This is a genomic window from Pedobacter nutrimenti (genome assembly GCF_003208655.1).
In the GTDB taxonomy this organism is placed as follows: Bacteria; Bacteroidota; Bacteroidia; order Sphingobacteriales; family Sphingobacteriaceae; genus Pedobacter; species Pedobacter nutrimenti.
On record NZ_QKLU01000007.1, the window covers coordinates 230,686 to 288,356 of the forward strand.

The 57,671-nt window shown below is 43.4% G+C and carries 41 protein-coding genes (2 of these 41 only partly in view); 33 read left to right on the forward strand and 8 right to left on the reverse strand.

Annotation, left to right across the window (positions count from 1 at the left end):
- Window positions 1–357, forward strand: the end of a protein-coding gene (locus B0O44_RS19115) for a glycoside hydrolase family 43 protein (protein ID WP_110833705.1). It extends 1,290 nt beyond the left edge of the window; 357 of the gene's 1,647 nt are visible here — the last part of the coding sequence; its start codon lies off the left edge, out of view; the stop codon is at window positions 355–357.
- Window positions 358–619: 262 nt separating this feature from the next.
- Here B0O44_RS19115 and B0O44_RS19120 read toward each other — a convergent pair whose 3' ends face one another.
- Entirely contained in the window at window positions 620–1,201 is a 582-nt protein-coding gene (locus tag B0O44_RS19120; RefSeq protein ID WP_110833706.1) for a YceI family protein, read from the reverse strand.
- Window positions 1,202–1,393: 192 nt separating this feature from the next.
- Between B0O44_RS19120 and B0O44_RS19125 the strand changes: the two genes are divergently transcribed.
- From B0O44_RS19125 to B0O44_RS19180, 12 genes are all read left to right on the forward strand, one after another.
- Window positions 1,394–3,058, forward strand: a complete 1,665-nt coding sequence (locus tag B0O44_RS19125) for a glycoside hydrolase family 28 protein (protein WP_110833707.1) — start codon at window positions 1,394–1,396, stop codon at window positions 3,056–3,058.
- A gap of 2 nt (window positions 3,059–3,060) precedes the next feature.
- Window positions 3,061–5,004 carry a glycoside hydrolase family 88 protein gene (locus B0O44_RS19130; RefSeq protein WP_110833708.1) on the forward strand — a complete coding sequence of 648 codons (1,944 nt, stop codon included), beginning with the start codon at window positions 3,061–3,063 and terminating at the stop codon, window positions 5,002–5,004.
- Window positions 5,005–5,009: 5 nt separating this feature from the next.
- A complete protein-coding gene (gene pelA / locus B0O44_RS19135) occupies window positions 5,010–6,041 on the forward strand; it encodes a pectate lyase (RefSeq protein WP_110833709.1) in 1,032 nt (343 codons plus the stop codon).
- Window positions 6,042–6,249: 208 nt separating this feature from the next.
- Window positions 6,250–7,740: a tagaturonate reductase gene (locus tag B0O44_RS19140; protein WP_110833710.1), complete on the forward strand. Its 1,491-nt coding sequence runs from the start codon at window positions 6,250–6,252 to the stop codon at window positions 7,738–7,740.
- Between the two features lie 18 nt (window positions 7,741–7,758).
- Window positions 7,759–9,411 carry a UxaA family hydrolase gene (locus B0O44_RS19145; protein ID WP_110833711.1) on the forward strand — a complete coding sequence of 551 codons (1,653 nt, stop codon included), beginning with the start codon at window positions 7,759–7,761 and terminating at the stop codon, window positions 9,409–9,411.
- Between the two features lie 66 nt (window positions 9,412–9,477).
- Window positions 9,478–10,308, forward strand: a complete 831-nt coding sequence (gene kduI, locus B0O44_RS19150; RefSeq protein WP_110833712.1) for a 5-dehydro-4-deoxy-D-glucuronate isomerase — start codon at window positions 9,478–9,480, stop codon at window positions 10,306–10,308.
- Window positions 10,308–11,123, forward strand: coding sequence for an SDR family oxidoreductase (locus B0O44_RS19155; RefSeq protein ID WP_110833713.1), 816 nt, complete (start codon window positions 10,308–10,310; stop codon window positions 11,121–11,123). The genes kduI and B0O44_RS19155 overlap by 1 nt, the downstream gene beginning before the upstream one ends.
- A gap of 24 nt (window positions 11,124–11,147) precedes the next feature.
- Window positions 11,148–12,548 (forward strand): glucuronate isomerase, encoded by a 1,401-nt coding sequence (gene uxaC / locus B0O44_RS19160; protein WP_110833714.1) that lies wholly within the window; start codon window positions 11,148–11,150, stop codon window positions 12,546–12,548.
- Window position 12,549: 1 nt separating this feature from the next.
- The gene (locus B0O44_RS19165) at window positions 12,550–13,584 is read left to right on the forward strand and encodes a sugar kinase (RefSeq protein WP_110833715.1); all 1,035 of its coding nucleotides are present in this window, start codon (window positions 12,550–12,552) and stop codon (window positions 13,582–13,584) included.
- Between the two features lie 21 nt (window positions 13,585–13,605).
- Window positions 13,606–14,265: a bifunctional 4-hydroxy-2-oxoglutarate aldolase/2-dehydro-3-deoxy-phosphogluconate aldolase gene (locus B0O44_RS19170; RefSeq protein WP_211321414.1), complete on the forward strand. Its 660-nt coding sequence runs from the start codon at window positions 13,606–13,608 to the stop codon at window positions 14,263–14,265.
- 39 nt (window positions 14,266–14,304) lie between these two features.
- On the forward strand, window positions 14,305–15,678 hold the full coding sequence (locus B0O44_RS19175) for an MFS transporter (RefSeq protein WP_110833717.1): 1,374 nt from the start codon (window positions 14,305–14,307) through the stop codon (window positions 15,676–15,678).
- 30 nt (window positions 15,679–15,708) lie between these two features.
- Window positions 15,709–17,334, forward strand: coding sequence for an NADP-dependent glyceraldehyde-3-phosphate dehydrogenase (locus B0O44_RS19180; protein WP_110833718.1), 1,626 nt, complete (start codon window positions 15,709–15,711; stop codon window positions 17,332–17,334).
- A gap of 39 nt (window positions 17,335–17,373) precedes the next feature.
- Here B0O44_RS19180 and B0O44_RS19185 read toward each other — a convergent pair whose 3' ends face one another.
- From B0O44_RS19185 to B0O44_RS19195, 3 genes are all read right to left on the reverse strand, one after another.
- The gene (locus tag B0O44_RS19185) at window positions 17,374–18,381 is read right to left on the reverse strand and encodes a LacI family DNA-binding transcriptional regulator (RefSeq protein WP_110833719.1); all 1,008 of its coding nucleotides are present in this window, start codon (window positions 18,379–18,381) and stop codon (window positions 17,374–17,376) included.
- Between the two features lie 393 nt (window positions 18,382–18,774).
- Complete coding sequence (locus B0O44_RS19190) at window positions 18,775–19,404, reverse strand: class I SAM-dependent methyltransferase (protein ID WP_110833720.1); 630 nt, start codon at window positions 19,402–19,404, stop codon at window positions 18,775–18,777.
- A 131-nt stretch (window positions 19,405–19,535) separates the two neighbouring features.
- On the reverse strand, window positions 19,536–20,723 hold the full coding sequence (locus B0O44_RS19195; protein ID WP_245943721.1) for a DNA alkylation repair protein: 1,188 nt from the start codon (window positions 20,721–20,723) through the stop codon (window positions 19,536–19,538).
- Window positions 20,724–20,938: 215 nt separating this feature from the next.
- On the opposite strand from B0O44_RS19195, the gene B0O44_RS19200 reads away from it, so the two are divergent.
- The 3 genes from B0O44_RS19200 (at window position 20,939) to B0O44_RS19210 (ending at window position 26,255) form a co-directional block, all read left to right on the forward strand.
- Window positions 20,939–21,784 carry a siderophore-interacting protein gene (locus B0O44_RS19200; RefSeq protein WP_110833721.1) on the forward strand — a complete coding sequence of 282 codons (846 nt, stop codon included), beginning with the start codon at window positions 20,939–20,941 and terminating at the stop codon, window positions 21,782–21,784.
- A 174-nt stretch (window positions 21,785–21,958) separates the two neighbouring features.
- Window positions 21,959–24,937, forward strand: a complete 2,979-nt coding sequence (locus B0O44_RS19205; protein WP_110833722.1) for a glycoside hydrolase domain-containing protein — start codon at window positions 21,959–21,961, stop codon at window positions 24,935–24,937.
- Window positions 24,938–25,004: 67 nt separating this feature from the next.
- Window positions 25,005–26,255 carry an MFS transporter gene (locus tag B0O44_RS19210; RefSeq protein WP_110833723.1) on the forward strand — a complete coding sequence of 417 codons (1,251 nt, stop codon included), beginning with the start codon at window positions 25,005–25,007 and terminating at the stop codon, window positions 26,253–26,255.
- Between the two features lie 22 nt (window positions 26,256–26,277).
- Here the strand turns inward: B0O44_RS19210 and B0O44_RS19215 are convergent, their stop codons facing one another.
- The gene (locus B0O44_RS19215; RefSeq protein WP_110833724.1) at window positions 26,278–27,189 is read right to left on the reverse strand and encodes a UbiA prenyltransferase family protein; all 912 of its coding nucleotides are present in this window, start codon (window positions 27,187–27,189) and stop codon (window positions 26,278–26,280) included.
- A 242-nt stretch (window positions 27,190–27,431) separates the two neighbouring features.
- On the opposite strand from B0O44_RS19215, the gene B0O44_RS19220 reads away from it, so the two are divergent.
- Window positions 27,432–29,888, forward strand: a complete 2,457-nt coding sequence (locus B0O44_RS19220) for a glycoside hydrolase family 2 protein (RefSeq protein WP_110833797.1) — start codon at window positions 27,432–27,434, stop codon at window positions 29,886–29,888.
- A 20-nt stretch (window positions 29,889–29,908) separates the two neighbouring features.
- Here B0O44_RS19220 and B0O44_RS19225 read toward each other — a convergent pair whose 3' ends face one another.
- Window positions 29,909–30,682, reverse strand: a complete 774-nt coding sequence (locus tag B0O44_RS19225; RefSeq protein ID WP_110833725.1) for a hypothetical protein — start codon at window positions 30,680–30,682, stop codon at window positions 29,909–29,911.
- 201 nt (window positions 30,683–30,883) lie between these two features.
- Here B0O44_RS19225 and B0O44_RS19230 point away from each other — a divergent pair, with 201 nt between their 5' ends.
- From B0O44_RS19230 to B0O44_RS19275, 9 genes are all read left to right on the forward strand, one after another.
- Window positions 30,884–31,708: an alpha/beta hydrolase gene (locus tag B0O44_RS19230; RefSeq protein ID WP_110833726.1), complete on the forward strand. Its 825-nt coding sequence runs from the start codon at window positions 30,884–30,886 to the stop codon at window positions 31,706–31,708.
- A gap of 227 nt (window positions 31,709–31,935) precedes the next feature.
- Window positions 31,936–34,038, forward strand: coding sequence for a HEPN domain-containing protein (locus tag B0O44_RS19240; protein ID WP_110833728.1), 2,103 nt, complete (start codon window positions 31,936–31,938; stop codon window positions 34,036–34,038).
- Entirely contained in the window at window positions 34,022–34,810 is a 789-nt protein-coding gene (gene cobA / locus B0O44_RS19245; RefSeq protein WP_110833729.1) for a uroporphyrinogen-III C-methyltransferase, read from the forward strand. The genes B0O44_RS19240 and cobA overlap by 17 nt, the downstream gene beginning before the upstream one ends.
- A 12-nt stretch (window positions 34,811–34,822) precedes the next feature.
- A complete protein-coding gene (locus tag B0O44_RS19250) occupies window positions 34,823–36,286 on the forward strand; it encodes a TSUP family transporter (RefSeq protein ID WP_110833730.1) in 1,464 nt (487 codons plus the stop codon).
- A gap of 51 nt (window positions 36,287–36,337) precedes the next feature.
- On the forward strand, window positions 36,338–37,042 hold the full coding sequence (locus B0O44_RS19255) for a phosphoadenylyl-sulfate reductase (RefSeq protein WP_110833731.1): 705 nt from the start codon (window positions 36,338–36,340) through the stop codon (window positions 37,040–37,042).
- A gap of 13 nt (window positions 37,043–37,055) precedes the next feature.
- A complete protein-coding gene (gene cysD / locus B0O44_RS19260; protein ID WP_110833732.1) occupies window positions 37,056–37,961 on the forward strand; it encodes a sulfate adenylyltransferase subunit CysD in 906 nt (301 codons plus the stop codon).
- Window positions 37,961–39,211: a sulfate adenylyltransferase subunit 1 gene (locus B0O44_RS19265; RefSeq protein WP_110833733.1), complete on the forward strand. Its 1,251-nt coding sequence runs from the start codon at window positions 37,961–37,963 to the stop codon at window positions 39,209–39,211. Before cysD ends, B0O44_RS19265 begins: the two co-directional genes overlap by 1 nt.
- Window positions 39,212–39,495: 284 nt before the next feature.
- Window positions 39,496–40,902: a glycogen synthase gene (locus B0O44_RS19270; RefSeq protein ID WP_110833734.1), complete on the forward strand. Its 1,407-nt coding sequence runs from the start codon at window positions 39,496–39,498 to the stop codon at window positions 40,900–40,902.
- 12 nt (window positions 40,903–40,914) lie between these two features.
- Entirely contained in the window at window positions 40,915–42,186 is a 1,272-nt protein-coding gene (locus B0O44_RS19275; RefSeq protein ID WP_110833735.1) for a glucose-1-phosphate adenylyltransferase, read from the forward strand.
- Here the strand turns inward: B0O44_RS19275 and B0O44_RS19280 are convergent, their stop codons facing one another.
- Both B0O44_RS19280 and B0O44_RS19285 read right to left on the reverse strand, forming a co-directional pair.
- A complete protein-coding gene (locus tag B0O44_RS19280; RefSeq protein WP_110833736.1) occupies window positions 42,187–43,545 on the reverse strand; it encodes a sensor histidine kinase in 1,359 nt (452 codons plus the stop codon). It abuts the gene before it with no gap.
- 5 nt (window positions 43,546–43,550) lie between these two features.
- On the reverse strand, window positions 43,551–44,924 hold the full coding sequence (locus B0O44_RS19285; RefSeq protein WP_110833737.1) for a sigma-54-dependent transcriptional regulator: 1,374 nt from the start codon (window positions 44,922–44,924) through the stop codon (window positions 43,551–43,553).
- A gap of 176 nt (window positions 44,925–45,100) precedes the next feature.
- Between B0O44_RS19285 and B0O44_RS19290 the strand changes: the two genes are divergently transcribed.
- The 7 genes from B0O44_RS19290 to B0O44_RS19320 all read left to right on the forward strand — a co-directional run.
- Window positions 45,101–46,345, forward strand: coding sequence for an efflux RND transporter periplasmic adaptor subunit (locus B0O44_RS19290; protein ID WP_110833798.1), 1,245 nt, complete (start codon window positions 45,101–45,103; stop codon window positions 46,343–46,345).
- Window positions 46,346–46,441: 96 nt separating this feature from the next.
- Window positions 46,442–47,140, forward strand: coding sequence for an ABC transporter ATP-binding protein (locus tag B0O44_RS19295; protein WP_110833738.1), 699 nt, complete (start codon window positions 46,442–46,444; stop codon window positions 47,138–47,140).
- Window position 47,141: 1 nt separating this feature from the next.
- Window positions 47,142–49,517, forward strand: coding sequence for an ABC transporter permease (locus B0O44_RS19300; RefSeq protein WP_110833739.1), 2,376 nt, complete (start codon window positions 47,142–47,144; stop codon window positions 49,515–49,517).
- Between the two features lie 16 nt (window positions 49,518–49,533).
- Window positions 49,534–51,897, forward strand: coding sequence for an ABC transporter permease (locus B0O44_RS19305; protein WP_110833740.1), 2,364 nt, complete (start codon window positions 49,534–49,536; stop codon window positions 51,895–51,897).
- A gap of 16 nt (window positions 51,898–51,913) precedes the next feature.
- Window positions 51,914–54,304 (forward strand): ABC transporter permease, encoded by a 2,391-nt coding sequence (locus B0O44_RS19310; RefSeq protein ID WP_110833741.1) that lies wholly within the window; start codon window positions 51,914–51,916, stop codon window positions 54,302–54,304.
- Between the two features lie 12 nt (window positions 54,305–54,316).
- Window positions 54,317–56,707 (forward strand): ABC transporter permease, encoded by a 2,391-nt coding sequence (locus B0O44_RS19315; protein ID WP_110833742.1) that lies wholly within the window; start codon window positions 54,317–54,319, stop codon window positions 56,705–56,707.
- Between the two features lie 117 nt (window positions 56,708–56,824).
- Window positions 56,825–57,671: the 5' portion of a sensor histidine kinase gene (locus B0O44_RS19320; protein WP_110833743.1), read on the forward strand. The gene runs 227 nt beyond the window's last position; the window shows 847 of its 1,074 coding nt (coding positions 1–847); the start codon lies at window positions 56,825–56,827; the stop codon falls past the right edge of the window.

Here is a 57,671-nt window from a genome sequence, read left to right on the forward strand (position 1 = left end):
TTGATTATCATGGGGAGAAGTTATGCCGGACTGGTTTTAAAAAGCAGGAAAGACGGTCGCCTGGAACTGAATTATGTACAATGTCAAAAGGCCGCCAAAGGTGGCCGGGAAAAAGAACAACTGCTGGAAGTTTTGGAAAAGACAGAGATCTGGTTTCGGGTTAAAGTCAGCGAAGGTGGCAGTTGCGTTTTTAGCTACAGCAGCAATGGTAAAGATTTTAAAACTGTAGCAGCAGCTTTTTCTGCCCAGCAGGGGGAATGGATCGGGGCGAAGCTGGGTCTTTTTGCAACAAAATCTTTTGTCAGCAACGACTCGGGATATACAGATTTCGATTGGTTCAGGATCGAAAAGAACTAAAGGGTAGAGGCCTAGGTGCCCTGCACCTGCAGCCTGCTTTACAGGTCAGAGAAAAGTGGCAGGAACTTTAGCCGGAGGTTGCCCGGATTTTGCAGGGGCATGGTCCGGGCAATCTCCGGGTAATGTCCCTGTAAAGTCCCTGTTATCTGTAGAAAAGTAGACCGGCATCCATGCGGAAACCCTGGCATTTTTCCTGGCAAAAAAGCATAAAAAAAGCAGGACCTGTAAGGCCCTGCTTTTTTTTATCAGATCGGTAAAGGGATTAGTTTTTTACAAATTCTGTGTTGGCGTTAAGGGTTACTTCTTCACTTAACATTGCATTTGGATATTTTGTTCCGAAAGCGAAATCAGCTCTTTTAATAGTTCCTGTTACTTTGAAACCTGCAGTTGCTTTTTTAGACATCGGATTGGTGGTTACACCTCTTAAAGTTGCATCCAGGGTTACTGGTTTGGTTACGCCATGGAAAGTCAGGTTACCGCTTACTTTATATTTGTTGGCGGCAACTTTTTTAACGGCTGTACTTTTGAAAGATAATTTTGGGAATTTTGCAACATCAAAGAAGTCAGCACCTTTTAAATGCTCATCTCTTTTGTCGTTATCAGTTGTTACTGAATTTACATCTGCACTTAATTCTACCACTGCATCAGAAAAATCTGGTTTGGAAGAAGTGATTTTTGACTGGAAGTTTTTGAAAGAACCTTCCACGTCAGTGATCATTAAGTGTGTCACGACAAATCCTAATTTAGAATGTGCAGTATCTGCTTCCCATACGGAGTCAGCAACTGGTTTGAAAGCAAAAAGAGCAGTGCTCGCTATTGCAATAAGTACGAATATCTTTTTCATGTTTAAAATAAATTTGTACAAAGAGAACGAAATTTAAATTTAAAGTCATTGATCTATGATAAGAAATGGAAAAAGCAGCCAGAATCTTATCGGGAACGATTGCGCATTTATTTTAAGGTCTTTTGTTTTATTCTGCCTTAAAACTCTGTAGACTTGTTTAGCCTTTGTGCAAAAAAAGCTAACCAGATATTTATGAACAAGTTTTGTTTCCTGCTTTCCGGCCTGATGATTTCCTGTACTTTTTTGGTACGGGCGCAGGAGGGTAAAAGCTTTCCTTTGGATCAGTTGCCTACCGTTAAGTTACCGGTTTTTAAAAAAGACACCCTAAATATTGTCCGTTACGGGGCGGTGAACGATGGGCTGACTTTAAATACCCGGAGCATCAACAGCGCCATCCGGGACTGCAGCCAGAAAGGCGGGGGCGTTGTCCTGGTTCCGCAAGGCATCTGGCTTACTGGTCCGATCGAATTGAAAAGTAATGTGAACCTTCACCTGGCCAAAAATTCATTGCTGCAATTTACAAAGGATTTTGACCAGTATCCATTGGTAGAAGGAAACTGGGAAGGTTTACCGCAGATGCGCAACCAGAGTCCGATATGGGCCAGTAATGAACAGAATATAGCCATTACCGGGGATGGGATTATTGATGGCGGGGGAGATGCCTGGAGAATGGTCAAAAAGGATAAACTCACCGCAAGCCAGTGGAAAGCATTGACCGCCTCAGGTGGTATTGTGAACGAAGAAAAGAAAATGTGGTACCCTTCTGAAAAGACGGTTAAGGGTGCTTCCCTAAAAGATCCTGGTCTGATCAGCAGCGATAAAACAGCCGGATTTTATGCTTCAGTGAAGGATTTTTTAAGACCAAATTTACTGGTGCTCAACAGCTGTAAACAGATTTTGCTGGAAGGGGTTACTTTTCAGAATTCACCGGCCTGGAACCTGCACCCTTTAATGTGCGAAGACCTGACCGTTAGAAAAGTATATGCTAAAAACCCCTGGTATGCACAGAACGGGGATGGTATAGATGTGGAATCCTGCAAAAATGTACTGATCGAAGACAGTACGTTTGATGTGGGCGATGATGGCATTTGCATCAAATCCGGAAGAGATGCCGCAGGGCGCAAAAGAGGGAAACCGACAGAAAATGTAATGGTGAGAAATTGTACGGTTTATCATGCCCATGGTGGTTTTGTGATCGGTAGTGAAATGTCAGGTGGTGCCAGAAATATTTTTGTCACAGATTGTACTTTTATTGGAACCGATATCGGGCTGCGTTTTAAAACCACAAGAGGAAGAGGGGGGGTGGTTGAAAATATTTATGCCCGGAACATTAATATGAAAGATATTGCTGCTGAGGCCATACTGTTTGATATGTATTATGCAGCAGTGGACCCGGTACCTTTACAGGGAGAAAAAAGAACAGCTCCAAAGGCAGAACTTTTGCCGGTGACTGAAGAAACGCCGGTGTTCCGGAACTTTCACATCAGCAATGTCCTTTGTGACGGCGCTTCCAAAGCGGTGTTTATCCGTGGATTACCGGAACTGAGTATTACCGGGGTTTACCTGGAAAATCTGGTTATTCAAGCCAAAACAGGTATAGACATCCAGGAAGCCAAAGATGTTCAGATGAACCGTATAAAACTTCTGGTTGACCAAAGCAAGCCGCTGGTGTACATTCAAAACGGGAAGGATATCGCTTTTAAGGGGCTGGATTTCCCAAAAGCAGAACTGCTGTTTAGCATCAACGGGCCAAACAACAGTAAAATTACCGTGAAAGATGCCGCACTGACCAGGGCATCCTTTAGATCAGAATTTAGTCAGGGTGCAGATTCAAAATCACTTGTTATCTTAAAATAAGTATGAAAAAATCATTTTTTATCAAATCAGTTTTCTTTTGTTTAGTTGCCCTGCAGTCTGCCCAGACTTTAAAGGCTCAGGTCCAGCCCTTGTCGGCGCAAATGGCTTCTACGGTAATGGACATCTGGAAAGATTCCCTGAACCTGGACCCGGCCAATCCAAAACCGGTTAAATGGGCCTATGACCAGGGCGTTATTCTGGAAGGAATAGACGGGCTCTGGAGAAGGACCGGAAATGGCGCTTATTTTAAGTACATACAGAAATCCATGGATTTTTTTGTGACCAAAGATGGAGGGATCAACCGTTATAAACAAAGTGATTACAACATCGACAATGTAAAAAACGGCCGTTCCCTGCTCACTTTGTACAAAGTCACCGGGCAGATGAAATATTTTAAGGCGGCCACGCTGCTTTGGGACCAGCTTAAAGATCAGCCCCGGACCAAAGAAGGCGGCTTCTGGCATAAAAAGATTTACCCCAACCAGATGTGGCTGGATGGTTTATATATGGGAGCGCCTTTTTACACCGAATACGCTGCCCTGGTCCAGGACCAAAAGGCTTTTGATGATATTGCCAACCAGTTGATCTGGATGGAAAAAAATGCACGTGACCCTAAAACAGGTTTGCTGTACCATGGCTGGGACGAGTCCAGAACAGAGCAATGGGCCAATAAAACCAGCGGGACCTCTGCCAGTTTTTGGGGCAGGGCCATGGGCTGGTACGGAATGGCATTGGTCGATGTGCTGGATTTTTTCCCTGAGCAGCATCCCAAAAGGAAGGCCCTGCTGGAGATCCTGAAACGTTTCTCTGTGGCAGTGGCTAAATACCAGGATCCTTCTTCGGGATTGTGGTTTGATGTACTCGACCAGGCGCAGCGAAAAGGCAATTATCCCGAAGCTTCGGCTTCTTCTATGTTTGTCTATACCCTGGCTAAGGCTGTCCGAAAAGCGTATCTGGGACCAAAGGATTTTGAAGTGGCAGAAAAAGGCTATCGTGGCATCTGTACAACTTTTGTTGAAAAAGGACCAGGGGCAGGACAAATCAGTTTGAAAGGAACGGTAAGTGTTTCCGGTCTGGGCGGAAAACCTTACCGGGATGGAAGTTTTGAATATTACATGACTGAAAAGGTGATCAGCAATGACCCTAAAGGTGTGGGTGCATTTTTACTGGCTGCAAATGAGATGGAGCGTGCTAAATGGCCTAAACCAGGACTTGGTAAAACCGTGACGCTGGATTCTTATTTCAACAATGAAATTAAAAAGGACCAGAGCGGACATGAACTTTCCTGGCATTACAAATGGGAGGAACTGGCCAATGGCGGCTTTTCCATCTGGGGAGAACAGTTTGAAAATTCGGGTTTTAAACTTCATACCTTATATGCTGCACCGGATGCGGAAAACCTGAAAAATTCTTCGGTGTATATTATTGTGGATCCGGATACAGAAAAAGAAAGTAAGGAGCCTAAATTTGTGATGCCTGAGCACATTAAAGCGATCACCGACTGGGTAAAGGCAGGTGGTGTATTGGTTTTGATGGCCAATGATACCGGAAATGCAGAACTGGAACATTTCAATCAGCTGGCTAAAAATTTTGGCGTCCAGTTTAACCTGGACAGCAAGGGAAGGGTGCTCAACAATGAATATGAAATGGGTAAAATTAGGGTGCCTGTATCAGATCCTTTCTTCAAAACAGCAAAACAATTGTTCGTTAAGGAGTTCAGCAGTCTGCACATTTCGGCCCCTGCGCGTTCTGTTTTGAAAGATGCGTCAGGAAATGAGGTGATGGCCATTGCGCGTTTAGGTAAAGGCTCGGTATTTATTATTGGCGATCCCTGGTTGTACAATGAATACGTAGATGGCCGGAAACTTCCAGCTGCTTACGATAACTTCAATGCCGGACAGGATCTGATCAACTGGATTGCGGGGCAAATTCCAGCAAAAAAATAAAGCTTATGTGTTTAAGAATCGTATGTATAATCCTCTGCGGACTGCTGACGGGAGATTTAAGGGCCCAGACAGGCAAAGATCCTGTGGCCGAAAACATGCTGCTCTATCAGCGCAGCATAGGGGGCTGGCCTAAAGCGGTCAATTCTATCCCTGTGGATTATAAAAAAGTGTTGTCTGAAACGGAAAAGCAGGTGGTTGTGGCCGATTCTTTACACGAAGATGCCACTATAGACAACAATGCAACCTCAAGAGAAATTATTTACCTGGTTAAAGCGTATAAAACGCATCAAAATAAAGCTTATCTGGACGCTGCTGAAAAAGGTATTGAATACATTTTTAAAGCTCAATATGCCAACGGGGGCTGGCCGCAGTATTATCCTGAACATAACCTGTACCGTGGAGAAATCACCTACAACGACAATGCAATGATCAATGTGATGAACATTTTGCAGGATATTACCGAGGGCAAAAACAATTTTGATCAGGTAAACGCTTCGATCAAAAAACGCGCTGCACCAGCGGTGGAAAAGGGGGTGGAGTGTATACTGAAAACCCAGCTGAACACCGGTGGGCATTTGGCGGTCTGGTGTGCACAGTATAATGAAAAAACCCTTAAACCAGCCAAAGCAAGGGCTTTTGAACTCGTGTCGCTGAGCGGGATGGAATCGGTAGGCATTACAGAATTCCTGATGCGGCTTAAAAATCCCTCTCCCCAAGTTAAACAGGCCATCCAGGCGGCAATTGACTGGTTTGAGCGGTCTAAAATTGAAGGCTATAATTTTGTATTTATAGATGATCCTTCCCAGCCAAAAGGCCGCGACAGGGTATTGGTTAAAGAGCCCGGATCTACCATATGGGCCCGTTTTTATGACATAGACACCAATGAGCCTTTTTTTTCGGGCAGGGACAGTGTGAAGAAAAAAAGCGTTGCTGAAATTGAAGTAGAAAGACGTACCGGATATGCCTGGTATGGCAATTGGCCGGCCAGATTACTGGCTAAAAGTTATCCGGCCTGGCGCAAGGGTCTGCAGAACTAAATGGGAAAGCCCTGGCTTTAAGTTGATGTGGCTTCAATTTTATGATCTTTGGGACCTGGTCAGTTGGACTAGTCCAAATAAGGTGTTTTTTTATTAAAATGGCCTTTTTTCCGATAACGATTGCGCAAATAATTTCCCCTTAGCGGGGGCAATAGTTTACAATAATTATGTAGAATTGTTTGTGACCAAATGAATTTACGGAGACTGTATGATCTTATCTAGGGGAAATTTAAAGAATATAGAGGCAGGGAATGTCCTTGTACCGGCAGAAGAAATGTTGAGCTTTCCGGAAAAAGTGCTGCAATTTGGTACAGGTGTACTGCTGCGTGGCCTGCCGGACTATTTTATAGACAAAGCCAACCGGCAGGGACTGTTTAAAGGAAGAGTAGTGGTGGTTAAATCGACCGGTGGCCCGGCCCTTGAATTTCAACAGCAGGACAATCTGTATACTTTATGTGTGCGGGGGATAGAACAAGGTGCGATTGTGGAAGAAAATGTAATTTCAGGCGCGATCAGTAGGGTGTTGTCTGCTGCCAGGGAATGGGAAAAAGTCCTGGAAGTGGCCCGGCAGCCAGAGCTCCGCCTGGTGGTGTCCAATACCACTGAGGTAGGCATCGCCTTGGTTAAGGAAAGCATCAGCCAGTTTCCCCCACAATCCTTTCCGGCAAAATTGCTGGCGGTATTGTTTGAAAGATATCAGGCTTTTGATGCTGCCCCGCAGGCGGGCCTGGTGGTGATTGCAACTGAACTGATTCCGGATAATGGTAAGCAGTTGGAAAAAATTGTTACTGAACTGGCGCATTTCAATGCGCTCGGTCAGGAATTTCTAAATTGGCTTAAACTTCATGTGCATTTTTGTAACTCTTTGGTAGACCGGATTGTTCCGGGGAAACCAGACGCAGAAACGGTAGATCACCTGACCCGGGAACTGGGTTATGAAGACCACTTGCTTTCTATGGTTGAGCCTTACCGCTTATGGGCCATTGAGGGCAGCCAGCAAATTGCTGGAGTACTGGAATTTGCTCAGGCTGATCCGGGTGTAGTCATTACAGAAGATATTGAACGTTTCAGAGAGCTGAAAGTACGTTTGCTGAACGGTACCCATACCCTGAGTTGTGGAATTGCGGTGCTTGCCGGAATTGATACCGTTAAAAACGGAATGAAAGATGAGTTTCTAAGGGATTACATCACCTCGCTGATGCAGCAGGAAATTGCTTCGGCTATTCCTTATTCGGTGGATAAAGATGATGCACTGGATTTTTCCCGAATTGTACTGGACCGTTTTGCGAACCCATATATTGAACACCTTTGGTTAAACATTACTGTACAATACAGTATGAAAATGAAAATCAGAATTTTGCCTGTACTTCAAAAATACAATGAGGTGTTTCAAAAGGTCCCTGAGCATATTGCATTTGGTATGGCGGCCTTTCTGCGTTTCATGCATTCGGTTGAAAAAGACGGTCTGTATTATGGGGCCACCGGAGAGAAAACCTACCTGATCAATGACGACAGTGCTGCGTATTTCAATGAAAAATGCCTTTCCCCAGCAGATTATGTAGAACAGGTGTTAAAGGACCAGGCCTTTTGGGGAATGGACCTGGACGCTGTGAGCGGATTTGTAGGCTCGGTACAAAATTATTATAACTCCATTGAAAAGGACGGGCTGAAACAGGCCATGTCTGCCTTTAGTTTTTAAGAATAGAAATAAATTTAAATGAAACACAGCGTATTGAAAGTCCACCCGCAAGACAACGTGATCGTCGCTTTGTCTGATCTTTCTGAAAACCAGGAAATCGTTTATGAGGGGCTACGCTATATTTTACAGGAGGCGATCCCTGCAAAACATAAATTTACCACCACAGACCTTGCTGCCGGAGACCAGGTGATCATGTACGGGGTATTGGTGGGAAAAACACAAGTGGCCTTAAAAGCAGGCTCCCTGATCAGTACCTCCAACATTAAACATGCTTCTACGGATTTTAAGGTCAGTGAACAGCAGACCAGCTGGACGGCCCCAGATGTGAGTGCATGGAAACAGCGGACCTTTGATGGCTTTCATCGTGCAGACGGGCAGGTGGGCACGGCGAACTACTGGCTGGTGGTGCCTATGGTTTTTTGCGAAAACCGAAATGTGGAGGTGATACAGGAAGCGTTACTCAATAATCTGGGTTATGGAAGGAATGAAAATTACCAGTTTCAGGCCAAAGAACTGATGTCCCTTTATCAAAAAGGTGCGGGTGTTAATGAAATTTTAAATGCACAGTTTACCTATACCGAACAGGTACAGAAAAACAACCGTTTGTTCCCCAACGTCGATGGGATTAAGTTTTTATCCCATACCGGTGGCTGCGGGGGGACAAGGCAGGATTCCCAAACCCTTTGCGGCCTGCTGGCGGGTTATATTACCCATCCCAATGTGGCCGGTGCAACGGTTTTAAGCCTGGGCTGTCAGAATGCACAGGTGGATATTTTAATGGAAGAAATCCGTAAAAGGAGTAGTCACTTTGATAAACCTTTATATGTGCTGGACCAGCAGCGTATTGGTACTGAATCTGATGTGCTGGAAATGGCCATCCGGCAGACTTTTGCCGGATTGATCCAGGCCAATCAGGACCTGAGGAAACCTGCTCCCTTGAGCAAACTTTGTATTGGCCTGGAATGTGGTGGCTCAGATGGTTTTTCCGGAATTTCTGCCAATCCGGCTATTGGATATACTTCAGATCTACTGGTGGCGCTTGGCGCTTCGGTCATCCTGGCCGAGTTTCCAGAACTTTGCGGGGTGGAACAGGACCTGAGCAACCGCTGTCTGGATAAAAAAGATGCAGAACGTTTCGTAGACCTGATGAGAACCTATAGCAGCCGGGCAACAGCAGCAGGTTCTGGTTTTGATATGAACCCTTCCCCGGGAAATATTAAGGACGGCCTGATTACCGATGCGATTAAATCTGCGGGGGCTGCTAAAAAAGCAGGTACTTCTCCTGTGGTTGCGGTATTGGATTATCCGGAAAAAGTCAATAAGGCCGGGCTCAATTTATTGTGTACCCCGGGCAATGATGTGGAATCTACAACAGCAGAAGTAGGGTCGGGTGCAAATGTGGTTTTGTTTACCACCGGTCTGGGTACACCTACCGGAAACCCGATTGCCCCAGTGGTTAAAATTTCGAGCAACAGCAGGTTGTTTTCCCGGATGAATGATATTATCGACCTGGATACCGGTCCGGTGATTGAAGGCAGGGAAACCATTCAGCAGGCCGGAGAACGGATTTTAAATTATGTGATTGAAGTGGCCAGCGGTAAACAGGAGGTGAAAGCAGTAAAACACCGGCAGGATGATTTTATCCCCTGGAAAAGAGGGGTTTCATTATAGAAAAAAATAAAGGAGCTTTAGGTTTTAAAACCTATTCTTAAGAAAACATATATAAAAAATTAACAGATGAAAGTATTACATGCGGTACATCCGGATGATTTTAAATCATACGATACAAAAAAGATCAGAGAACGGTTCTTGTTGAGCGATCTGAAAGAAAAAGATAAAGTAAATTTTGCTTATACCCATTATGACCGGATGATGGTCGGTTTGGCTTTTCCGGTGAGTACAGAAGTAGTGCTGGGCAATTACCCCAATCTTCGTTCGGAATATTTTCTGGAAAGAAGAGAACTGGGTGCAATTAATGTGGGCGGTCCGGGCTTTATGGAAGTAGATGGCCAGTCCTATGCGGTAGATAAACTGGATGCTTTATATGCCGGTAAAGGTGTCAAAGAAGTAAAGTTTAAAAGTAAAGATGCAGCGAACCCTGCAGTATTTTACATTTTATCTACACCAGCCCATACGACTTATCCGGTTACTTTGTTGCAGCATGCAGCCGCCATTTCTACAAACATGGGCAGCCTGAGCACTGCTAATGAGCGCAGGATCATTAAATACATTCATAAAGATGGCATTCAAAGCTGTCAGCTGGTGATGGGTTTAACCATTCTGGCCAATGGAAGCGTGTGGAACACCATGCCGGCGCATGTTCATGACAGAAGGATGGAAGCCTACTTTTATTTTGACGTGGAAGAAGACCAGCGCGTGTTCCACTATATGGGCGAGGCTCAGGAAACCCGTCATATTTTAATGGCAAACCATGAAGCCGTGGTTTCCCCGCCATGGAGTATCCATTCGGGAAGCGGTACAAAAAATTACAGTTTTATTTGGGGTATGGGTGGTGAAAACCTGGATTATGCGGATATGGACCCCGTTGCAATTCAAGATATACGATAATGGAAGATACATTTTCTTTAAAAGGTAAGGTCATTGTAGTGACCGGCGGTACCGGAATATTGGGCGGTGCATTTGTAAACGCAGTGGTGGAAGCAGGGGCAGCAGTAGGGATATTGGGCCGCAATGCGCAGGTTGCACAGGAACGTGCAGATGCCATTAACCAGGCCGGTGGTCAGGCCATTGCCCTGGTGGCCGATGTGATGAATGAAGAAGAACTGAAAGCCTGCAGAACGCAGGTTCTGGAAAAGTTTGGCCGCATCGATGGCCTGGTCAATGCTGCCGGCGGTAACCAGCCGGAAGGTGTTCTTGCCCCGGAACAGGATGTTTTTAAAATGGACCTGGCCGGAATGAAAAAGGTAATGGACCTGAACTTATGGGGCACAATTATTCCTACCCAGGTTTTCGGTGAATCTATTGCTGCTACAGGGAAAGGAAGTATTGTGAACATTTCTTCCATGAATTCGAAAAGGGCAATTACCAAAGTACTGGGTTATAACATGGGCAAGGCGGGTGTAGACTATTACAACCAGTGGTTTGCAGTGGAAATGGCCTACCGTTATGGAGATAAAATTCGTATGAATGCCATTGCACCTGGTTTTTTCCTGACCGAGCAGAACCGCAATCTGTTGACCAAAGCAGATGGAGGTTATACCGACAGGGGAGCTTTAGTGATTAAGCAAACGCCATTTAAGCGTTTTGGGGACCCGGATGAGCTCAAGGGGGCCCTGATCTGGCTGCTGAGTGATGCTTCTAAATTTGTAACCGGGGCCATGATTTGTGTGGATGGTGGTTTCTCTGTTTTCGGAGGGGTTTAATTAAATACATAACAAGATAGCTGCGTGAAAAAATTCATCGACGAAAATTTCTTACTGAACAACAAAACAGCCGAAGTGCTGTATCATCAATATGCCAGGGAAATGCCAGTGATTGATTATCACTGTCATTTACCACCTGACCAGATTGCCCAGGACCGTAACTTTGAAAACCTGACGCAGGTTTGGCTGTATGGTGACCATTACAAGTGGCGCGCCATGCGGGCAAATGGGATTCCGGAAGAATACATTACCGGAAACCGCTCGGATTGGGAGAAATTTGAAAAATGGGCAGAAACCGTTCCTTATACCCTTAGAAATCCTTTGTATCACTGGACCCATCTGGAATTGCAGCGTTATTTTGATGTGTATGAGATTTTATCACCGGCGACCGCCAGAAAAATCTATGACGAGTGTACCGCTAAACTGCAGACACCTGAATATTCTGTGCGCAACCTTTTGCGTAAAATGAATGTAAAAGTGGTGGCAACCACCGATGATCCGACCGATGATCTTGCTTTTCATCAGCAATTGCGCGAGTCTGGTTTTGAAGTAAAGGTTTTGCCGGCTTTCCGCCCGGACAAGGCCATGAATGCTGATGATCTTCCTGCACTGGTGGCCTATATTGGTCAACTGGAAAAGGTTTCCGGACTAAGCATCACTGATTTTAATACTTTTTTAAAAGCCCTGAAAAGCAGGCACGACTACTTTGCTGAAAACGGTTGTTTGCTTTCGGATCATGGTCTGGAACAAATGTATGCCCAGGATTACCGGGATGAAGAAATTGTGGGGATCTTTGATCAGATTATCCACGGGGCACCGTTGTCAGAACTGGAAGTATTGCAGTTTAAGTCGGCAATGCTTTACCATTTTGCCATCTGGGACCATGAAAAAGGCTGGGTGCAACAATACCATTTGGGTGCATTGAGAAATAACAATGCCCGTTTACTCGAACGCCTGGGACCGGATACAGGTTGGGATTCTATTGGTGATTTTCAACAGGGACCGGCATTGTCGAAATTTTTGAACAGACTGGATTCCAGCAACCAGCTGACAAAGACCATTCTGTACAACCTCAATCCGGCCGACAATGAGTTGATTGCGACCATGACCGGTAATTTTAATGACGGAACAGTAGTGGGCAAAATACAGTTTGGATCGGGCTGGTGGTTCCTGGACCAGAAAGATGGCATGACCAGGCAAATTAATGCTTTATCCAATATGGGTTTGCTGAGCCGTTTTGTGGGCATGCTGACCGATTCCAGAAGCTTTCTTTCTTTTCCGAGACATGAGTATTTCAGAAGGCTGCTTTGCAATTTGCTAGGGGAAGATGTGGAAAAGGGCGAATTGCCGGAGGATATAGAATGGCTGGGCAAAGTAGTTAAAGATATTTGCTATTTTAACGCCAAACAATATTTCAATTTCTAATATGGCGAAGGTACTTAACTTTGGAGAATTGCTGCTCCGGATTTGTCCGGATGTGGAAGGCAATTGGCTGAAAAATAACAATCTGCCCTTTTATGTTGGAGGTGCAGAATTGAACGTGGCAACGGCCCTGGCTTTGTGGGGCATTCCCTCAGCTTATTTAACGGCATTGCCCGACAATACTTTATCGGCCCAGCTGCTGGATTACATCCGGGGACTAAACATTGACACCACAGCGGTGCAACACCATGGTGACCGCATCGGTTTGTATTACCTGCACCAGGGCAAGGACATGAAAAATGCAGGGGTGATTTATGACCGGGCAAATTCTTCTTTTGCAACTTTACCGACCGGAAAAATTGACTGGGAAGAAGTGTTTAAAGAGGTTTCCTGGTTTCATTTCAGTGCAATCTGTCCGGCATTGAGCCAAATGGCGGCCAATTTATGTCTGGAAGCCCTTCAGGAAGCCTCGGCGAGGGGAATTTACATTTCCATAGACTTGAATTACAGGGCCAAACTGTGGAAGTATGGAAAAGAACCACTCGAGGTCTTACCGGCACTGGTGGGCTACTGTGACCTGGTGATGGGAAACCTCTGGGCCGCAGAAAAAATGCTGGGTATTCCTGTTCCGGACTATATTGCTGTCCAGGACAAAAAAGAACTTTACCTGGAGCAATCTTTAAAAAGTTCCACAGCGCTGATGGGCTTGTTTCCCAAATGTAAAGTAGTGGCCAATACCTTCCGTTTTGATTATGAGCAAGGGGTAAAGTATTACAGTACTTTGTTTACAGAAGGCCATTTGCATGTTTCTAAAGAATACCGTTCTGAAAAGATCGTGGATAAGGTGGGCAGTGGCGATTGTTATATGGCCGGGCTTATTTACGGTTTTTACCTGCGAAAATCTGCGCAACAGAGCCTTGATTTTGCGACAGCGGCCGCTTTTTCCAAACTCTTTGTGGAAAGTGATGCGACCACTGTAAAATCAGAAGACGTTCAGCAAAAGGCAGCAGCCTATGAAATAATTGAATCTATACATTAAGAACCACAAGAATATATACTGATGAAGACGAAAGAAACTTCCTTAAAGGCCATTACAGATCAGGGTTTACTGCCATTGTTTTTTTATGAAGATGCGGCTGTGAGCCTGGACATCATCAGGACCTTATATGCCTCGGGTGTCCGGGTGCTGGAGTATACCAACAGGGGAAAAGAAGCCCTGACCAATTTTGAGTTTCTGATTAAAGAGGTGGAACGCGAAATGCCCGACCTTCATCTGGGCATAGGAACCATTAAAAACACATCCGAAGCAAACGCTTTTTTGAAGGCGGGCGCACACTTTATCGTTTGTCCGGTGGTAGATCCCCAGGTAGGGCAGCTGGTGCATGATGCGGGTTTATTGTGGGTACCAGGTTGTTTTTCTCCGACAGAGATCAATATTGCCTATCAGCACAAAGCCGGCCTGATTAAATTGTTTCCGGCCAATCTGCTTGGGCCTTTGTACCTGACCTCTGTAAAAGAACTGTTTCCAGGCCAATTGTTTATTCCGACCGGTGGCGTGGAAATTGAAGAGGGCAATATGACCAAATGGTTTAAATCGGGGGTTTGTGCCGTTGGAATGGGCAGTAAACTCATCAGTAAAGCGATTATGGACCATAAAAATTACGATGAGCTTGCAGCATTGACCAAAAAGACGCTGGAAATGGTCAGCAGAACAAGATAAACACCAAACAATCAACAAAACCAACCAAAACCAAATATAATGAAAGAGACTAAAATGGGCAATTACCGCTGGACGATCTGTGCCTTGTTGTTTTTTGCGACCACAGTAAATTATCTTGACCGACAGGTGCTTAGCCTTTTGCATACAAAATTAGAAGCCGAGTTCAACTGGACCAACAGCGATTATGCAAATATTACGGCAGCCTTCCAACTGGTCTATGCGATTTCCATGCTTTTTGCAGGAAGAATTGTAGATAAACTGGGTACCAAATGGGGTTATGCAGTCGCCCTGATCGTATGGTCACTAGGGGCAATCCTGCATGCCAAAGCGATTCCTGTAGGGGAAGGCCTGGCATCTATGCTTGGGTTAATTGGCATTACCGGTGTGTCTGTTTCTGTACTGGGTTTTGTCTTTTCCAGAGCGGTACTTGGTTTTGGGGAATCGGGTAACTTTCCTGCGGCAATTAAGGCCACAGCAGAGTATTTTCCAAAAAAAGAACGTTCACTGGCAACGGGTATTTTTAATTCTGGGGCCAATGTGGGGGCTATTCTGGCCCCGCTGACTGTTCCCTGGATTGCCCACAACTGGGGTTGGGAAGCCGCTTTTCTGGTGATTGGTGCTGTGGGCTTCCTCTGGCTGATTTTCTGGTTTATGTTTTACGAGAAACCCGAGCAGCAAAAGCGCCTGTCCAAAGCAGAGCTGGATTATATATTATGCGACCCGGACCAGCAGGCGATTGTGCCTTCTGCTTCTGAAACCGAAGCTGAAAAAGTATCCTGGTTTAAATTGCTCAAATACAAACAAACCTGGGCCTTTACCTTTGGTAAATTTATGACCGACGGGGTTTGGTGGTTCTTTTTGTTCTGGTTGCCTTCCTATCTTAAAGTTCAGTACGGAATGGACGATACCGCAATTATGATTCCTTTGGCGGTATTGTACAGCATGACCATGATCGGAAGTATTGGCGGTGGCTGGTTTCCAATGTATTTTATGAAAAAGGGGTATGCCCCATACGATGGAAGAATGCGGGCCATGTTTATCATTGCCTTATTCCCTTTGCTGGTGTTGCTGGCCCAGCCGTTGGGGCACATCAGTGTCTGGCTTCCGGTGATCCTGATTGGTATAGGAGCTTCTGCCCATCAGGCCTGGTCTGCAAACATCTTTACAACCGTTTCTGACATGTTCCCTAAAAAATCTGTGGGTTCTGTCATTGGAATCGGCGGAATGGCGGGCGGACTTGGAGGGGTATTCATGTCTAAACTTGGGGGTGGATTGTTTGATTACTATAAAGGCCTGGGACATATCCAGACGGGTTATACCATTATGTTTGCGATTTGTGCACTTGCCTATATCCTGGCCTGGACGGTCATGAAATCTTTGGTGCCCAAATACAGACCGATTACAAATCTTTAAAGCTTAAATCAAAACCATAAACCAAAACCAATGAATTTTCAAGAAGAACTCCATTCCATTTTTGTTGAGGAGCAGGCTATTCCTGATGCCTTCCGTTTGGAAAAAGAGTTGCACCAGCGCGAATACCTGAGCAATGGGAGCATGCATGCATGGGCAGGTGAAGTACATACGGTGATTTCTCCTGTTTACATCCGCACAGCAGAAGGTTTAAAACCTAAAGTGATCGGAACTTACCCGCTTTGTAGTGAGAAAGAGGCGATGGAAGCACTGGATGCAGCTGTACAGGCTTACAACAACGGTCGTGGGGAGTGGCCAACGATGAGCGTGGCCGACCGGATTGCCCACGTGGAAAAGTTCACCCACCGGATCATTGAAAAAAAGAATGAGGTGGTCAAACTGCTGATGTGGGAAATCGGAAAATCCTATGCTGATTCTGTAAAGGAATTTGACCGGACCGTAGAATACATTTATGCCACCATTGATGCCCTGAAGGACCTGGACCGTCAGTCTTCGCGTTTTACCATAGAACAAGGCATTGTCGCACAGGTGAGGCGTTCCCCATTGGGTGTGGTGCTGTGTATGGGACCTTTTAATTATCCCTTGAACGAGACCTTCACCACCCTGATCCCGGCATTGATTATGGGCAATACGCTCTTGTTCAAACCACCTAAACATGGTACTTTATTGCATTATCCTTTACTGGAAGCTTTCCGGGATTGTTTTCCAAAAGGTGTGGTGAACACGATTTATGGAAGGGGAAATAAGATTATTCCCGAGCTGATGAAATCCGGGAAAATCAATGTGCTTACACTGATCGGATCGAGTAAAGTTGCAAATGAACTCAAAAAACTGCATCCCAAAATCAACAGGCTCCGCGCCATTCTTGGGTTGGATGCGAAAAATGCAGCCATTATTACCGCACAGGCAGATTTGAAACTGGCCGTGCAGGAAACGGTTTTGGGTGCGCTTTCTTTTAACGGACAGCGTTGTACCGCCCTGAAAATTATATTTATCCACAGGTCTCTGGCCGACGAATTTCTGGAACAACTGTCCCAGGCTGTTGCCAAATTAAAAATCGGTATGCCCTGGGTGGAGGGCGTGGCTTTAACCCCATTGCCAGAACCACAGAAACCAGCTTATCTGAAGGAATGTATAGAAGATGCGCTGTCCCATGGTGCAAAAGTGGTCAATGAACATGGTGGTTTGACGGCAGCTTCTTTTGTTTACCCCGCCATTGTTTATCCGGTAAACAACCGCATGAAACTCTATACGGAAGAACAATTCGGACCTGTCATTCCGGTGGTGCCTTTTGACGATCTGGAGGAAACGATTGAATACCTGATCGAATCTACGCACGGGCAGCAGGTGAGCATTTTTAGTAATGACGAAGAAGAAGTGGCCGCCCTGATTGACCCGCTGGTGAACCAGGTGAGTCGTGTGAACATCAATTGTCAGTGTCAGCGTGGTCCGGATGTGTTTCCTTTTACGGGCAGAAAGGACAGTGCCGAAGGAACTTTGTCTGTGGTAGATGCCCTACGGTCTTTTTCGATCCGATCACTGGTGGCCAGTAAATTAAACGAAAGCAATAAAAAGCTGATCAACGAAATTATAGACAGCAACAGTTCTAATTTTTTAAGTACTAAATACCTGTTCTGATCAAAACCAGGGCTGTTTGCTTAAAGCAGGCAGCCTTTTTTATTTGGTAGAATTCCGGGCAATCAGACTGGATTTTAAAACTGTCGTGGCTTTAGAATCTTCCATCGCCCTGCGTTCAATAATATTAAACAACACTTCCGCACATTTTTTACCAATGTCGAAGGCAGGTTGGGTAATGGTGCTTAAGGATGGGCTGAGCAGGGGGGCCGTAGCCAGATTGGAAAAACTGATGAGTTTGATTTTTTCCGGGATGTTCAGGTTCAGTTCATTACAAACCAGATAAGAGGTGACCGCCAGTTTTTCGACCGATGCAAAAATACCATCTGGGGGATTTGCCGACTGTAACAGGTTTTTGATCTGCTGGTGGTTTTCTTCTTCTGTGCCCGAACAGGTGAGGATCAATCCGGGTTCTGTTTTTATATGTTGTTCCAAAAGGGCATTCTGGAAACCTGCAAACCTTTTTTTACTGATGGAAAGGGTTTCAGAGACCTGTAAATAAGCGATCCTTTTACATCCTGCCTCGAGCAGGTGACGGGTCGCTTTATACCCGCTGTCGTAATCGTCTGTAGTAATTTTTGCGGTGTCGATCTGTTCGCAGATCCGGTCAAAGAAAACCAGGGGTATGCCTGTATCGTATAAATTTTTCAGGTGTTCTATGTCTTCTGTCTGACTGGTCACCGATATTAAAATGCCATCCACTCTTCCGCTGAGCAGGTGTTTTGCAATGGCCACTTCTTTTTTCAGGTCTTCATGGGTCAGGTAAATTAACACATGATAGCTCTTTTTCTGGGCGACTTCTTCTATGCCGTTAATGGCAAGGGTGAAAAAATTATTGTCTATTTCAGGAATGACCAGCGCAATGGTCTTGCTTTTTTGTTTTCTTAAACTGCTGGCATAAGGGTTAGGTTGATAACTCAACTTTTCTGCCATTTCCCTTACCCTCTGTTTGGTCTCGATACTGATCTCGTGGCTGTCATGCAGCGCGCGTGATACGGTCGAGGTAGAGAGCTTAAGTTCAGCTGCGAGTTGTTTTAAATTAATACCCATAGTCAAAGATAACAAACAAAAATAGTTTATATGGATAAGAATAAAAATGCAGATTTGGTTTTTTTCTTAAGTGTTAAATAGGTGTTTTTTAAGGTTTAGTTTTTAAAATGATTTGTTTTTGGTTTTAATATTGATGAAATGTTAATTTTTATGTTTACATGTTATTAAAATGTTAAAAATTAAAATAGTCTATTAAATTAGTAGATTATAATTTATATTTGCAGAGTAATGATTGAAAGATCACTGCAAAATTTAAAAACTCCGCCATGTGAATGGCATCAGCAGGTTCTCTGCTTAAAATATTAGATGTTTGGTTAGATCTAAGTTTTGTTTTGTTTGACAAAAAACCAGGTAGGATTGCCTGGTTTTTTTATTTGAAGTTCAACCTTGTTTTTAGAGTTTTTTATACACAACTGCTTTAATGAAGTTTTTATAGTACCTCTTCTGAATGATTTTTTTGAGTTTGTATTTTCTAAAGTAGACCCGGGTATCAATCAGTTCCCTGGCTTCTACATTGGAAACAACCCTGAAAAACAGGTACATGGTTTTTAATAAAAAACGCTGCCATAAATTATTTCTTTTTACCTGATTGCTGAAGTCTGAAAAGAGCCAGAGCCCTTCTGGTTTTAAAAGGCTGTTTAACTTGCTGAAAGCGGTTTCCATGGTTTCTTTCCCGAAATTATCAAAAAGAAAAGCCGTCATGATCACATCAAATTGCCTGCTTCCTTTATAATCTTCAATGGCCGTGTTGACAAATTCAATACTGTTGTTCCTCAGGTTCCTTTTTTGAGCCAGATGAATCATTTTTGAAGAGATTTCTATATAGGTAATGCGCAATCCTTCAGGATGAAGCTCTGCAATTTTGTTTAAGATCCAACCTGTCCCACCGCCGGCGATGAGTATTTTTGCACCGGGGGGAATATAGCCAAGCTGATCTGTTTGGGCATTGACTTGCGCTTTGAAAAATACGGCACGGCTTAGAAAATCATAATACCTGGCAATTCTGTTGTAGTTGTTGTTCATTTTTCAATTCACATAGGGATTCCCTAAGTTAGAACTATCTTTGGGGAATTGAAGGCAAAAAGACGATTGAAGGTCTGATGCTTTTCTGACAAAAAGATGATTTTGCGCAGAAAAAGAAACTGAACTCTTTTTTATTCTGCTTCAGTCAATACAAAGGTCTTCAGTTCTTTTTCAGAACCGTTAACGATGACTGAAAGCTGATGGGGTCCTGGATAAAATTTTCTGGTGGTGATGATTTTAAAACTCTGTTTTCTTTTGACCAGTACCCCTTCATTGGCCAGATAACTTTTTTCACTGATTTTAAAGACTTTTTTTGAAGGTTGTCCATTTAGCCTTTTATAATACAGAGCATACTCCAAACGGATAATCTGGGCTTTTTTGGATGTATTTTTAACATGAAATGAAAATTCCAAATGCTTACCTATGGCAACTTCAGGGCTCAGGACCTGAAAATTACTCCATTCCACTGCAGAGCTGTCCAGGGTATAATGGGCAAGTATATCCGGATGTCCCTGTTTGAGCAGGGTGCGGCAGCCATGTTTGATGATGGCATCGGTTTCTTTGCTGATCCCTTTCCATAGGGCAGCAATACCGAGCACGACCTGGGGGTGATCTTTAGAAATGTCGTTCAGGTTGTTGGCTACACTTTTACGCACAAAATCAGAAGGGTCATTTTTTAAATTCTCCAGTATGGGCAAAATAGGGGTAGGGTCTTTTTTCAGTTCAGGTAAAGCCATTGCCCAGGGTAATCTTGGTCTGCAACCTTCTGTTGCCAGTCTTCTGACTTTATGGTTTTCATGAAGGGACCAGATTTCCATCTGTTTGATCATACGCTGGCCATACTTCAATAAAAATGGCCTGACGGCAAATTCGCAACTGATAAACTGGGTGACAAACTCTATCGCCTCTACCGAAGCTTCAAAATGTTCCAGACCATGACATTCTATATAATCGGGTAAAAAAATAAAGACCAGTTCACCTCCGATACCATCTTTTTTCAGCTGTACAATGAGTGCTTTGAGCTGGGACGCTGCTATAGGAAAGTCAGCGGACAAAAATTCATGGATGACATTGGTGGTATGTCGCATTCGCTGTTTAAGTTCCATTTTACAGAAATCAGGAATGCAGGTCTTTTTTAAAAAAAGTGTTTTGTCAAAATCTGGAAGGACTTCCGCCAGGCTCCCGGCGAGGCTCCTGTAAAATGTTTCTGAATAAATGTCTTTTAATAATCCCATGAAGGTCAGTTGTTTGTTGTGCGATGTACGTTTGGTTACCCAAAGCTTAAAGTTAAACAAGTGCACCGGCTGTGCAGAAGGCATAACTGTCAGATTAATGCCATAAAGGAATAAATTATTTAGAATGATTCTAAGTAATGTATATTTGCCTTGTGCTTTGGTAACAGAAGTTCTGCAGAAGAATTTTTGACACCATACCGGGCATCCAGATGGAATATATTTGGTTAGATAAATAAAAGTCCTGTTTAGCCATACCATAAGGGTATGGCTAAGACAGGCACAATAAAGCCCCTGAAACTATGAGTGACAAAGGAAAAAGACCCCCAATTGTGCAGGCAGAACTTTACCTGAAATCAAAAGAATACATCACCCCACATTACATCCGGATTACTTTGACAGGAGCTGATGTGCCCCTTTTTGCCGGAACCACAATAGGGGTAAACAATAAAATCTTTATTCCGCCTGCAGGTGTGAACAAAGTGTTTTTTCCAGACTATAATTTTGAAAGCAATGAATGGACCTTTCCCCCGGAAGAGGTGAGACCTTCGGTTCGTACCTATACCCACCGGGGATTTGACCTGGATAAAAAAGAAATGATTATCGATTTTGTTTCTCATGGAGACAGCGGACCTGCTTCCGCCTGGGCCATTTCGGCAAAAGAAGGTGATCCTTTGGGGGTTGCTATGAAAGCAGCCCCGACTGAGCTCTATCCACAGGCAGACTGGTACCTGCTGGTTGCTGACGCAACAGGTATTCCCGTCATTGCAGCCATACTGGAGCGCTTACCGGAAAATGCGAAAGGCATTGCGCATATTGAAGTACAGAGCCCTCAGGACGAGCAACTGCTGAAAGCCCCTTCCGGTATAAAAATCAACTGGTTGCACAATGCCCATCCGGGAGCGCAGGATCTTTTGTCAGCGGTTGTCCGTTCTACAGATTTGCCGGATAAAGCCAGTGGAAGCCGTTTCGGTTATGTCGCGGCAGAATTTTCCAGTGTAAAAGACATTCGTCAGTTTTTGCGGAAGGAACAGAACTGGAGCACCGAAGAACTGTATGCCTATTCTTACTGGAAGTTTGGTGTCAGCGAAGAGGGGTCGGTGAAAGACAGGCACCAGGAGCAGCAGGAAGCAAAACACCTGGCTTAAAAAATAAAATAAAAGGAGGCACCTGCTTCCTTTTATTGTTTTTGGGGCGCTATTGAGTAGCCTGACGTAATATCTTTGCGATAGAAATGAAAAGCTAAAGGGATTGCTTAAACATTTATATTTTTATCTTAGCTTCTGTTTAATTAAAACATAAGCCCGGATAAAATAACCTGCATGAAACCTATCTTCCTATTCGCATGCATCCTGATGAGCGGGATGAAACTGGACGCACAAATTTTAAAATACAGCAATTCCAATGAGGCTTGGAATGCCGATTCGTTGGGTAACCACAGGGTTGTGGTTCAGTTCAAGGGTTCAGGCAGAATTGCCCATGTGCTGGTCAATTGGCGCAGAAGGGATGATCAGCCCCAGAAAAAAGCCATCATCGTTACCGATGCAAGCGGTCAGAGGATCACTAAGGTGCATACTGCGAATGTGAATAGGGAAAGTGGGGAAATCTGGTTTGAAACTTCAGGGGGAGCTGGTGATTATTACCTTTATTACCTGCCCTATAAAAATGAAGGCCGCAGCAATTACCCCAAAGGGGTGTACCTGAAGCCTGCTGAAAGTGCCGAGGCCAGCTGGATTGCAAAGACCGAAAATGTGCCGGTTAATGCAGTAGCGAAGGAAATACAGGCCATCAATGCCTTCAATAGTTTTTATCCCATGGAGGTGATTGCCACAAAAAAGGAAACGGCTTTGCTGCGCAGAACGAATTCTGGTAAGGGATTTATGGTTTTTCCGGAAGACAGAATGTTTCCCATTAAAATGGAAAAAGACCTGCCTTATCGTTGGATAGAAAGAAAAAGCGACTACCGTTTTTCAGCAACTGCCGACAGGGGAGAATATTATGCCCTGCAACTGGGAATTTATGCCATTGAAGACCTTAAATCAGTAAAGATCCGTTTTGGGGATTTAAAAAATGCAGCGGGTCAGCGGATTTCCGCTACAGTGATGAACTGTATCAATACAGATGGGACCACCTATGACAACCTGCCCTTAAAGAAAAACGTGCAGGTCGGAAAATCCAGGGTGCAGGCCATGTGGTGTATGGTGAATATTCCGGACGGACAGCAGGCCGGGACCTATAAGGGACATTTTACCGTTCAGGCAGCGGGTTTTCCAGACCAGATGGTGCCTATTGAGTTGAGGGTTAGTGGGAAACAAGCCATTGCACACGGATTGAACGAGCCTGTGAAACAAAGCCGCTTAAACTGGCTGAATTCGGCCCTGGCTCAGGAAAATAAAGTAGTTGCTCCCTATATTCCCTTAAAAACAGAAGGCAACAGCATTAGCCTTTTAGGCCGGAAACTGGACATCAACGAGGATGGTTTTCCCAAACAGATTCAGACTTTCTTTAATACCGAAATGACGGGTTACACCGAAAAAGGGAATAACATTCTTGCCGAACCTATTCATTTTCATTTTTATAACGATGCTAAAAAACAAGAAAAGTTTAAGGCAGAAAACCTGGTCCTGACAGAAAAAACACCGGGCACGGTAAAATGGACGGCAAACAGTATTTCTGAACACCTCAGAATGGACGTGGCTGGCAGCCTGGAATTTGATGGCTATGTGCATTATACCGTAAAAGTGACTGCACTGGCTGATGTGAACTTCAGCAATGTAAATTTTCATATTCCTTTTGAAAAAACAGCAGCTAAGTACCTGATGGGACTGGGCGAAAAGGGTGGGCTGAGACCCGATACATTGAAATGGAAATGGGATGTGGCCCATAAAAATCAGGATGCCCTATGGGTAGGTGCAGTGAATGCCGGATTGTATTATAACCTCAGGGACGAAAATTATTCCAGGCCATTGAATACCAATTTTTACCTGCAAAAACCATTGGTTCTGCCAAAATCATGGGGCAATGAAAATAAAGGAGGGATCCAGGTCAATGAAAAAGGCAAGTCCATCCTGGCAGACAATTACACAGGAAGCCGCTCGATGAAAAAAGGAGAAGAACTGTATTTTAATTTCAATTTACTGATTACACCTTTTCATCCCCTGAATACCGATTTTCAGTGGGACAACCGTTTTTATCATAAATACAATAACCTGGATTCGATAAAGGCAACTGGGGCAACAGTGGTGAACATCCATCACGCAACACCTGTTAACCCCTGGATCAATTATCCTTTCATTGAGTCAAAAAAAATGAAAACTTACATCGATGAAGCTCATTCAAAGGGCTTAAAAGTGAAAATTTACAATACGGTCCGGGAGCTTTCCAACCATGCTTATGAGTTGCCTGCTTTAAGAAGCCTGGGAACAGAAGTTTATTCGGCCGGAAAAGGAGGTGGTTTCAGCTGGTTGCAGGAGCACCTGGACAGCAATTATATTGCGGCCTGGTTTGTTCCGGAAATTAAGGATGCGGCAATCATTAACAGCGGAATGAACCGCTGGCACAATTACTATGTGGAAGGTATGAACTGGCTGGTACAACAGGTGGGCATAGATGGGATTTACTTGGATGACGTTGCTTTTGACCGGGTAACCATGAAAAGAATTAAACGGGTGCTGACAGCGGGCGGTCATCCTGGTATTATTGACCTTCATTCTGCAAATCAATACAATAAAAGTGACGGCTTTAACAACAGTGCCATTCTGTATATGGAACATTTTCCTTACCTGAACCGTTTGTGGTTTGGGGAGTATTTTGATTATCAGAAAAATGATCCGGATTTCTTTCTGACCGAAGTCAGTGGTGTGCCCTTTGGACTGATGGGAGAGATGTTGCAGGATGATGGCAACCCATGGCGGGGAATGCTGTACGGTATGACCAGCAGGTTGGGCTGGTCAACGGGGAGCGATCCCAGGCCATTGTGGAAAGCCTGGTCGGATTTTGGGATGAAAGGATCGGAAATGATTGGTTACTGGTCGGAGAATTGTCCGGTAAAAACAGACCATGCAAAGGTTCTGGCTACAGTATTTAAAAAGAAAGATCAGGTACTGATTTCGCTGGCCAGCTGGGAGAGCTCGGATGTAGAGGTTGCTTTACAAATCGACTGGACCAAATTAGGGCTGGATCCTGGAAAAGTAAGTATCAGCGCCGCTGAAATTGCACATTTTCAAAAAGCAGGAAATTTTAAGACTGGGGAACGTATTCCGGTAGAAAAAGGGAAGGGCCTGTTGCTGAGGGTGCAATAATTGAATATTAGAAATGACCTGTTTTAAACAGGCATTATGTTTGTAAGGTAAGCATACAACAAAGGCCATGAACATAAGTACCTTCAGCGCATTTAAAAGCCGTAACTACCGTTTGTATTTTAGTGGACAATCCATTTCACTGATCGGTACATGGATGCAAAAAACTGCTGTAAGTTGGGTAATTTATGCTGAGACACACTCCAAGTTCATGCTGGGCCTGAGCCTGTTTGCAAGCCTGTTTCCGTCTTTTGTTTTTTCTTTCCTGGGCGGGGTGGTTTCAGACCGTTACAACCGCTATAAAGTATTGCTCATTACCCAGGTGGCCTCTATGGTGCAGGCCCTGCTGTTGACGGCGCTGATTTTTTTTAAAAATTTTTCTGTCTGGGAAATTATTGCCCTCAGCGCCTTACTGGGCCTGATCAATGCTTTTGATGTCCCCGCCCGGCAATCTTTGGTTTACGATATGGTAGACAATAAGGAAGATTTACCCAATGCGCTGGCCCTTAATTCGTCTATGGTGAATTTATCCCGCCTGATTGGTCCCGGGATTGCTGGGCTGGTGCTGGAAAAATTCGGGGAGGACATTTGTTTTGGGATCAATGCGTTTAGTTTTGTTGCGGTCATTGGTTCTTTGCTGATGATGAAATTGCCTGTCTTTGTCCCGAAAGTTCATACCAAAAATATTGTAGGAGAGCTGAAAGAAGGCTTTGCTTATATCAAAAAAACGCCCTCCATTGCTTTTGTCCTGCTCATGCTGGCCCTGATCAGTTTACTGGTATTGCCTTACAGTACGCTGATACCGGTGTATGCAAAAGATATTTTTAAAGGAACGGCATCAACTTTTGGGGTCATTGACAGTGCTATTGGGCTAGGGGCCTTTTGCGGGGCCATTTACCTGGCTTCCTTAAAACCAGGAAGGGACCTGAGAAAAATCCTGGCCAGAAATACCCTGATCTTTGGAGCCGGGCTATTGATGTTTTCACATACCAGCTATTATCCTTTAGCCCTTCTTTTTGCCGGGATTACCGGCTTTGGGATGATGTCCCAGATCACCATTAGTAATACCCTGATCCAGACTACCGTTGATCCGGCCATGCGGGGAAGGGTCATCAGCTTTTATGCCATGGCCTTTTTTGGGATGCAACCGCTTGGAGGTTTGCTGATCGGATTGGTTTCCCAATGGGTGGGAACACCGGATACGGTTTTGATTCAGGGTTTAATTACCCTGTTGATCGGGGTTTTATTACTTCGTTTTCTAAGACAGAGTCGCAAAAAAAGGCAGGCTTACCGGGAAAGTATTTCTGCTGAAAGAGATTGAATTTTTGTCCGGAAACGGCTGCTTAGCGGGCAAGCAGCACCCCGGCAATTCCGCAAAGGGCCTTAATTAAAATAAGGCCGTCTATGACAATCAGGTAAAAAAGAATGTTCTTTTTTTTGTGTAGGGTATAAGCCACAAGGATGGTCAGCAAAAAAGGGAGCAGGTTAAACAGGACACTGATCAGTTTAAAATGCTGCGTATAGGCAAAAATGCAAAGAGAAAACATGCCTATACACAATAAAGGGATCAATACCTGGAAAATGGTTTTCCTTAAACCCATGCGCACCACGAAGGTTTTAAGCTGTTTATTGGCATCAATTTCATAATCCTTAATGTCAAACATGATTGCATTTACGGTGCAGAACATCCAGTTTTTTACAAAAAGCCATAACCAGAAAATATTTTCTGTGCCACCTATTCCTTTTTCTATCTTAAGAACAATCAGGGGCAGAACATTTGCGGTGCATGCCCATACGAATCCGATAATAAAAGGCTTTAACCATCCGGTATTCCTAAGGTTAAGGTTAAAGAAATAGGAAGGCAGCAAGCCATAATATAATGCGGCGGCCAGTAAGATCAAACAGACAATGAGCCAGTAGTATACCGGCAGGTGAAAAATTGCATAAAAGTTGTGTACAAAAAGATACAAAAAGATCAGCAGACTGGCTGCAGATAAAAGGATTTGGCTCCAGCGGACGAAATCTGCATGCTGCGCATACCATCTGATTCTTGGGTTGGAAGAGGTACTTAGTTTATTGACCCCCATATAGGCATAGGTATAGTACACGATAGGGGCAAGGGAAATCAGCAGGTAATACCAAAAAGAATTGAAGGGTAACTTCAGCTGGATACTCGATTCAAGGCTTAAGGCCAAAGCCAGCAAACCGATAAAGTAGTTCCCGAAAAATATGGATTTAATAAGTTTTAAGCCCATGGGCAGCTGGCATGATTTCTACGGGTGAAATTAAGAAATTTAGCTGCAAAACAAACATACCTTGCTGTAAGGCAGCGCTATTTTTGCTGAATCTTTTGCCAATGGGGCAAAGTGTGCTGGTAACACTTTGGTTAATTTTGAATTTAGGCACCCTGCTTAAGGAATTTAGGGCTATATTAATGGCCGGAACGCCCTTAAATAAGGAAGCCTTCCTTAAAATAGACCAACAAAAAATAAAAGAGATGTTAAAAAAGAACCTGCTTTTTGGATGGCTGATCCTTTGTGTACAACTGGTGAATGCTCAATCTTCGAGGCGTTTAATTCAAAACTGGGAATTTCTTAAGGGAGATCTTGGTGGGGTATGGGAAGCGGTAAGGCCCGTAAAAGAAGGCAACCCTGAAAGTTTGCCGATTTGGGAAAAAGTACAGCTTCCTCATTGTTTTAATGCACATGACGCTGTTGATCCGGATGTGAATTATTATCAGGGTCCAGGCTGGTACCGGACCAATCTGGAGCTGAGCAATCCCTATTCAACCGGAAGGACCCTGCTTCATTTTGAAGGTGCAGGTCAGAAGAGTGCAGTATACATTTACACCACCAAAGTAGCAGAGCATGTGGGCGGCTATGATGAATGGACAGTTGATTTGACAGAGGCCATTGAAAATTTTAAAAAATTACCGGTTTTTAAATCGCAGTTTAAGGGTAAAATTCCATTGGAGATCCGCTGCGATAATTCCAGGGACCTGGAAATGATTCCTTCCAATCTTTCTGATTTTAATGTATATGGAGGGTTGTACCGCTATGTAAACCTGGTTTATACCCCTGCACTGTCTGTTGATAAATTGTTTGCCTCTGCCCGGACCGATGTAAAAGGATCCAGTGGTCAACTAAGTGTTAAAGCCCGTTTAAGAAATCCGGCTCATATCGCTTCGGCCCTGGTGCAGGTTAAAGTCAATGACCCTTCGGGTAAAACCGTCTATCAATACAGTAAGCAACTGAATACATTTAAAAGCGATTCCCTGCTCACAGAAAACACCATAAAATCCCCAAAACTCTGGTCGCCGGAAAACCCGCAGTTGTATAGCGTAAGCATGACGGTTACTGCTGGGGCTGAAAGTTATACCCAGACTGAGAAGGTAGGCTTCAGAAATTTTGAGTTTGTGAAAAAGGGGCCTTTTATGCTCAATGGAAAACGCCTGCTGCTTCGTGGAACACACCGTCATGAAGACCATGCGGATGTTGCTGCGGCCATGACTGAAGACATGATCCGTACAGAGATTAAAATGATGAAGGAAATGGGGGTCAATTTTATCCGTTTGGGGCACTATCAGCAGTCCCGGATTGTACTGAACCTTTGTGACAGTTTAGGGATCCTGGTCTGGGAAGAAATTCCCTGGTGCAGGGGCGGTTTGGGTGGCCCGGTTTATCAGCAACAAGCCAAACGCATGCTCACCAATATGGTGGAACAGCATTACAATCATCCTTCCATCATCATCTGGGGAATGGGAAATGAGAACGACTGGCCGGGCGATTTTCCTGAATTCGACCAGCAAAAAATCAGGGCTTTCATGAAAGAGCTGAACGACCTTTCCCATCAGCTTGACCCTTCCAGAAAGACGGCCATACGCCGATGTGATTTTTGTAAAGACATTGTTGATGTTTATTCTCCTTCCATTTGGGCAGGTTGGTACCGTGGGAATTATACGGAATATAAGTCCGTTTCTGAAGAAGAGTTTAATAAAGTAGATCATTTTCTGCATGTAGAGTGGGGAGGTGACAGTCATGCCCGCAGACATTCTGAAAATCCGGACAATGCTTTAAGTAAAATTAAAACTGGTGGGGGTGCTGATGAAAGGGCTGGGGACGCTTCGTTATATGGTGGTGCTGCCCGTGTTTCAAAAGATGGCGACTGGAGTGAAAGTTACATCAGCAATTTAATTGACTGGCACTTAAAGGAACAGGAAACCATGCCATGGTTAAGTGGCGCTGCTTACTGGCCGTTTAAAGATTTTTCTACACCGGTCAGGCCCGAAAACCCGGTTCCTTATGTGAATCAAAAAGGCGTGGTGGAAAGGGATTTTACCAAAAAAGAAGCTTTTTATGTATTCCAGTCCTACTGGACAAGCACACCTATGGCGCATATTTATGGGCACAGCTGGCCGGTGCGCTGGGGAGAAGAGGGTGAAGAAAAGATGGTAAAAGTGTATTCCAACTGCGATGAAGCCGAGCTGTTTGTAAATGGTAAAAGTTATGGAGTAAAGAAAAGAAACAGTCAGAATTTTCCTGCGGCAGGGCTTCGCTGGCAAGTAGCGATGAATCAGGGACAATATACTTTTAAGGTAGTGGCCAGAAAAGGAAAAGTAACTGTTACCGATGAAATTGTACAGGAATATCAAAGTCAAAAATGGGCTAAACCAGCAAAGCTGGTCCTTGAAAAACTGGAAGAAAAAGAGGGTATAGCGACCATACAGGTAAAAGCATTGGATGCGGCCGGATTGATTTGTCTGGATGCCATTAATCTGGTTGAATTTTCCCTAACGGGTGATGGAAAGCTAATCCAGGACCAGGGGACTTCTACCGGTTCTAGAAAAGTACAGCTTTACAACGGACGGGCATTGATCAGATTAAAAACAAACGGTGGCAAAAGCATAGCCGGAGTGAAATCTGCAGGCTTGCCAACCGTTTTTGTTAATTTGTAAAAAATGTTTTTTGGATCATATTAAGGTGCAGGTTGATAAGTAATCTGGAAAGTTTCGGCATTCTGTCCGGTTAAAGTGAACTGATCGGGATAGTCATTTGTTTTGTACTGGTAAAGGAAAGTGAAATTTTTGGCCGCAATTGTACCTTCTCTGCTCAAAAGATTATGGGCGGCAGAAGCGAAAAATTTATGACGGCTTTCCAGTGAAAGGATAAAGGCATTTGCAATAGCACTGCAAATGCCTTTTTTTTGATCATAACGATAAGAATTGCTTTCCTGGGGAAGGGGAAAATCGATTTGCTCATTCACCAGGTTTGAAAGTTCGTCATAAAGCAGGGTCTTGCTGCTGAGCAGTTTTTTACCTGGATTATAGGATTTGATTTTGCTCACCTGGTCAGCGGAATTATACTCAAGGGTGTAATAACCTGTTGGCGTGGAGACAGGACCATTTTCCTTGAACTGGTTGACGGTGATGAGGCGTTGTTTTTCGTCCCGGAAAAAATCGGCCGTGTAGACAAGCTTGCCGTTTTCATAACTTTCAAACCCATTTATGAGCTGGTCTTTAGTGTACCTGATGACTTCTTTTGTTCCGCTTTTGTCTTCAATCTGGGAAAGCAGATTGGTGTTTGGAAGATACTTTAACAGAATGATCCGGGATTGTGACTCGAATTTTACCGGCAGCACAGGTCCATTGGCTTCTTCCTTTTTTTCTTGTTGTTCTTCTTTTCTGCAGGCTGTTTGCAAGCTGATGAAAAGCAACATCAGCTGGAGGATTGTTGTTGATTTTAATTTCATTGGATTTAATTGTTGAATGCTTAATGTGGATCAGATTTATTGAAATAAAAAATTTATTTTCTTTTATGTTTAATGCAATGTCGTTTTATTCTGTTTTTGGGATTTACCCGCACACCTAAAAAGGTAGGCAGATGTAGAGAAAGCCTTTAAAATTATCTGGGAATTCTTTTATATCTTCACCACTTGCTTAAAAGAAATGATATGAACAGGTTCCTTGCCCTTTTGTGTTTGTTGTGCTGCAATACCAGTCTGTGGGCAGCTAAAGTAGATACTGTAAGTACGTACAGTCCGTCTATGAAAAAACAGATTAAGGCCGTGGTGGTCCTTCCGGACACTTATAATCAGCAAGAGAATTTTCCGGTGGTTTACCTTTTACATGGCTATGGGGGGAACTATAGTAACTTTATCAATAAAATTCCGGCCATTAAAGAGGCTGCTGATCAATACCGTATGATTTTGGTCTGTGCAGATGGCAATGTCTCAAGCTGGTACCTTGACAGTCCGCAAGACAGCAGTTGGAAATATGAAACCTATATTTCAAAAGAATTGGTTGAGTGGATCGACGGTCATTACAAAACCAAAAAAGACCGTAGTGCCAGGGCCATTACAGGTTTAAGCATGGGGGGCCATGGGGCCTTGTCTATGGCAATTAAGCACCAGCAGGTTTTTGGTGCCGCCGGGAGCATGAGCGGCGGAGTCGACTTCCGGCCATTTCCGGAAAACTGGGATTTGAGTAAAAGATTGGGACCTTATGCCAGCTACCCGGAAAGATGGAAAGAAAACTGCGTGATTGAAATGGTGCATTTACTGAGTAAAGATAAACTGGCCCTGATCTTTGATTGCGGCAAAGACGATTTCTTTTATCCGGTCAATAAGGCCTTGCATGAAAAACTGACTTATTACAACATTCCCCACGACTTTATCAGCCGTCCGGGTAACCATAGTTGGGCATATTGGTCCAATTCTATCGCTTATCAGCTGCTTTATTTTTCAAAATTTTTTGCTGTCAAACCGCTTGTAAACTAGTTTTTTAAGGGTTTGGAATAAAATTTTAAAAATATTAAGCCTATAAAGACTATATATCCTATATACTTTATATATTTGTGGCATGAACAAAACAACCACGATTAAAAATATGATGATGCCCCTATGTTGTAAAAGCATAGCTTAAGACTGTTTATGGGGTAAAATATAGGAGCTTCTTCAGTCTAACCAACGGAGAAGTTTTTTTTTAATCAAAAATTTAGACTAACATGCAAAGTTTTAGAACAGAACTTGAAAATCCTGTCGTTGAAAAGGATATTATCGACCTGGAGAAAAAGATCCGTCTTTTCAGGGAAGGACGGATTCATGATGAAAAATTCAGAAGCCTTCGTCTGGCCAGGGGAATTTACGGTCAGAGACAGCCAGGGGTACAGATGATCCGGATCAAGCTCCCATTTGGAAAAGTCACCTTCCGGCAATTGCTGAAAATTGCAGATGTGGCCGATGAATATGGCAGCGGAAACCTGCACCTGACCACCCGCCAGGATATTCAGATGCATTATGTAAGCCTGGACCGTACCCCGGAGCTCTGGGAGCAGTTGGAAAGAGACGACATTACTTTGCGTGAAGCCTGTGGAAATACAGTTAGAAATGTAACTTCCTCTCCGGATGCTGGAATTCATCCGAATGAACCTTTTGATGTTTCTCCATATGCCCATGCCGTATTTTCTTATTTTCTGAGAAATCCCATCTGTCAGGAAATGGGACGGAAAATTAAAATCTCCTTCTCTTCTACAGAAAAAGATACCGCATTCAGTTATATCCATGATCTTGGCTTTATCCCTAAATTAAATGAAAAAGGAGAAAGAGGCTTTAAAGTGCTTTTTGCAGGTGGTTTGGGTGCTCAACCTTTCCTTGCTTCTGCGGTACATGAGTTTTTACCTGAAGATCAGCTGATCCCTTATACAGAGTCGGTGCTCCGGGTGTTTGACCGCTACGGGGAAAGAAACAACAGAAATAAAGCAAGACTGAAATACCTGGTGCAGAAACTGGGCCTGGAAGAAGTTTTACAATTGATAGAAGCAGAAAGGATAGCCAATAAATCCAAAAGCTATAAGGTGGACCTTCAGGCAGTAAGCCTGCCGGAACCTCCTGCGTTAACCGACCTGCCGGAAACCATTGCAGCCCCTGGTTTGGCTTACCAGCACTGGCTGGCCACGAATGTTTTTGAACAAAAACAGCAAGGTTTTTATGGGGTATATGTAAAAGTACGTGTCGGTGACATCCGGACTTTTCAGGCCCGGGACCTGGTAGAGGCCATACAGCCCTATGTAGCCGATGAGATCAGGATTACCCAAAACCAGGGCTTGCTGTTGAAATTTGTGCGTAAACAGAGCCTGCCGTTGTTGTACAGTAAGCTGGATGCACTTGGTTTTGCTGCCCCGGGCTTTGACAGTCTGGCAGATGTAACCACTTGCCCGGGAACAGATACCTGTAACCTTGGAATTTCCAACAGTATGTCACTCGCGGCAACATTGGAAGAGTTGGTTTATGAAGAATATCCTTCACTGACCTATAACAAAGACATTAAAATTAAAATCAGCGGCTGTATGAACTCCTGTGGCCAGCATGGTTTGGCGCACATTGGTTTTCACGGAAGTTCAGTAAAGGCGAATGGAAAAGTGGTGCCTGCCGTGCAGGTCATGCTTGGAGGCGGAACCGTTGGAAACGGAGAAGGAAGGGTTGCTGAAAGGGTGATTAAAGTGCCTTCCAAAAGGGCAACTGCTGTACTGAGAACAATACTGGACGATTATCATCAGCAGGCTGAGGCTTCAGAAAGTTTTCACAGCTATTATGACCGCTTAAGCAAAGATCATTTTTACCAGTTGTTGAAACCCCTGGCCGATCTGAGCAATTTAAAAGAAGAGGAATTTGTAGACTGGGGCCATGAGGAAACCTTTGAAACCGCCATTGGGGTGGGTGAATGCGCGGGTGTAGTGATCGATCTGGTGGCCACATTGCTGCTGGAGGGAGAAGAAAAACTAGGCTGGGCCCAGGCTTCTTACCAGGCCGGTGCCTGGTCAGATGCCATATACCATAGCTATAGTGTGCTGGTGAATACCGCAAAAGCCCTGTTGCTGGACAAAGGCATCAACAGCAGTACCCAGGCCGGGGTCATCCGGGAATTTGACAGCAATTATGTCGAAAACGGGGAAATACCATTGGGAAGTTCCTTCTCTGAACTGGTTTTACAAATCAATAAACACGAACCATCCGAAGCCTTTGCGACCACTTACCTGGAACAGGCAGAAGAATTTTATCAGACCATAAAAGCGAAAAGGGAGGCGCAGTTCAATGAGCAGCACGGTTAAAATAAATAAAGAACCCCGGATTACCCTTGTAGGTGCCGGGCCGGGAGATCCGGAACTGATTACAATGAAAGGGGCAAATGCCTTAAAATCGGCAGATGTGATTCTCTATGATGCCCTGGTGGACGAAGGGATACTGTCTTACGGTAATCCACAGGCCATCCGGATTTATGTAGGCAAAAGATCTGGTGAACATTCCTTTTCCCAAGAAAAGATCAATAAACTAATGGTCGATTATGCTTTAAACTATGGACATGTGGTTCGCTTAAAAGGCGGGGACCCCTTTGTTTTTGGCCGGGGCTATGAAGAACTCGATTACGCGGCCGGCTACAGTATTCCGGTACAGGTAATCCCCGGGCTGTCCAGTTCCATTTCCGTTCCGGGGCTGCAGCAAATTCCGGTTACGCACCGGGGCCTGAGTGAAAGTTTTTGGGTAGTTACCGGTACCACTGCTTCCGGGCATATTTCCAGTGATCTTTATGAGGCTGCCAGAACCAAAGCGACTGTAGTGGTGCTGATGGGACTGGGTAAACTCAAAGAGATTGTCCGCTTATTTCAAAATGAAGGCAAAAGCAAACTTCCTGTAGCTGCCATACAAAGTGGCTCTACAAAAGAAGAAAAGCTGGCCGTAGGGATTGTGGACACAATCGAAGAACTGGTGGAAGAAAAAGGGATCAAAGCTCCGGCCTTACTGGTCTTTGGGGAGGTGGTTGCTTTACATCCTTCTTTCCAGCCGATCAAGGCATTTTATCAGGTGTTGAAAGCAGAAATTTAAATCAGCAGCATTTTGGAAGGCAACCACTTATTTCCCGTTTTTATCAAATTGAATACGATCCATACGCTGCTTATTGGTGCAGGGCCCATTGGGCTGGAAAAATTGAATGCCCTGTTGAGCAATAGCCCTGATGCCCGGGTGACCGTTGTGGCAACGCAGGTTTTGGAGGAAGTGAAACTGCTGGCGCTGGGTTTTCCAAATGTCCAGGTGCTGGAAAGGGCTTTTGACCCTCAGGATCTGAAAACGGCAGGCCTGGTCATTGCCGCGACCAATAACCAGGCACTGAATGAACAGGTCCGTCAGGCGGCAAGTGCTCAAAAAATCCTGGTCAATTTTGCAGATAAACCCGCGCTTTGTGATTTCTATTTGGGCTCCGTCGTAAAAAAGGGAGACCTTAAAATTGCGATTTCCACCAATGGAAAATCACCGACGATCGCCAAAAGGTTAAAAGAGACTTTAAATGCCGGTTTACCGGATGAATTAAACATAACCCTACAACAAATGCAGGAACTAAGAAATAAACTGGAAGGTGATTTTACTTCAAAAGTAAAGAAACTCAATAAGGTCACTTCGGTACTGATGGAAGACCAGAAACAAAGCGCGTCCAGATTGAGTTTAAAATGGTTGGTCTGGACTACGATTGTATTGTCGATTGCTGTAGTTGTTGCAGTTTTTTGGCATAAAGAGCCTGCCTTTCAGTCTTTTCTGGTCAATTTGAACCCCGTGTTCTATTGGTTTTTGCTGGGTGGTTTTGTTTTTGCCATGATAGACGGTGCCATTGGAATGTCTTATGGGGTAACCTCCACTTCCTTTTCCCTGGCCATGGGTATTCCGCCGGCCTCAGCAAGTATGGCTGTGCATTTGTCGGAGATACTCAGCAATGGAATTGCGGGCTGGATGCATTACCGGATGGGCAATGTGAACTGGAAGTTGTTTAAACTTCTCATCATTCCAGGGATTCTGGGTGCGGTAACAGGAGCTTATCTTTTGTCTTCGCTGGAACATTATAGCCAGTACACCAAGCCGCTGGTTTCTTTGTATACACTGATTCTGGGTGGGGTGATCCTGTCCAAAGCCTATAACGTAAACCGCCGAAGGACAAATGGTAAAATCAAAAAGATCTCTTTACTTGGTCTCTTTGGTGGTTTTATAGACGCAGTAGGCGGTGGAGGCTGGGGTTCTATTGTTTTGTCCAGTTTAATCGCAGGCGGAAGAAATGCCAGGTTCTCTTTGGGAACGGTAAAAATTACCCGGTTTTTTATTGCATCCATGAGTTCGCTGACTTTTATAACCATGCTGAACGGGGCACATTGGGAAGCCGTTGCCGGACTGGTGATCGGCAGTGCACTGGCAGCCCCGATTGCAGCAAGGGTTTCCAATAAAATATCCGTTAAAACCATTATGGTGGCCGTAGGCATTATTGTGATCCTGGTGAGCCTCAGGAGTATCCTAAGCTTTATTTTAAAAATGATTTAATCTTTCCTAAAGAAAGAAAAATACCATAAAGAACTGAATAATAAGATCAACATGGAACGCGATTTAACAGCTACAGCAGCAGCCATAAAAGACAAGGACCCTTTGGAAGCCCTTCGTTTTTTTGCCCTAAGCCATCCCGGACAGGTTACTTTTTCGACCAGTTTTGGCTGGGAAGATCAGGTGATCACAGACCTGATTTTTAGAAATAAGTTGCCAATAGAAGTATTTACATTGGAAACAGGCCGTTTATTTCTGGAAACCTATTATGTCTGGAACCGTACGCTGGAAATTTATCAGCAGCCAATCCGGGCCTATTTTCCGCAGACAGCTGCCTTGCAGGATATGGTGGACAGCAAAGGGCCGAGCAGTTTTTATGAATCTGTTGAAAACCGTAAAGAATGTTGTCACATCAGAAAAATAGAGCCCCTGGGCCGTGCCCTGAAAGATAAAAAGATCTGGATTACAGGCATCCGTGCGGAGCAATCCCCAAACCGCCAGGATATGTCAAATATAGAATGGGACCCTTCCCATCAGCTGCTCAAGTTTCATCCTTTGTTCAACTGGAGTTTGGAAGCGGTAAAAGCTTATGTGAAAAAGAACAATATTGTGTACAACCCTTTGCACGACAAAGGCTTCCCAAGTATTGGCTGTGCCCCCTGTACACGGGCTGTAAGCGATGGAGTAGATTTCAGGGCCGGGCGCTGGTGGTGGGAAGATCAGTCAAAAAAAGAATGTGGCTTACATGTCACTTCATAAGATTTTAAACAAAATGAGTAAGGTTAATTTAGATTATTTAGACGAGTTAGAAGCAGAAGCCATTCATATTTTACGTGAAGTGGCCGGACAGTTCGAAAAACCTGCGCTGCTGTTTTCGGGTGGCAAAGACTCGATCACACTTGTCAGACTGGCAGAAAAGGCCTTTCGCCCCGGAAAATTTCCTTTTCCTCTGGTTCATATTGATACCGGGCATAATTTTCAGGAAACGATTACTTTCCGGGACCAGATGATAGAAAGGATTGGCGAAAAGTTGATCGTAGGTTATGTGCAGGATTCTATTGATGAGGGAAAAGTGATCGAACAAAAAGGAAAAAATGCCAGTCGAAATGCCCTGCAAACGGTAACATTACTGGATACGATCGCTAAACACGGTTTTGATGCCTGTATCGGCGGGGCCAGAAGAGATGAAGAAAAGGCGAGGGCCAAAGAAAGAATTTTTTCGGTAAGGGATGAATTTGGTCAGTGGGACCCCAAACGCCAGCGTCCCGAACTCTGGAACATTTACAACGGAAAAATCCATAAAGGCGAAAATGTACGTGTTTTCCCCATTAGCAACTGGACAGAACTGGATGTTTGGAATTACATTAAAAGAGAAAAAATGGAATTGCCTTCTATTTATTTTGCACACGAGCGGGATTGTATCACCAGAAACGGACAATTGATGGCTGCCTCCCCATTTTTAAATATGGATCAGGAAGATGTTGTGGAACGAAGGCAAGTGCGTTTCCGTACGGTGGGTGACATGAGCTGCACGGCGGCTATTGCGTCTGGGGCAACCGAACTGGACGATATTATTGAAGAGATCAGTGCATCAAAAATTAGTGAACGCGGGGCAAGAATGGACGATAAGGTTTCTGAAGCCGCCATGGAAGACCGCAAGAAAGGAGGGTATTTTTAATGAACCTATTGAAATTTTTTACAGCCGGAAGTGTTGATGATGGTAAAAGTACCCTGATTGGCAGGTTGTTGTATGATACAGATTCTATTCTGGCAGACCAGCTGGAGGCCTTACAGCAAAGCAACCGCAAAAATGATGACGGAAGTATTGACCTGGCCATTTTGACCGATGGTTTAAGGGCAGAAAGAGAGCAAGGCATTACCATTGATGTGGCTTACAAATATTTCCAGACCAGTAAAAGGAAATTCATTATTGCCGATACCCCAGGCCATATTCAATACACCAGGAACATGGTGACTGGTGCATCAACAGCGAAACTGGCCATTATTTTAATTGATGCCAGGAACGGGGTGGTTGAACAGACCATCAGGCATTCTTATCTGGTTTCCCTATTGGGTATTGAGCATGTGGTGGTATGTTTGAATAAAATGGATATGGTGGGTTACAGTGAAACCGTATTCGATGCCATTACGGAAAAATATAAAAGCCTTGCAGCCCGGCTGGATTTAAAGGAGGTTACCTTTATTCCTGTCAGTGCTTTAAAGGGAGATAACGTGGTTAATGAATCGCAAAATATGGATTGGTATTCCGGCGTTAGCCTGCTTCATTTTTTAGAAAGTGTGGATGCAGAGGATCGTCTGCCTTATAATCTGGCACGCATGCCGGTACAGTGGGTCATCCGGCCACAGACCCAGGAACTTCATGATTACAGGGGCTATGCAGGAAGAATATTGAGTGGTTCTTTTCAGGTCAATGACCAGATCACCGTATTGCCATCAGGAAACAGTTCGGTACTGGAAAGGATCGAAATTTTTGAGCAACAAACCTTGCAGGCCCATGCTGGTCAGAGTGTGACCCTCCATTTAAAAGACAATATTGACATCAGCCGCGGCGATGTCCTGGTGAATTCTGCTCATTTACCGCAGCGTTCCCAGTTAATTGAGGCCGACCTTTGCTGGATGGATGCCCGTCCTTTGGATGAAAGCATCACTTACCTGATCCAGCACAACAGTAAGGTCAGCAAATGTAAAATCAGGGAAATCATATATAAAGTGGACATCAATACCCTTGAAAAACAGGAAGCCTATGATTTTAAGCTGAACGATATTGGCCGGGTCGTCCTGAAAACTGCCGATGAGCTTGCTTTTGACCTTTATGCTGAAAATAAAGCAAACGGGGCGGCCATACTGATCGACAGCCGGACCAATTTGACCGTGGCGGCGCTGATGTTCCGTAAAGCAGTGGATTGAGGTTCAAAAAACTGCTGCGTGATTTAAAGACAAATAGTGGATGAGTCCGGTATGAGTCCGGTATAAATCCGTTATGGGGCCGGATATTTATTAAAAAAACCGGACCTATAACGGACTAAAAATGTTTTCCTGCCGGAAACATAGATAAGGCCGATCCGGTATCTTGGTGGGAATTGATTTTCTGTGAATTGCTGCTGACAATTTTACTGAATTATTTTTTTGCTAAATATTTGCTTTACGTATTCTAATCCCTAATTTGACTTTGTTTTTGAAAGCATCAGATTATGGAAATTATACATGTGAGTGCCGAGTGTTATCCTGTGGCCAAAGTTGGCGGTTTGGGAGATGTAGTTGGTGCTTTACCAAAATACCAGCAGAAACTTGGACATTTTGCCAAGGTCGTTATGCCAGCCTACCAAAGCCCTTTTATGCAGGGAAACGAATTTGAAGTGGTATACGATGGCTGGGGCAAACTGGGCTTCCGGGATTTTACGGTCCGTATTTTCCGGGAAAAAACCAATAAGCTGGGCTTTGACCTCTTTCTGGTCCATATTGCCGGTTTAACAGACCGGCCGCAAGTGTACGGATATGAAGACGATACCGAAAGGTTTCTTGCTTTCCAGATTGCTGTACTGGACTGGATGGAGCAATGGGAACACCAACCCAATGTAGTCCATTGTCATGACCACCATACCGGTATGATTCCTTTTATGATGGCTTATTGTCCGCGTTTCAGGAGATTAAGCCATGTGCCAACCGTACTCACCATTCATAATGCCCAGTACCAGGGACAATTTGGCTGGGACAAACTACATTATCTGCCTCCTTTTGATACTTGGAAATCCGGTCTTCTGGATTGGCGGGGGGCGATTAATCCCCTTGCAGCTGCGATAAAATGCGCCTGGAGGGTCAGTACCGTCTCGCCAAGTTACCTCGAGGAGATCAGCCATCAGGCTGGCGGATTGGAAAGTCTCTTTGCACAGGAAAGGGGGAAATCGACGGGTATCCTTAATGGAATAGACAATGAAGTCTGGAATCCGGCAAAGGATCCCATGTTGGAACAGAATTTTACAGTAAAAACTTCAGAAAATGGAAAAAAAGTAAACAAACAGGCTTTATGTGCTGTTTTTGGTTTAGATCCGTCGAAACCATTGTTTACTTTTATAGGGAGGTTAGTTGGGGAAAAGGGGGCAGATTTGCTGCCGGATATTTTTTATAATGCGTTAAATCAGTTCCAGGGGGAAATCAGTGTGCTTGTACTGGGGTCCGGAGATCCTCATGTAGAAGGACGTTTAACGCACCTTAAAAATCTGTTTCCTCATCATTACAATGCTTACATCGGTTATAATGAACAATTGTCCCACCAGATTTATGCAGGGGCCGACTTTCTGCTGATGCCTTCCAGGGTTGAACCCTGTGGACTGAACCAGATGTATGCCCTGCGTTATGGCACGGTTCCGGTTGTGCGCCGGATCGGTGGTTTGAAAGATACGGTAACGGATATTGGTGACGGTGGATTTGGCATTTGTCATGACCAGACCAGCATCTGGGATGTAGGGCATGCCATAGGAAGGGCTTACGACCTTTACCAGCAAGAAAAAAGGCTAAAGGAGATCCGTAAGTTCATGATGCAGCTGGACCATTCCTGGGATAGGGCGGCCCAGCAATATATTGACTTATACCAAATATAAAATTGAATACATATGACCGAAAAAGTATTGGGTGTTATCCTTGGCGGTGGCCAGGGATCCAGGTTATCACCGCTTACACAGACCCGTTCCAAGCCAGCGGTACCCATTGCAGGTAAGTACCGCCTGGTGGATATTCCCATTTCTAATTGTCTGAATTCGGGCATACACCGGATGTTTGTACTGACACAGTTCAACTCCGCTTCTTTAAATAAACACATTAAGAACACCTATCATTTCAGTCATTTCAGTGATGCTTTTGTGGACATCCTGGCGGCCGAACAAACTCCGGACAACCCCACCTGGTTCCAGGGGACTGCAGATGCGGTACGCCAAACCATGCACCACCTGCTGAACCATGAATTTGAGTATGTACTGATCCTTTCGGGCGACCAGTTGTATCAAATGGACTTTAATGAAATGCTGGAAGAGCACATCCGTAATGAGGCACAGATTTCCCTGGCAACCATTCCGGTGACCGCAAAAGATGCTACGGATTTTGGCATTCTGAAAGCGAATGATGAAAATGTGATTACTTCTTTTATAGAGAAACCTGCTGCAGAGTTACTTAAAGACTGGTCTTCGGATACCGGGGAAGCCATGCAGGCCGAGGGGCGTAATTTTCTGGCTTCCATGGGGATTTACATTTTCAATAAGGATCTGCTAATCAGTATTTTTGCAGAGAATGCAGATGAAAAGGATTTTGGTAAAGAAATTATTCCAAGGGTAATTGAAACCTATAAAGTACTGAGTTTCCAATATGAAGGTTACTGGACAGATATCGGTAACATTTCTTCCTTTTTTGAGGCGAACCTTGGACTGACAGATGACATTCCAAAATTTAACCTGTTTGACAGCAACCACAGTATTTTTACCCGACCAAGGATGCTGCCTCCTTCCAAAATATTGGGAACCACCCTCGATAAAACCGTCATTGCAGAAGGTTGTATTCTGCAGGCTGATGACATCCGGCATACCGTTATTGGCATCCGTTCAAGAATAGGGAAGGGTACAAGAGTCGAAAATGCCTACATCATGGGCAGTGACATGTATCAGACCCTGGAAGAGATCCAACAGGAAACCGATTTGGGTAACCCATTGATTGGTATCGGGGAGCGATGTGTGATTTCGAATGCCATTTTAGATAAGAATTGTAAAATCGGGAATGATGTACACATTCAGGGAGGACCGCACCTGGCCAATGGAGATTTTAGTACTTATGCCGTTAAAGACGGAATTGTGGTCGTGAAAAAAGGGGCCACCATTCCCGACGGGACCAGAATATAATTATTGGTAACGGAACACCAGGGAAAAAGTTGTTCTTTCAAATGGAACAGAGTTCACCTCTAAACTTCCCCTGTGCATTTTCATAATGTTTCGGGTAATGGTCAGTCCAATACCCGAACCATTTTTTCTGGTGGTGAAAAAAGGAACAAATATTTTATCAATCATTTCGGGGTCGACGCCCTTGCCATTATCCGAAATATCCAGGAAAAGTTTATTCTGTTCCAGCCTGTAATTAATTTCAATGACCGGATGTTCCATGTCCTCAACGGCATAAATGCTATTGGTCACCAGATTGATCAGGGCTTGTTCAATGAGTTTAAGGTCTAGTTTTAAGGTGATTTTTGAAGAAGTTTGTTCGATTTTTAGCTGAATGTTTTTTCCGCTGGCAAAAGGTTGCATGAGCACTTTGATCTGTTGCAAAATTTCACCTATGGTATGGGTTTCCATAACCGGGGTTGGGAGTTCTGCAATCAGGCGATAATCCTTTACAAAGTCCAGCAAGCCTTCTGATCTTCTTTTTATAGTTCTTAAGGCGGGTTTAAGGTCCTCCAGGTCTTCTGCACCCAACATCGTTTTATCTGCCACCATGCTGTTTACCGTATCAGATAAAGAGCTGATGGGGGTAATGGAATTTAAAATTTCATGGGAAATGACCCCAATTAACCTGTTCCAGGCTTCTGCTTCTTTCTGCTCGATCTCATCTTTAATGTTCTGAAAAGAGACGATCAGGTAATCGGTATGGTAAAGGTTCAGGGGAATCACCTCTGTAGAGAGCTGGATCAGTTTGTCCTGAATTTTAAGTTCAATGAATTTTTTACCCCCTTCTTTTATTGCGGAAATTTCCCTGGTAAAATAGGGTGTGTGTGTTTTTAGCCTGTGCCAGTATTTATAAGCCGGCACCTGGAGCAGGCCACTGGCTGCCATATTGAAAAAAACGATTTCAGACTGCTCGGTGTCAATTTCCTTTCCTTTAAGAACAATGACCCCAACGGGGACTTGTTCTAAAATGGTTTTAATGAGCTGGAACATGGAGTCTTTTTCCAATTGCATGCTTTTATGCATTTGTATAATGTCATTAAAAGATTCATACAGTTCGGGAAAGCTTCCCCGGGTTACTTTGTTTTTAAAATTGATGGTACTGTCCTGGGTTTTCACTGCAAGGATAAACCTGCGGATGTCTTCCCTCATTTCATTAATATATAGGTATAATGAAATTATAGCTGCAATAAAGATGACAGCGATGCCGGAAATGGTAAACCAAAGTTCGGTATTGCGGATCAGGTATAGCAGAAGAAAAGCCAGGACATTAATAAAAATTAACCTGATCAGGAGCTGGAAGGTGAAATTTTTATAGAACATCAAAATTAAAGATCAAATTTTTCTATGCGTCTGTATAATGCGGCCCGGGTAAGGCCAAGTTCTGCGGCGGCCCTGGAAATATTGCCCTTATGTTTATCAATGGCCTTTTGAACCATTAACTTTTCCATATCACCAAGGGCCATGTCGGTTTGAAGGGGGGCTGCTGCTCCGCCAAATTTTTGCGGGCTCAACTGCAAATCCTCGGCACCAATCTGGGACCCGTCAGACATGATAACAGCCCTTTCAATGACGTGTTGTAATTCCCTGACATTTCCTGGCCAATGATAATCCAGCATCATATTTTGTGCTTTAGAATCAAATTTATGAAGAACCTTATGGTATTTGGCACTAAAACTTTGCAGAAAATGTTCCGCGAGCAACAGAATGTCCTGCCCGCGATGTGAAAGTGGCGGAAGCAGAAGTTCTACGGTATTGATTCTGAACAATAAATCCTGTCTGAAGGTGCCTTGTGTAACCATTTCATTTAAAGGCATATTGGTTGCGGTGATCAGCCGCACATTGATTTTTCTCTCCTTACTTTCTCCAAGGCGGGTGACGGTGCGGTTTTGCAAAACACTGAGTAATTTTGCCTGCATCGCCAGGGAGAGGTTTCCAATTTCATCGAGAAAAATAGTTCCTCCCTCAGCGAGCTCAAAACGACCGGGTTTATCTTCTTTAGCATCGGTAAAAGCCCCTTTGGCATAACCAAAAAGCTCACTTTCAAACAGATTTTCATTTAGAGAACCCAAATCCACATGCATGAAAATGCTGTTTTTTCTTTGAGAATGTTTGTGCAGTTCATAAGCAAATACCTGTTTCCCCGTTCCGTTCTCTCCAAGTATTAATACATTGGCATCAGTAGGTGCAACTTTAACCAAAACATGCTGCAGTTTTTTGACAGGTTCGGAGTCACCCACAATATGGTCAAACTGTCTGGCCATATCCTTTTGAAGGGAAGTATGGATTTTTTCCAGTTTTTTTACCTTTTTTGTGGATTGTCTTAATTTGGAAGCAGAGGACAGGGTGGCAAATAGCTTTTCATTTTCCCAGGGTTTCAGTATAAAGTCCGTGGCACCTTTTTTAATGGCCTGGACCGCAAGTTCTACATTGCCATAAGCAGTCATCAGGATGACAACATGGTCCCGGTCAATGGAAAGGATGTGTTCCAGCCAATACAAACCTTCTCTTCCGTCGCTGGCCCCTTTCTGGTAATTCATGTCCAGCAAAATAAGATCAATTTCATTCCTGCTCAGCAAAACATTGATTTCCTTTGGAGATTTACAGGTAATGACCTGTCTGAAATGCTGTTTTAAAAATAATTTTGCACTCAAAAGAATGTCATCATCATCATCAATAACTAAAATTGTTGCCTCGATCATAAAAATAGCTTTGCTCAAAAGTAATAGAAAGTGTTCGATGATGCACATAGACTGTCCGGATATGAACAGTTTTGGCTTTGTTATTCTTTTAATGTATTGATATACAGTGATATAATTATTTTGATTCCTTTGGCACAGCCTTGGCTATCTGCAGAACAATAAGCCTGAAAATGGAAATGGACAAAATAATAGAGAAAAAAAGATTTAATAAAAAGACCATATTGATGATGGTCGGCGGACTTGTTTTTTTAGGCCTTGTTGCTTACGGTTACAATTTGTCCCTGAAAAAAGTGTATAAAGTGGATGCCGATAAAGTTACCATCAGTAAAGTGAAATATGGTGATTTTGAAGATGTGGTCTTGTTGAATGCAAGTGTGGTTCCCCTGACTTCTGTAATTGTGAGTTCTTCTGAAGGAGGAACAGTTGCGGAAATTTTTACAGAAAACGGTGCCTCGGTTACAAAAGGTACCCCCTTGCTCAGGATTGACAATCCAAGGGCCTTATCAAATTATACCAGTAGTGAAACCAGTATTACCGAGCAGATTAACCAGCTGCGCAAAGTAAGACTGGATCTGGAGCAGAACCAGCGGGTCATGAGCCAGGACATGATGGTCATTGAAAACAGCCTGCGTTCTGCCACCAGAAAATACAGGGCAGATAGCACCCTGTACTCTAAAAAGGTGATTACCAAAGAAGAATTCAGTGCGTCCAGTCAGGATTATGAATATTATTTAGGCCGCAGGGCCATTTTGAAACAAGCCATCAAGCAGGAAAACCAAAGCAGGCAGATGCAGCTTAGTCAAATAGATGTGTCGGTTAGAAGAATGAACGAAAGTCTGGAAACCATTCGTAAAAATATAGAGAATATGACCATTAAGGCACCAGTGGCCGGGAGACTGTCTTCTTACGATCCAGTGATCGGTAAATCTTATAATCCGAATGAGATGCTGGGCAAAATTGACGTGATGCAGGGCTATAAACTGCAAGCTGGAGTGGATGAATATTATGTAAACAGAGTGAAAGAAGGACAAAAGGCCAGTTGTGAGTTTAATGGCGCAACTTATCAGCTGACGGTACGGAAAGTTATTCCCGAAGTAACTGCGGGACAATTCCAGGTAGAGTTGGTTTTTGAGGGGAAATCTCCTGAAGATTTAAGAAGAGGTTTATCTTTACAGACCAAGCTGACCTTGTCGGACAACAGTAAATCTTTATTGTTATCCCAGGGACAATTTTTTCAGAGCACAGGCGGCGCCTGGGTTTTTGTACTCAAAGACGGACAGGCCAAAAAGCGCAATGTTAAAATTGGGCGGAAAAACTTCCTTTATTATGAAGTCATGGAAGGACTGCAAAAGGATGAAGAAGTGATTACTTCCTCTTACGACCAGTTTAACCAGTACGATATTATACAAGTAAATAAATAAACAATTACCCAATATAAATAAAGGCTGGAAGACACTGTATCAGGTGCGTTGAACAGGACTTTCAGCCTCATTTGGAAAACATATTAAACTAAGGCAATGATCAAAATTGAAAATCTAGAAAAAGTTTATAAAACTGAAGAAATTGAAACTACGGCATTAAACGGCATTAACATCCACGTTAAGGAAGGGGAATTTGTTTCTATTATGGGACCCTCTGGTTGTGGCAAGTCTACCTTGCTGAATGTAATGGGCTTGCTGGATAAACCGGAAAGCGGCAGTTATAAGTTTCAGGAAACAGAACTTTTGAAACTGAACGACCGGGAACGTTCCAATTTCAGAAAAAGGAATATGGGTTTTGTTTTCCAAAATTTCAACCTGATCGATGAGCTGACGGTTTTTGAAAATATTGAGCTGCCCCTGATCTATAATAAAATTGCCGCAACCGAGCGCAAAAAGTTGGTAAACGAGATCATTGAAAGGATGAATATTGTGAACAGAAGCGGGCATTTTCCACAGCAATTATCGGGTGGGCAACAGCAACGTGTGGCCGTAGCCAGGGCACTGGTCACCAAGCCCAAGCTGGTACTGGCCGATGAGCCTACCGGAAACCTGGACAGTTCACATGGTAACGAAGTGATGGAATTGCTTTGTGAGTTGAATGAACAGGGAACAACCATTGTCATGGTGACACACTCTTCTCATGATGCCAGCTTCTCCAACCGGATCATCAATTTGAAAGATGGGCATGTGATCTCGGAAAAAGTAAATAAAGGACGTACTGAAGAACTGATCTGAAATGTTTAAACTGAATTTAAGAATTGCTTTACGCAACCTCTGGAAAAACAAGGCCTATACACTGATCAATGTAGGTGGGCTTTCTATTGGCCTGGCCAGCTGTATGATCTTGTTGCTGTACATTAATTACGAATGGGGTTATGATAAGCAGTTTAAAAATTACAAAGACACCTATATGGTGTACAACAACCAGAAGGCCAACGGGGGTATTTTTAGTGTGAGCGCTACTCCAGGTGTACTGGCTGAAGGAGCGAAGGCCGAAATTGCCGGTGTGCTACAGGCCACACATATTTCCTGGTCAGCAAGCGAACTGTTGAGTTACAATCAACATAACTTTAAAAAATCAGTGACCTATGCCGATAGCAATTTTCTGAAAATATTCGATTACAAGGTATTACAGGGCAACGCCGCTGATTTTTTGAAAAACCCCAATTCGGTGGTCTTGACAAAATCCATGGCAACCGCCCTTTTTGGTAAAGAAGATCCGTTGAATAAAACTGTAAAGCTTGCGCAGACGGAGTATCTAAAAGTAGAGGGAGTAATTGAAGATGCGCCTAAAAACAGCAGTATACAGTTTGATTATCTGTTGCCCTGGACTCTGTATGAGAAACAGAACTCATGGGTCAAAACTGCCGGATGGGGCAGTAATTTCTGTATGACTTTCCTACTGCTGAAGGACAACAGTTTTTTCAGTGCAGCCAATACGCAGCTTAAGGGAATGATAAAAAGAGGCGATAAAGACAGTAATGGCGAGGCTTTTTTACATCCTTTATCCAAATGGCACTTATACAGTACCTTTGAAAACGGCAAATCTGTAGGAGGTAAGATCCAACAGCTGCAGATTTTTTTATTGCTGGCATTTTGTATCCTGTTAATTGCCTGTGTCAATTTCATGAACCTTTCCACGGCCAGGTCTGAAAAAAGATCAAGGGAAGTTGGGGTCCGAAAAGCCATTGGTTCTTCCAGGAAAAGCCTGGTCAGTCAGTTTTTAATGGAATCTGTATTACTGGCACTGATCAGTATGGTTTTTGCCTTTATGCTGATCGAGATTGCACTCCCTTATTTTAATGGACTATTGGGCATATCCCTGGAAATTGCCTATATGGAATGGAAATTTTGGGCTGTTTTAATTTTATTGACCTTATTTACAGGCTTGATTGCCGGCAGTTATCCCGCTTTTTATTTGTCTTCTTTTGATCCGATAAAAGTACTGAAGGGATTTACCTTGCCTGGAAATTCTTCCCTGTCTATCCGTAAGTTTCTGGTGGTGTCTCAATTTGTTTTTGCCGTCTGTCTGATCATTTGCATCACCGTCATTTATCAGCAGTTGAATTACATCAAAAATAAACCTGTGGGCTATAATAAAAATAACCTGATTGAAATTCCGGTTCAGGGCGATTTGAAAATGGCTTCCAAATTTCAGGTTCTTAAAGATAATTTATTGAAATCCGGTTATGCCAGTGGGGTCAGTTATTCCTCCCTGTCTATGACGGGCTGGGGCAATAACGGTTATGGGGTTTCCTGGCCTGGAAAAAATGAAAAAGAAAAAGTCCTGGTCAGTTACCGGAATACAGGGTATGACCTGATCAAAACCACAGGGATGGAATTGATTGCTGGCCGGGATTTCTCCGAAAAATTTGCCGATTCTGCCAGTGTGCTGATCAACGAGACCTTGGCCAAGACGATGGGAAACCGGCAACCTGTCGGATCGGTGATCAAATGGGACGGACGGCCTGTTACAATTATTGGCCTGATTAAAGATTATATATTTGAATCCCCTTATCAAAAGAGCAATGCATTGTTGATTTCCCATACGCCCGATATGGGATCTGACGGATCTGCCGTTATTCTGATTAAAATACCTGCAGAACAAAACCTGAGCAAAGCGGTTGATTTTATTGATGATCAGCTTAAAATCATAAATCCTCAATATCCGGCCGACCGGCATTTTGTTGACGAAAACTTTGAGCAGAAGTTTCGGAATGAGAAACTGCTGGGTACCTTATCCAATTGGTTTGGAGGTTTTGCGGTTTTTATTTCCTGTTTGGGTTTACTGGGGCTTGCTTTGTTTATGGCCGAGCAGCGTAAAAAGGAAATCAGCATTCGTAAGGTATTGGGTGCGAGCTCTGTGAATATTCTTCTGCTTTTGAATAAAGACTTTATTAAACTGGTATTCATTGCCAATCTGATTGCTTTTCCATTGGCCTATGTCATTGTGAGCAGGTGGCTTTCCAATTATGATTTCAGGATTTCTATCTCAGTTTTTCCTTTTGCTATTGCTGCGGTTTTATCTGTATTGATTGCATTGTTTACTGTAAGCCTTCAATCTTTTAAAGTGAGCAAAGCAAACCCTGTTGATGCTTTAAAATATGAATGATTAATTCTGAAAAGATATGTTTAAACTGAATTTGAAAATTGCTTTAAGGAGTTTATGGAGACATAAGGGTTTTACCCTTATTAATGTGGGTGGTTTGGCGATTGGTCTGGCCAGCTGTATGATTTTGCTCTTGTATGTGACTTATGAATGGAGTTACGATAAGCAGGTTAGTAATGCAGATAAAACTTATATCGTTTATCAGAATTCCAAAAATGACGGGAACATCATGACCTGGTTCTGGACCACCAATACAATTGCGGGGGAAAGCAGGGAGAAAATACCTGGTGTGGCCAATTCTTCACATTTTACTTATCCGGATGATGAATTACTAAGTTATGAAAATAAAAACTTCAAAAAAGCTGGAGTTTATGCGGATGAATATTTTCTAAAAATAATGGATTACAAAGTGTTAAGGGGGAATCCGGAAAAAGCACTAAAAGGACAAAATTCCATTGTACTGACCCAAACAATGGCCAAAATGCTGTTTGGAAATGCAGATCCGATCAATAAAACGGTGAAATTACAGAACAGCGAAGTTCTTAAAGTAGAGGCTGTGATTGAGGATGTTTCAAAGAACAGCACCATCAGGTTTGATTATCTTTTGCCCTGGACTTTAATGTTAAAATTCAGACCCTGGAATAAAGAGGCCAACTGGGGCAACAACTTTTGTCTCAACCTGGTACAGTTAAAAGACAATCGGTTTTTTGAACAGGTCAACCAGCAGATGAAAGGTATTTATGTCCGGAACGCGCCAAATTCCTCTTCTGAGGCATTTTTGCATCCTTTATCCAAATGGCATTTGTACGATAAATTTGAACAGGGGAAATTAGCCGGGGGAAAAATAGACCAGGTGAAAATATTTCTTATACTGGCTTTTTGTATTTTACTGATTGCCTGTATCAATTTTATGAATTTGGCTACAGCCCGGTCAGAAAAACGGGCCAGGGAAGTTGGGGTCCGAAAAGCAATTGGTTCTTCCCGTAAGGCCCTGGTCAGACAGTTTCTGATGGAATCTTTTCTGCTTGCTTTTATGGGAATGATCATCGCTTTTGTACTCATAGAGCTCAGTTTGCCCTATTTTAACGGATTACTGAATATTGAATTAAAAATTAATTATAGCGACTGGAGGTTTTGGACCGGACTTCTGGGCCTCACTTTGATCACAGGAGCCATTGCAGGTAGCTATCCGGCATTTTATCTTTCCTCCTTTGAACCGGTTAAAGTTTTAAAAGGTTTTGGGCTGCAAATGAATGCCTCAGTGTCTGTAAGGAAAGTGCTGGTGGTTTTCCAGTTTGTTTTTGCAGTCTGTCTGATCATTTGTACGACAGTGATTTATCAGCAATTAAATTATGTAAAAAATAAACCAATTGGTTATAACCGTGAAGGCCTGGTTGAAATACCCATACAAGGAAATTTGCGGAATAAGGAAAAATTGGCTTTGCTGAAGGAAAGATTGTTGAATTCGGGCAGTGCGACTGCACTTAGCTATTTCAGTACCTCCATGGGCCAGACTGGAAACAATACTTATGATTTTAGCTGGCCTGGTAAAAATCCTAAAAGTAATATATTAATAGATTTTCGTGCAGCGGGTCAGGATTTTGCAAAAACAGTGGATGCAAAAATGCTTTCGGGCCGCGATTTTTCCGCTGCTTATACAGATACGGCCAACGCGGTTCTGAATGAGGCTGCTGTAAAAGTAATGGGATTGAAACAGCCGGTCGGGACGGTGATCAAATGGGATGGCAGACCTTACACGGTAGTGGGTGTGATCCAGGATCTGGTCATGGGTTCGCCCTATCAACAGGCTGCACCTATGGTGATGTATTATTTTATGAATGACATGAATTATATTTCTGTCAGGCTAAATCCTGCTCAGAATGTGAGTGCTTCAGTGGCGAAAATCGATGAAATTGTCAAAGAAATTAACCCCGATTTTCCGGTGGACAGAAAATTTGTATCTGATCAGTTTGAGCAAAAGTTTCAAAATGAACAATTACTCGGTACCATGTCCAACTGGTTTGGGGGCTTCGCTATATTTATTTCCTGTCTGGGCTTACTTGGTCTGGCCTTGTTCATGGCAGAACAGCGTAAAAAAGAGATCAGCATTCGTAAAGTGCTTGGTGCCAGTACCGGAAATATACTCACGCTGTTGAACAGGGATTTTGTAAAACTGGTCTTGATTGCAAACCTGATCGCTTTTCCTTTGGCTTATGTGGTTGTTAACCACTGGCTTTCGGCTTATAGTTTCCGGATTTCGATCTCGGTTTTACCATTTTTAATGGCGACGATGATCTCTCTTTTAATTGCAGTGCTCACGGTGAGCGTACAATCGGTTAAGGTGGCAAAATCCAATGCGGTGGATGCCTTGAAATATGAATGATTAATTCTAAAAAGATATGTTTAAACTGAATTTAAAAATCGCCTTAAGAAATTTGTGGAAACACAAGAGTTATACCTTTATAAATGTGGCCGGGTTGACCATTGGTATGGCCAGTTGTATTCTCATTTTTATTTTTATCCGGTATCATTTGAGTTTTGATGAGCAGTTCGCAAATAAAGACAGAATTTTCAGGATGGTCACGTATTGGAAATATACGGAAGGTGAAGAGTTTCAAAGAGGTACTCCAAGACCATTGCCTGCTGCGGTACGGAATGATTTTTCAGAAGTAGAACAAGCTGGGGCTATTCAGGGGAGTGGAGGCATTCTTAAAATCAGAGACGAATCGGGTAAGGAAAAAATCAAAACCGCAGAAGATGTATATTATGTAGAACCTCAGTTTTTTAAAATTTTTGACTACAAGTGGTTACAAGGTGATCCTCAACAAGCACTTTCTAACCCAAATACGGTGGCCTTATCCGAAAAAATGGCAACCCGGTTTTTTGGGGACTGGCGAAAAGCAGTGGGCCAGACCATTAATTTTCAAAACAAGACCGATCTTAAGGTAACGGGTGTTTTTGAAAATGTTCCGGAGAACAGCAGCATTCCATTAAAAGTGGTCATTTCTTATGCTGGATATACGAATCCAAATCTGAGGAAGTGGGGAAGTGTTTCTTCCAGCTCGCAATGTTATGTCTTGTTGAAAGCAGGAACCGAGCTGGTGCAAATGCAGGCACAGCTTAGGGCTTTTGCAAAAAAATACAATTCTGATAAAGAAGTTGGGGAAAGGAAATACTTTTTACAACCCTTAAGGGAAATACATCACGATGAACGTTATGGCAGTGGCAGGGGAACCATGCCCATGAAACAAATCTGGGGTCTTGGAATCATTGGTTTATTTCTGCTCATTACTGCTTGTATTAACTTTATCAACTTAGCTACAGCCCAGGCAATTGGCCGTTCCAAGGAGGTGGGGGTAAGAAAAGTAATGGGTAGTCTCAGGAGCCAGCTGATGGTTCAGTTTTTGACCGAAACTTTGACCATTACCGTATTTGCCGTTTTACTGGCTTGCGCGGTTACTGAACTTGCCTTACCCGGTATGGCATCTTTATTCAGAGGGAACGTGACCTTTAGCCTGTTTGCGCATCCGGTTATTTTTGTTTTTCTGTTTGGTCTGGTCCTGCTGGTGAGTTTTCTGGCCGGCTTTTACCCAGCCTTGGTCATTTCAGGATTTAATCCTGCCCTGGCCATAAAAAATAAGATCAGTAGTGCCAGTTCCGGAGGTGTTGGTTTGAGGAAGGCATTGGTTATTGTCCAGTTTTCGATTACAGTAATCCTGATCATTGCCACCCTGGTGGTATTGAAGCAGATGAATTACATGCGGGAGAAATCTTTAGGCTTTAATCCCAGTGCGGTTGCCCTGGTGGATGTGCCTAGTGACAGCTTAAGCCTGGAAAGGTATGCGGGTCTGAAAGAAAGGGTGCTGAAATTACCCGGAGTGCTTCATGCCAGTTTCTGCAGTGCTTCTCCTTCTTCAGACAGTAATAATATGGATAATTTCAGTTTTGAAACTTCAAAAGAGCGGGATTTCCAGGTCAACACCAAACAGGCTGATGAAGATTATTTTAAAACTTTCGGCCTGAAAATAATCGCTGGAAAGCCCTTGTCGAAAAGTGATACCCTAAAAGAGTATGTCATTAATGAAACCATGCTTAGAAAATTAAATATTCCTGACCCTCAGCAGGCCATTGGGAAATATTTGAACATTAGTGGAGATCAGAAAGCACAGGTGGTCGGGGTGGTGAAAGATTTTAACAACCTGAACTTAAGAGAAGCGATTTCACCAATAGCTTTATCTTCTTCCAAAATAAGAAGCACCACACTGGCCGTAAAACTGCAGAGCGGTGCTTTGATGTCGACCATGCCGGCTATTGAAAAGACATGGAATGATGTGTTTCCCGAGCATGTTTATGGTGCCGTTTTTATGGAAGATGAAATTGGCCGGTACTATGAAGGTGAGCAAGTGATGGGGACGCTTTTTAAAGTTTTTGCAGGCACGATTATTTTCATTTCCTTTATTGGTCTGTTTGGCCTGATCTCTTTTATTGCCGCTCAGCGGACAAGGGAAGTGGCCATCAGAAAGGTCCTTGGAGCGAGTAATCTGGAATTGGTCCATATGCTCAACGGCTCTTTTTTGGCCATGGTTTTTGTAGCCAATCTGGTCGCTTGTCCCTTGGCTTATATTTTTGCTTCCAAATGGTTGTCTGGTTATACTTACCGGATTGAACTGAGCATCTGGCCCTTTTTGATTGCCATGCTGGTCTCGGTGGTCATTACGCTGATCACGGTCAGTGTCCGTTCTTATCAAACGGCTTTAAAGAACCCGGTAGATGCACTGAAATATGAATAATACGTTTTTAATATGTTTAGATTAAACTTAAAAATAGCACTTAGGAACCTTTGGATCAACAAGGGATTTTCCCTGATCAGTATCGCCGGCCTGGCCATTGCACTGGCCATCTTTATCCTGTGTATGCTGTATGCAAATTACGAACGGAGTTATGATGCCTGGAATCCGGGTAAAGACAGGCTTTACCGGGTCAATTATCGTTCTGAAATAGAAAACGTTGCCCTAAGCCCCGGGAATATGGCCACCAGCAGCAAGGAAAATATAGCAGCGGTGGAAGCTTCTACCAGAATACAGGACTACTGGAAAGGAAGTTTACTGTTGAAAACAAATCAGAAAGATCACTATGTGGATAAGGTATTGCTTGCAGATAGTAATTTTCTAAAGGTATTTGAATATCCTCTGCTGTATGGGAATGCACAAAAAGCACTGAATCATCCGCAATCTCTTATTTTGAGTAAAGAGCTGAGTGAAAATCTTTTTGGGAAAGGGGTGAACCCCGTTGGGGAGAAGGTTATTCTGGATAACAATACGGCTTATGCAATAGATGGTGTGATCGATGTAGCCAGATATCCTTCGCATTTTCAGTTTAATATGATCTGGAGGTTTAAAAAGAGTACATCTACAGATTTTTACGGCAATAATTATTATACCTACGTAAAACTGTATCCAAATTCACCGGTCCTTGAAACCCAGGTGCTGTTGAACCAGAACCGGACAACATTGATGAATGCCGAGTTATTAAAAATGCCTGATGAGGATAAGGCCGTTTTTCGCGAATTTATTGACAAGAACAAACTTTATTTACAGCCGGTAAAAGACATCCACCTGACTAAAAGTAATGTCGAATATGAGTTTTCGGGAAATGGGATTGGAACATATTTGTTTTTGATGCTGCTCGTTGCTTTGCTAGTCCTTGTCATTGCAGCAGTAAATTTTACCAATTTATCGATTACCATTGCAATCAAAAGGGCAAAAGAAGCAGGGGTGAGAAAAGTTCTTGGGGCTTTTCGCCTGCAAATTGCCATTCAGTTTATATTGGAAATTACCTTGCAGTGTTGTTTCAGCGTATTGCTGGCCATTGTACTGATGGAATTGTTTTTACCTTCTTTTAATACTTTGGCTGACAGTCATATACAGCTGGAGCAGTTTCGTGATTATGCGCAGCTTTTAATAGAGGTTTTTATTTTGCTGGTTGTACTGGTTTTGCTTTCGGGTTTGTATCCGGCATTACTGATCAGTAATGTGATGCCTGTTAAGGTACTTAAAGGAAACTTTAGCAACAGTGACAAAGGGAGCCGGATCCGCAACGGACTGGTGGTTCTTCAGTTTTTTATTGCTGTCCTTTTTATATTGGGGATATGGGTCATAGGCCATCAGCTTAAGTTTATGCAGCAGAAAGACCTGGGGTATAAACCACAACAGGTTCTTGCCATTCGTTTAATGAAGGAAAACGGAGAGGCGCATTATCGTCAGGTTAAAAATGTACTTCAAAATATTGAAGGGGTACAGCAAATTTCCAGGGCTGATCATATTCCTGGTGAGGATATGGGTGGAAACAGCTATAGTGTTGAGGGGAAAACCTATAGTGCAAATTTTATTACCATTGACGGGAATTATACCCAGACAATGGGGATGAAGATGATTGGTGGCAGATCTTTCAGTTCATCCGTTCCAAAAGACACCATGGGATCGGTGCTGCTGACTGAAACAGCTGCAAAAACCTTTGGGTTAAAGGACCCGGTAGGAAAAATGATTAAATTTCATGGAATGCCACTTGAAGTCATTGGACTGGTGAAAGATTTTAATCATTATAGTCCCGAAAAAGCATTTCAGCCTATCGTTTTTCAATATGTGAGAGGGAATCCGCTTCAATATGTGTTGGTACAGGTGGAAGCAGGCCAGTCTTCTAAGGTGCTTTCTGAGATAGAAACTGCATGGCATAAGCTGGAACCAGATTTTCCGATCCGTTATACTTTCCTGGACCGGAATTTTGAAACACTGCTGCATAAGCAAGCCCAGCTCGGCAGGATTATCGGGATTTTGTCTACAGTGACCATAATGCTGGCTTTAATGGGAATATTTGCGCTGGCTGCACTTTCTACACAACGCCGACGTAAAGAAATCAGTATCCGAAAAGTTTTAGGGGCTTCTATGTTTGATATTCTGCGCCTGCTCAATACCGGTTTTATTAAGCTGGTGCTTTTGGCAAACCTGCTGGCCTGGCCGGTCGCTTATTTTCTTTTGAAAAACTGGTTGGATGAATTTGCTTTTCGGATAGAGGTTTCGCTGTTTCCATTTTTACTGGCAGCGGGGCTTACCTCCTGTCTGACTGTACTGGTGGTCAGCATGCAGTCTTATCGAACGGCCAGTTCAAATCCGGCTGATGCTTTAAAGTATGAATAATAGGAAGTCAGGAGCCTAAAATGACTGTTATTGATCTATATTTTAGTGCATTTGGTCTAAAATTATAATTTGTAAAACCAAGAGTGCCTATCTTTATCTGATAGGCCACTTTAAATAATGTCAGTACAAGCACCGGTAGTTCCTGATCATGACCACTTTCTACGTTTTATTGTAGATGATAAATACAGTCTTTACCGCAGAATTGCAGGTGTCGCCTTATTGTCCCTGATTCTGACCGGGGGGAATACCAAACAAGAGTTTTCGGACCTGACCTTTTTTTGTTTAAAAATGGGAGGGTTTTTGATCACTTTGTTGTTGTTGTACATTAACATTTATGTACTGATTCCTAAATACCTGTTCAGAAAAAAATATATACACTATGTGATTTGGGTGGCTGTAGTTATTGTTTTGTCTTTTTTAGTTTTTGCAGGATTAAAAGAATGGTTGCCTTCCCTGCGGCTTAAACCAGGACCTGTGGTTAAAAATGAATATCTGGAGGATTTTATATCCGTTGTCATTTTACTGAGTATTTTGTGTGCGGCAACCATGGCCATAAGATTGTTTCAGCGCTGGGTGAAGGATGGTTACAGGTTGACACAGCTGGAAAACATTCGGATGCAAACCGAACTGGACCTTTTAAAAAGTCAGGTGAACCCGCATTTTCTTTTTAATATGTTGAACAATAGTCAGGTATTGATTCAGACAAATCCGCAAAAGGCTTCAGAAATACTGATCAAGTTATCGGATTTGCTCCGTTATCAGCTTTATGACAGCAGCCGGGAAAAAGTATTGTTAAGTGCCGATATTCGCTTTATAGCACAACTTTTAACCCTGGAAAAGGTCCGGCGTGATTATTTTGACTTTAATATAGAGCAGGAGGGGACCAGTCGTCAGCTTCTTATAGCCCCGCTTTTGTTTGTGCCTTTTGTGGAAAATGCAGTGAAACATAACATAGAATCTGTTA

What these genes read in the sequence shown, in the direction of transcription:
- B0O44_RS19180 (WP_110833718.1), top strand. Translation starts at nt 15,709, where the DNA reads ATGAATTTTCAAGAAGAACTCCATTCCATTTTTGTTGAGGAGCAGGCT.
- B0O44_RS19300 (WP_110833739.1), top strand. Translation starts at nt 47,142, where the DNA reads ATGTTTAAACTGAATTTAAGAATTGCTTTACGCAACCTCTGGAAAAAC.
- B0O44_RS19290 (WP_110833798.1), top strand. Translation starts at nt 45,101, where the DNA reads ATGGACAAAATAATAGAGAAAAAAAGATTTAATAAAAAGACCATATTG.
- B0O44_RS19275 (WP_110833735.1), top strand. Translation starts at nt 40,915, where the DNA reads ATGACCGAAAAAGTATTGGGTGTTATCCTTGGCGGTGGCCAGGGATCC.
- B0O44_RS19305 (WP_110833740.1), top strand. Translation starts at nt 49,534, where the DNA reads ATGTTTAAACTGAATTTGAAAATTGCTTTAAGGAGTTTATGGAGACAT.
- B0O44_RS19200 (WP_110833721.1), top strand. Translation starts at nt 20,939, where the DNA reads ATGAGTGACAAAGGAAAAAGACCCCCAATTGTGCAGGCAGAACTTTAC.
- B0O44_RS19185 (WP_110833719.1), bottom strand. Translation starts at nt 18,381, where the DNA reads ATGGGTATTAATTTAAAACAACTCGCAGCTGAACTTAAGCTCTCTACC.
- B0O44_RS19195 (WP_245943721.1), bottom strand. Translation starts at nt 20,723, where the DNA reads ATGCCTTCTGCACAGCCGGTGCACTTGTTTAACTTTAAGCTTTGGGTA.
- B0O44_RS19310 (WP_110833741.1), top strand. Translation starts at nt 51,914, where the DNA reads ATGTTTAAACTGAATTTAAAAATCGCCTTAAGAAATTTGTGGAAACAC.
- B0O44_RS19285 (WP_110833737.1), bottom strand. Translation starts at nt 44,924, where the DNA reads ATGATCGAGGCAACAATTTTAGTTATTGATGATGATGATGACATTCTT.
- B0O44_RS19145 (WP_110833711.1), top strand. Translation starts at nt 7,759, where the DNA reads ATGAAACACAGCGTATTGAAAGTCCACCCGCAAGACAACGTGATCGTC.
- B0O44_RS19130 (WP_110833708.1), top strand. Translation starts at nt 3,061, where the DNA reads ATGAAAAAATCATTTTTTATCAAATCAGTTTTCTTTTGTTTAGTTGCC.
- B0O44_RS19240 (WP_110833728.1), top strand. Translation starts at nt 31,936, where the DNA reads ATGCAAAGTTTTAGAACAGAACTTGAAAATCCTGTCGTTGAAAAGGAT.
- B0O44_RS19215 (WP_110833724.1), bottom strand. Translation starts at nt 27,189, where the DNA reads ATGGGCTTAAAACTTATTAAATCCATATTTTTCGGGAACTACTTTATC.
- B0O44_RS19205 (WP_110833722.1), top strand. Translation starts at nt 21,959, where the DNA reads ATGAAACCTATCTTCCTATTCGCATGCATCCTGATGAGCGGGATGAAA.
- B0O44_RS19270 (WP_110833734.1), top strand. Translation starts at nt 39,496, where the DNA reads ATGGAAATTATACATGTGAGTGCCGAGTGTTATCCTGTGGCCAAAGTT.
- B0O44_RS19140 (WP_110833710.1), top strand. Translation starts at nt 6,250, where the DNA reads ATGATCTTATCTAGGGGAAATTTAAAGAATATAGAGGCAGGGAATGTC.
- B0O44_RS19255 (WP_110833731.1), top strand. Translation starts at nt 36,338, where the DNA reads ATGGAACGCGATTTAACAGCTACAGCAGCAGCCATAAAAGACAAGGAC.
- B0O44_RS19170 (WP_211321414.1), top strand. Translation starts at nt 13,606, where the DNA reads ATGAAGACGAAAGAAACTTCCTTAAAGGCCATTACAGATCAGGGTTTA.
- B0O44_RS19190 (WP_110833720.1), bottom strand. Translation starts at nt 19,404, where the DNA reads ATGAACAACAACTACAACAGAATTGCCAGGTATTATGATTTTCTAAGC.
- cysD (WP_110833732.1), top strand. Translation starts at nt 37,056, where the DNA reads ATGAGTAAGGTTAATTTAGATTATTTAGACGAGTTAGAAGCAGAAGCC.
- B0O44_RS19155 (WP_110833713.1), top strand. Translation starts at nt 10,308, where the DNA reads ATGGAAGATACATTTTCTTTAAAAGGTAAGGTCATTGTAGTGACCGGC.
- B0O44_RS19265 (WP_110833733.1), top strand. Translation starts at nt 37,961, where the DNA reads ATGAACCTATTGAAATTTTTTACAGCCGGAAGTGTTGATGATGGTAAA.
- cobA (WP_110833729.1), top strand. Translation starts at nt 34,022, where the DNA reads ATGAGCAGCACGGTTAAAATAAATAAAGAACCCCGGATTACCCTTGTA.
- B0O44_RS19315 (WP_110833742.1), top strand. Translation starts at nt 54,317, where the DNA reads ATGTTTAGATTAAACTTAAAAATAGCACTTAGGAACCTTTGGATCAAC.
- B0O44_RS19280 (WP_110833736.1), bottom strand. Translation starts at nt 43,545, where the DNA reads ATGTTCTATAAAAATTTCACCTTCCAGCTCCTGATCAGGTTAATTTTT.
- B0O44_RS19120 (WP_110833706.1), bottom strand. Translation starts at nt 1,201, where the DNA reads ATGAAAAAGATATTCGTACTTATTGCAATAGCGAGCACTGCTCTTTTT.
- B0O44_RS19220 (WP_110833797.1), top strand. Translation starts at nt 27,432, where the DNA reads ATGTTAAAAAAGAACCTGCTTTTTGGATGGCTGATCCTTTGTGTACAA.
- B0O44_RS19165 (WP_110833715.1), top strand. Translation starts at nt 12,550, where the DNA reads ATGGCGAAGGTACTTAACTTTGGAGAATTGCTGCTCCGGATTTGTCCG.
- B0O44_RS19175 (WP_110833717.1), top strand. Translation starts at nt 14,305, where the DNA reads ATGAAAGAGACTAAAATGGGCAATTACCGCTGGACGATCTGTGCCTTG.
- kduI (WP_110833712.1), top strand. Translation starts at nt 9,478, where the DNA reads ATGAAAGTATTACATGCGGTACATCCGGATGATTTTAAATCATACGAT.
- B0O44_RS19225 (WP_110833725.1), bottom strand. Translation starts at nt 30,682, where the DNA reads ATGAAATTAAAATCAACAACAATCCTCCAGCTGATGTTGCTTTTCATC.
- B0O44_RS19295 (WP_110833738.1), top strand. Translation starts at nt 46,442, where the DNA reads ATGATCAAAATTGAAAATCTAGAAAAAGTTTATAAAACTGAAGAAATT.
- B0O44_RS19210 (WP_110833723.1), top strand. Translation starts at nt 25,005, where the DNA reads ATGAACATAAGTACCTTCAGCGCATTTAAAAGCCGTAACTACCGTTTG.
- B0O44_RS19125 (WP_110833707.1), top strand. Translation starts at nt 1,394, where the DNA reads ATGAACAAGTTTTGTTTCCTGCTTTCCGGCCTGATGATTTCCTGTACT.
- pelA (WP_110833709.1), top strand. Translation starts at nt 5,010, where the DNA reads ATGTGTTTAAGAATCGTATGTATAATCCTCTGCGGACTGCTGACGGGA.
- B0O44_RS19230 (WP_110833726.1), top strand. Translation starts at nt 30,884, where the DNA reads ATGAACAGGTTCCTTGCCCTTTTGTGTTTGTTGTGCTGCAATACCAGT.